This window comes from Flavobacterium sp. YO64 (assembly GCF_004119505.1).
Lineage (GTDB): Bacteria > Bacteroidota > Bacteroidia > Flavobacteriales > Flavobacteriaceae > Flavobacterium > Flavobacterium oncorhynchi.
In genome coordinates, this window is sequence record NZ_NRQV01000008.1 from 1 (window position 1) to 57,671 (window position 57,671).

The window sequence follows — 57,671 nt, forward strand, 5'->3', positions numbered from 1 at the left end:
CAGTTGCGTAAAAACACCTGATTTTAATCATTACGATTAGATTATTTAATTTCCTTTAACATTGTAAGTAATTCAGGAATCTTACCAACTTGTGTTTCTGTCCAGAAATAATGCTCATAATCTGTAGAACCATTATCTTTTAAATAAATAGAAATTCTTTTATCACTTTTTTCGATATAAAAACTGAACGTAATTTCTCTTGAATTAAAAATATGGTAACGGATTGGTTTCTTTCGGGTTTATCTTTCAAATTTGGAATGACATATTGTTCTATAAAACTATAAATTCGTCAACTTCATTTAAATCAATCTACGAAGATTTGAAGTTATTAGAGTTTCCTGTATATTTTAGAGTCATATCCATTTGCAATGATTTTACTTTTTTGTTAGATTTCAAATCAATTACTTCGATTGGAAAGAAAGAAACTATGTCACCAACCCCAGACCTAAATTCTGCTTTTGTATTCCAATCCCTATTTATTTGAGTGATTTCTGCATTTTCAATAAACTGATGAGCTTCATAATTCTTATTTTGAGAATAATTTCCTGTTATTAAAAAGATTAACAGGAATATAGTAAACAGTTTTTTCATTTTAATAATTATGGTTGTTAATTAGTATGGTTTTCAAAACTAAGAACTTAAAATATAAATACATTACGGAAAACCGTAAACATTTCAAAAAAACAAATGCCTTAGCCCTGATAGCAGCGGCATCCTTTTTAGGCAAACGAAAACATCTAAATTAAAAACGAAACTTTCTGCCTAAAAAGATTATAGCGTCCCGAAGTCTCGGGAGCAGGAAACAGCTCCTAAAAACCATCTTAATTTCACTAAATTTCACCTTCAAAATTCCCAAAAAATAACCACTAGAATTTTCCACAAAAATTTTGTAATTTTGCAGTCCAATAAAAGGAATTAGAAAATGTTAGATAGACTTCAATATGTAAAGCAGCGTTTTGATGAGATTTCGGATTTGATTATTCAGCCGGATGTTATTGCTGATCAAAAACGTTATGTGCAACTCAACCAAGAATATAAAAGCATAAAAGCTTTGGTTGAAAAGAGAGAAGAATACATTCTTGTTTTAGCAAATATTGACGAAGCAAACGAAATTATTGCTGACGGAAGCGATGCAGATATGGTTGAAATGGCCAAAATGCAACTAGACGAAGCAAAAGAGCGTTTGCCGCAGCTAGAGGAGGAAATCAAATTTATGTTGATTCCTAAAGATCCTGAAGATGCTAAAAATGTAATGGTGGAAATTCGCGCGGGAACGGGTGGAGACGAAGCAAGTATTTTTGCAGGAGATTTATTCAGAATGTATACTAAATATTGTGAATCTCAAGGCTGGAGAACTTCGGTTGTAGATATGAACGAAGGAACTTCTGGAGGTTTCAAAGAGGTTATTTTTGAGGTTTCGGGAGAGGATGTTTACGGAACTTTGAAGTTTGAAGCGGGTGTTCATCGTGTACAGCGTGTTCCGCAGACAGAAACGCAAGGTCGTGTACATACATCGGCGGCTACTGTTATGGTTTTACCAGAAGCAGAAGAATTTGATGTACAAATTGATATGAACGATGTTCGTGTAGATTTCTTCTGTTCGTCTGGACCTGGAGGACAATCTGTAAATACTACGAAATCGGCGGTACGTTTAACGCACATTCCAACAGGATTAGTGGCGCAATGTCAAGATCAGAAATCGCAGCATAAAAATAAAGATAAAGCGTTAACGGTTTTACGTTCTCGTTTGTACGAAATGGAATTGGCTAAGAAAGAAGCTGAAGATGCTACAAAACGTACATCTCAGGTTAGTTCTGGAGACCGTTCGGCTAAAATTCGTACGTACAACTATGCACAAGGTCGTGTAACCGATCACCGTGTTGGTTTAACACTTTACGATTTAGGAAATATCATGAATGGTGATATTCATAAAATTGTTGCCGAGCTTCAGTTGGTAAACAATATGGAGAAATTGAAAGAAGCTTCGGAGGTTTTTTAATCTGAGGTTTAAAAAAGGTACAAAGGTACAAAGATGCAGAGGTACAAAGGTTTTCTCTCTTTGAATTTATTCTATATTAAAAGTCGAACATTTGTTCGGCTTTTTTTGTTTATGATCGTGATGATTCTAGATAAAGCATATAAATATAGCCAATGGTTTCAACCATTGGGACGCAATGTGAGTGTCGTTTATTGGGCGTAATATATTCATGATTCGTTTTCTGTGGTTGAAATCAGAGGTGATATTCATAAAATTGTTGCCGAGCTTCAGTTGGTAAACAATATGGAGAAATTGAAAGAGGCTTCGGAAGTTTTCTAAGGTTCTGAGGTACTAAGATGCTGAGGTTCTAAGGTTTTTTGCTTAGGGGCAAAGGAGCAGAGATACAGAGGTTCAAAGGTTTTCTTTGAATTTATACTATATTAAAAGTCGAACATTTGTTCGGCTTTTTTTGTTTATGATCGTAATGATTCTAGACAAAGGATATAAATATAGCCAACGGTTTCAACCATAGGGACGTAATGTATTTACAAATTATCACAACCCATTTTTCAAAAATCATTTCCCGCAATACAGCTCACGAAATAGTTTTCATAGTTTCAACCATGAGCGATATTTTGGTTTTTATCAATTCTAAGAAAAATCTTAAAACCTTTGAGCCTCTGCACCTTTGCCTCTTTGTTCCTTAGAAAAAAAGTTTTTTTTTAACATTTTTCTTTTAATATTTGTGTGCCTTTTCAACCATAAAAGGCGTAACTAACCAATTGTTTAAAATTAATTTATGAAGAGAACTTTACTATTATTTTGCTTCTTTGGAAGCTTTTTTTATGCCCAAGGGCAATCGTATTTTGGATTTCGGGATGATAATTATGCTGGAATTCATGGTGTACTATTTAATCCTTCGGCTGTTGTTGATTCTAAATACCAAGTTGATATTAATGTGTTTTCGGCTAGTGCAACTGGACAGAATGACTTGTATGGAGTTAATTTTGCCGAGGTTTTAGATGGCAGTTTTGATTTGCAAAGAGACGGAAAGAAGAATATTAAAACGAATAATAAAGGGAATTTTAATGTCGATATTTTAGGTCCGTCCGTTATGTTCAATATTACGCCAGCTCACAGTGTTGCGCTTTTTACGCGTGTGCGAAGTGTAACTAATGTTGTCGATGTAAATGGTCAACTTGTTGATGAGGTAAATAAGGATCTAGATGTTTCAAATAGTTTTTTAATAACAGGAGGAAATCCAAATGCTGTTACCAATTCGTGGGCAGAGATTGGCGCCAGCTATGGTACGGTTTTACTCGATGAGGAAGAACATTTTATAAAAGGCGGTGTTACACTGAAATATTTGATGGCAGGAGTAAACGGCTATATTAACGGAAGTAATTTGAGTGTTGCTTTTAATAAAAACGATGTAAATCCCGCTTTGAGCGAATATTACTCAACAGGAACATTAAAAACGGCTGCAAGTTATGATTATCAAAACGGTAATGATCCTAAGTTTGACGGGAGTTCGGCTGGTGTAGGTGTTGATTTAGGATTTACGTATGAATATCGTACCAATTGCCATACTTGCAGAGGAAATCGCTATAAGTTTAAAGCTGCAGTTTCTGTAACTGATATTGGAAAGCTTAATTATAAAAATATGGTCGAGAATACGTACGATTTGTCAGGAAGAGTTACGCAGGACGATATTGATAATGCCGATAATATTTTTGAGTTCTTTGATGCTAATTATGTAAAAACGGCAACAAGAAAAGGGATGCAGGCCAATTTACCAACTGCTTTTCACACCAATTTTGACTGGAATATTAATAATAAATTTTATTTGAATTTAAGCGGCGATTTTGGATTGGTTGATGCTAAAAAAACAAACGGAACCGCAATTGCTAATTCGGTTACATTTACGCCTAGATTTGAAGATGGGAAATTTAGTTTTTACGTTCCTGTGACTTGGATGGAATACGGCGGAACTCAAGTTGGAACAGGTTTTAGAGCCGGCCCGTTGTTTATTGGTTCAGGATCTTTAATAAGCAATTTGTTTTCAAACAATTCTAAAGGCTGTAACCTTTATGTAGGCTTGAAATTTCCTATTTATCAAAATTATAACTAAAGGTTCTGAGGTTCTGAGGTTCTGAGGTTTTTTTGATTGAGGGGCAAAGGTGCAGAGGTGCAAAGGTTTTTCTTTGAGTCTGTAAAAAGTTAAGCCGAACTTATGTTCGGCTTTTTTTGTGTTAAATGATTAATCCTGATTATACATATCGAATGATTTCAACTATTGGGAGGTAATATGATCATAATTTATTTGCTGAAATGTATTTTAGAGAATAAAAAAGCGCGAGTTTCACTTTTGTGAAACTCGCGCTTTTGGGTTAAGATAAGTTTAAGTTTTCAAGAAAAACTTAGAATCTCAGCCCCTTAGTACCTCAGTACCTCAGGGTCTATAGTGATGTATTAACCGTTTAATCGTTTGTTATAATTTAAAACGTATAAACAAGTTAGATACCTAAAAATACTCTTGTAAATTCAAAACATTTATATAAGGTAGAGTAGATGTTCACACTATTTTTGACTATTATTTCATTTAATTTTTCCATAATCGTATGTATGTAGTTAGACAATCACTCTTTATGATGGTTCATTATGTCATGATTCCTCTTTTGCTGTTTCGCGTGAAGGTTCATGCGGTTTCGAAACTAAATTGGTTACAACAAGCTGCAACAATGATCCGAAGATGTTTTTAAATGTGGAATGCGTTTTTCCTACTACTAGTTTTTTGGCCAGAAAACCTATTCCAATACTAATTGCAGATTGTGCCAAATGACTTTTAAATCCAATTGTTTCATTGATTTCTTCGACCGTATTCCGAATTAGATTAATAGGTTTCAAGTTATCTTTAATATCCTCGATTTCTTCTTTAATCAAATCCCATTCTGTGTCTTGTCGGTTTTCGAGCTGTTTAATTTTCTGATTCAATTCGTCAATAGTGTAAATAGCCTCCATAACAGTCTTTTTTAGTTATTAATCGAATAAAATCAGTTTTTAGTTTCTTTTAGAATACTGGAAACAATAGTGTTTCCAATTGGAGTTTTAATTAAGGTATGGTGCATTTTATGAATCACGATGGCAACAATTAAATAAAAAAGCGCCATAATAAAAAAGCCATAATAATATTCTCCAAGTTCTTTTCCAATCCACAAACTAATACCAATATTGAGAAACAAGGAAAAAAATGCAACAACAATCGCAACCGCAATCTTTGATGTGAGTGTTGAAACAACATCAGCCACAGATGATACCGTTTTAAGTTTTAGTAATTCTAAACTCGTTTTGGTATAATTTTCGGCTTTTTCATAAAGATTTAGATCTTCATTTGTTGTTGCATTTGGTTCCATGATAGTGGTATTTATGGTTTGAAAGAATCACTTTTTAGTTTTAGTAATTTGTTTTTACAGATTTAGCTTCGTCTTTAAGCGCATTAAAGTCTTCTTTTGCTTCATTAAACTTTGCTTTTCCTTCTTGAATAATTTCTTTACCGTTTGAAGTGATTGTGTGTACAACGCCGTCAAACTTATGTTTGAGATTATCGCCGTAGTCTCTTGATTTATCTTTGATTTTTTTTCTGGTATTTGAGCCTTTATCTGGTGCAAATAATACTCCTAATAATGCTCCTGCTGCAGCAGCTCCAACAATTCCTAAAATGGTGTTACTCGTTTTCATAATAATTGAATTTTAGTGATTAATATATTTAATTTAAAAAGGGTTCATTTTTTACGTTTCCAGCCTTTAAAAAGTCTTTATTATTAGATTTATTTTCATTATTAAAATAGCTGCCAATAAATTGGTTAACCATTATTTTATTTCTTTTTTCAGGTTTTGCTCCGTTTCTCTTAAAAGATCAAATTGTTCAGGTAAATAGGTCAATACTAATTTTAAAATTGTTTTGTCATTTGTTTGTTTAGAGATCGATTCCAGCAATTCAATTTGTTCTTCTAAATATTCTTTCATAGAATTTAGATAAACAGCATCAAAATCAAAAGCATTTACATTTACCAAATTGTAGGTATCTCTTCTATGCGCCGCATCTATTTCGGATATAATAATTAGCCTTTTATTGGCTAAATCATTTATATCTTCTAATAATCTATTTTGCTGTGTTTCGATTTTTAAACTTAAAATTACTATTGAACTTTCTGAACTTTTTTGTTGTGCAATCTTGCTTTTTGAAATAATCGTTTTACTAACATTTGCAACAGCTATAAAAAAAAAGGCTTCTGTTTCTTCCTTTTCATTTTTTGCAAAAGTTTCATTTTTCTTTAGTGTCGTTTCAATTGGATTATTCTTTTTGCACGATGAAACACAAATGATAATCAAAAAAAAACACACTTTGAAAAATGTTCCTTTTAGTATAGATGTTGCTCTCATTATTACTTCATAAAGTATTATATTACAAAGTTGGCGATGAATGGCGTATTTTGCTTTACACCATAAAAAAGAAACGTTATATAATTCCCATAAAGAAATTATACAACGTTATTTTACAATGTTTTATGATGTAGTTTGTAAAGAATTAATCAGGAAGAAAAATGGTAAAAACAGAGCCTTTATCCGGCTCGCTGTCCGCCATAATAAAGCCTTTATGGTTGTCGACAATTTTTTTGCAGATAGCCAGTCCAATTCCAGTTCCCGGATAATCCGTTTTGGAATGTAAACGTTGAAATAATATAAAAATCGTGTCTTTAAATTGAGGATCAAATCCCATTCCGTTATCTGTAAAAGTAATCTTATGGTATTTTTTTACATTTTGATCCAGCAATTCAGGATAATCTTCAGAAAGTACTTTGGTGCTCTCAATTACGATTTCAGGTACAACATTAGGTTTGCTGTACTTTAATGAGTTTCCAATTAAATTTATAAAAAGCTGTTCTATTTGATACGGAATCACAGACAATTTAGGCAGTTTTGAAACTGTAATAACTGCTTTTTTATCCTCGATAATTTCTGTTAATTCCGCTTCGGCATTTTGAAGTAATTCATTTAACTGCGATTTTATAAATTCTTTTTTCGTCGTATTTGTTCTCGAAAATAAAAGCAGATCATCAATTAAAACGCGCATTCTTTTAGCCGAAATCTGAATTTTAGTAATATAATCGTTGGCACTTTGCGACATTACAGCTTTATCAGCATCGGAAATTCTCGAAATAAAAGTTTGAATTTTTCTTAACGGTTCCTGCAAATCATGACTCGCAACATGGTTAAAAGAAGCCAGTTCTTTATTGCTTTTTTCTAATTCGTGATTACGCTCCTGTAATTCTATATTAAGCAGATGCTCATCAGTAATATCAAAATTAATTCCCAGTAAAATTTTGCTTCCCTGTTGATCCGTCAATAATTTTCCTGTTGATTTAAAATATCTAACTTCACGGCTTGGAAGTAATATTTTGTAATAAACAAAAGGAAGTCGTCCGCTGTTTATAATACCTTCAATAGATTTGGCAACTGTTTCTTTATCATCTGGATGAACAAAATTTAAAAAAGTATCTTTTTCAGGTACAAATGAACCTGGCTCGTAACCTAATAAGCGAAATTGGTTATCAGAATAATCGATTTTATTAGAGTCTAAATCCCACTGCCATGTACTGAATTTACCAATTGTTTCAGATTGTGCGATTAAACCGCTGGAAATTAAGAGCTTTTTATTGAAAATTTTCAAACGCTCGAAATCTTTGCTTATTTGTCTGTAAGCCAGTAAAATAAAGCTCATTGCGACTAAAAATAATGAAATAGAAAAAAGCGGACTTAAAGATATTTCGGCGTCATAGATTTTCAGCCTTTTGTTTAAGTATTTTTTTTCCATATCATTCATTTCGTCAACCTTAAAACGAATGTTTTCCATCAGGATTCGGCCGCCAAACATATGATTATCAAGTCTGCGTTTGTCATATGTTTTAGGATCGCTGTATTTTAAGCAGTTTTCAAACGAAACAAAACGCTGAATAATTAGCTTAAAAAGTTTGCGAAGGTTTTCCTGTTGAACAGGATTATCAGCCGTTAATTTTCGCAAGGTGATAAAGGAAGTATTTACTTTATCCCGCGAATAAATATAAGGCGTTAAAAATCGTGCATTTCTAGTAATGATATAACCTCGCTGACCCGTTTCGGCGTCTTTGATCGCCGACATTAAACGTTCCAGCTGAATATTTATCTCGTAAGTATGCATAACAAGCTTACTCGATTCGTTTAAATCTTGATTGTGCTTGTATGCAATAGAGGAAAGAAATAACAGAATGAAAACTGCGATTACAAAAATAACTCTCAAAGAGTTTGAAGAATTAAAATTTGGTATCCATTTCATTGATTTACAATTATTTTAGACGCAGTAAAAAATTATCACGATTTAATCCTGATGTATGATAGTGCCAGTTTACAGTCACAACTTCGTTGATTATTTTTTTAAGCGTATTAAAATCGCTTGGTTTTTTAATGTAAATATTGGCACCTTGAATAAAAGTATCTTCAATATCTTCTTCAGATGATGAAGTTGAATAAATGGCAATAATAATGTTTTTAAGATGTTCTGTTTTTTTGATTTCGATCAAACATTCTTTTCCTGTTTTTTTAGGCATATTCAAATCGAGAAATAAAATATCAGGAATTTTTGTGTTTGGATTCATTAAATGATCCATTAACTGCATTCCGTCATGAACAAAATTTACATTGGTTTGTACTTTTACTTCTTCAAAAGCATCCTTAAAAAAAAGACGATCATCTTCATCATCATCTGCGAGTAAAATATGTAATGCGTTTTGCATTTTTATGTGGTATTTAGTTTTGTTTTAAATTTTCTCTTCGTTTCTTAATTATTCGCTGAAAAGCCGATGGCGTTATGCCGGTTGTGTTTTTAAACTGTGTGCTTAAATGGGCTACACTTGAATAGTTTAATAAGAATGCGATTTCTGTTAAGCTCATTTCGTTAATAATAATTAACTGTTTTGCTCTTTCAATTTTTTGTAAAATGATGAAGTTTTCAATAGAAGAATAAGTTACTTCAGAGAAAACGTTCGATAAATAGCCGTAACTATGATTCAGCTTTTCTGCTAAGAAAACGGAACTTTTGTAATTGTTATTGTCTTCCATAAAAACAAGCTCAATTATAGCATCTTTAATTTTTTGAACTAAAACACTCTTTTGATTTTCAACAACTTCAAATCCGCAAGGGCTTAAATTGTTTTTTAAAGCTTCGAGTGCATCAGAATCTAGACTATCATCAACCTCGATTTCTCCAAAACCTAAAGTAGTAAAATTTATATTTTGCTGCTCGAGATTTTGCTTCAGATAAAGAGAGCAAATGGTGTTAATGTCAAACTTTATAAACAGTTTCATTTTATCAAATTTGGTTAAAGATAATTAATTTATTTTGGCTTATAGTCTTTCTTGCTCTTTGTATTAAGGAAATATTAACGTATAAAAAACAAATTTTCAAAAAAATACCGTCTAATATTTTGCTACTAGACGGTACTTCTGATCGAATAAGAAAGTTTCATAATTCTGACAGGATTTGATATAATTCATTTTTTCCTGTATTTGCTAAAGTTTTTGGTACGTCGCAACTTTTATCTTTAGCAACAATTAAATCATTAACTGTCAGAAAAGCTTTTACAGCTTTAGATTCTGTTTTATTCAACCAAGCCTTTTTTATTTTTGTAAATAGAATGTGGGGTCCTTATTACATGGTAAAGTTGCGTATTAATATTGAATTTCGTGTTACACTTATTTTGATAATCGTTGTATAATTCACATTTCAAGCATTTTTTTAAACTTGATAACGTCGCAGAATCCAAGCCATTTTTTCATGTTCCTGCAATAAGCTCGTCACAAAATCTGCAGAGCCGGCATCATTGGCTTCGTCTTCAAAAATCGGAATATAAGCTCTAAATTCAGTTACCAATTGTTCGTGATTTTCTAACAGTTCCTCGAGCATATGTTTTTGCGAAGCGTACTCCTTTGGAGATTCTTTTAGTGTAGAATTTTCAATGAATTCTTTCATTGTTCCAATCGTTTTTTCGCCAAGCTGACTGATGCGTTCTGCAACTTCGTCGATTTGAGCTTCTAAAATTCGGTATTGCTCTTCAAACAATTTATGCAATTCCATAAAACTATTTCCCGAAATGTTCCAGTGAAATTTTCTGGTTTTTACATAAAGAATCATTTCATTAGATAATATAGTGGCTAAAAGGCTTGTGCTCTTTTTTAAATTTCGTGTAGATATTCCAATATTTGGGGTCATAAGTATCTGTTTTTTAGAGTTTCTTTCAAATTTAAAAAGAAGTGGTTCTTTTTTCTTACATAATTTTTTGCGGTTGTTATAAAAATTCAATGTTAATTAGATAATAGGATAATTAGAAAATTAGAAATTAAAATTTGAAACTTAAAGCAATTACATTGTCACCCTGAGGGAAGTCGATGGGCGAAAAGTAAAGTTTTTTTGCTGCGAGTTGCACAAATTGTATTAACCAAAATTCTATTCGTGAAATTCGTGGCAAAGAATTAACCTGAAACTTCAAACCTAAAACCTGAAACAAAATCTAATATTATTTGTAATTTTGCTGCACTATTAAAACATAATATGACAACACAACAACTACACGAACAAATTCTTCAAAAAAAATCATTTTTATGCGTTGGCTTAGATCCTGATTTAACTAAAATGCCGCCGCATTTATTAGAAACAGAAGATCCAATTTTTGAATTTAATAAAGCGATAATCGATGCCACTCATGATTTAACGGTGGGTTACAAACCGAATACTGCTTTTTTTGAAGCATACGGAATAAAAGGATGGATGTCGCTGCAAAAAACAATTAACTACATCAACGAAAATTATCCTGAAATTTTTACAATTGCCGATGCTAAACGCGGCGATATTGGAAACACTTCGAGCATGTATGCCAAAGCTTTTTTTGAAGACTTAAATTTTGATAGTGTAACTGTTGCTCCTTATATGGGAAAAGATTCTGTTGAACCTTTTCTAGCTTTCGAAAATAAACATACTATTATGCTGGCTTTAACTTCTAACGAAGGGGCATTCGATTTTCAGACTTTAAATACAAACGGAATAGAATTGTACAAACAGGTTTTAGAAACTTCTAAAACATGGAAAAACAGTGAAAATTTAATGTACGTTGTTGGAGCGACAAAAGCAGAATATTTTGCCGATATTAGAAAAATTGTTCCAGACAGCTTTTTATTAGTGCCTGGAATTGGCGCTCAAGGCGGAAGTTTGTCTGAAGTATGTAAATACGGAATGAACGATAAAATTGGTTTATTGGTAAACTCGGCAAGAGCAATTATTTACGCTTCAAAAGGAACTGACTTTGCTGAAAAGGCTAGAGAAGAGGCTTTATCAGTTCAAAAAGAAATGGAAAATATTATTAATGCTAAGTTTTAAATAACTTTATAAATAGATTAACCGCAAAGTTCGCTAAGGTTTTTCGCAAGGTTCGCAAGGAAAATAACTTTGTGCTCTTAGCGTAAATCTTTGCGAACTTTGCGGTTAAAAAGACATCTTAATAAATGAAACAGTTAACAGATCAAATTGGAACCGTTCATTCTTTTGAAACCGCTCCTAAACGAATTATTTCTTTGGTTCCATCTCAAACAGAATTGCTTTATGATTTAGGTTTAGAAGATAAAATAATCGGAATCACGAAATTCTGTGTTCATCCGTATCATTTAAAATCGACCAAGAAGATTGTTGGAGGTACTAAGAAAATTCATTTTGAAAAAATAAAACTTTTACAGCCTGATATTATCATTTGTAATAAAGAAGAGAATACGGAAGAAATAGTAAACCGGCTGCAAGAAATTTGTCCAGTCTGGGTTACCAATATAGTTTCTATAGAAGATAATTTTCAGATGATTTCAGATTTTGGTCAATTATTCAATTGCAGAACTGAATCGCAAAAGTGGAACGACAAATTGACTTTCGCCTTGAGCGATTTCAAAAAATACATTCAAGATATTGAAGTAAAAAAAGCAGCGTATTTCATTTGGAAAAATCCTTATATGGTTGCCGGAAATGATACATATATTAATGAATTGCTGCAACTAAATCATTTTGAGAACATTTATAGTGATAAAGGACGTTATCCTGAAATCGAATTAAAGAAAATGCGTTTAGAAGGTGATCCAGATGTGGTTTTTCTTTCCTCAGAACCTTATCCTTTTAAAGAAGAAGACGCTTTTGAAATAGGCAGGTTTACACATCATGCGAAAACAATCTTTGTTGACGGCGAAATGTTCTCCTGGCACGGCAGCCGATTATTAAAGGCTTTCTCTTATTTTAAGTTACTCCACGAAAGATTGAAAAATTAATTTTTTGTTTCAAGTTTTAGGTTTCAGGTTGTTCGGAGATGTTTAACCGCAAAGAACGCAAAGGTTTACGCAAAGTTCGCAAAGTTTTTTACACAAAGCTTTGCGAACTTTGCGGTTAAATTATGTTCAAAGTAAAGTAATATTAAACCTAAACCTAAAACTTGAAACAAAAAAAAAATGCCGACATCTCGAAGACGCCGGCATTGTTTAACTAACCAAAACCAAAATAATAAATAACCAGTTTATTACATTACAAAGATCCGACATATATCGATCTTATGCTGTTAAGATCTTGTTATTACTTTGTTGGATATAAGTTAATGTTCAAAAAAAAGTTTTTTTAACCGCAAAGGACGCAAGGAATTACGCAAAGTTTTTTACAAAGCTTTGCGAACTTTGCGCTTTATACAAAGCTTAATATATAAAAAAACTTTGCGCTCTTTGCGGTAAAATTACGTTCAAAGTAAAGCAACCTGAAACAAAACAAACCAAGTTAACACAAAAAAAGAATGCCGGCATCTCGAAGACGCCGGCATCATTTAACTAACCAAAACCAAAATAATAAATAACCAGTTTATTACACTACAAAGATCAGGTATATATGGATGCTTTGCTGTTAAGGTTTTGTTATTACTTTGTTGGACATACGTTAAGATTTTTTAAGTGTTGATTTTGAGCTTTCTGCAATAACATATAGTTTTTTATTATTAAAATATAATAACAATCAATTTTGATTATCAATATGCTAAAGATAAGTTTGTATATTTGATAAAACATTAAATATCAGCAATATGGAATCAAACAAAAAATTAACAACTGCTACCGGAACTCCCGTTCCAGACAATCAAAACATTCAAACTGCGGGCCCTCGCGGACCTGTTTTGTTACAAGATTTTTGGTTTTTAGAAAAGATGGCGCATTTTGATCGCGAGGTTATTCCAGAACGACGAATGCACGCTAAAGGTTCTGGCGCTTACGGAACTTTTACAGTAACTCATGATATTACTAAATATACAAGAGCCGATTTGTTTTCGGAAATTGGTAAAAAAACAGAAATGTTTGCTCGTTTTTCTACAGTTGCAGGAGAAAGAGGCGCTGCAGATGCAGAAAGAGATATTCGAGGTTTTGCTTTGAAATTTTATACAAACGAAGGAAACTGGGATTTAGTAGGAAACAATACACCTGTATTCTTTTTCCGTGATCCAATGAAATTTCCTGATTTAAATCATGCGGTAAAACGTGATCCAAAAACCAATTTGAGAAGTGCTGATAACAATTGGGATTTTTGGACTTTACTGCCAGAAGCTTTGCATCAGGTTACAATAGTAATGAGTGATAGAGGTATTCCTAGATCGTACAGACAAATGCACGGATTTGGAAGTCATACTTTTAGTTTTATAAACAAACAAAATGAGAGACATTATGTGAAATTTCATTTTGTAACACAGCAAGGAATTGATAACCTTTCTGATGAAGAAGCGGCTAAATTAGTAGGAGGCGACAGAGAAAGCCACCAGCGAGATTTGTTTGATGCTATTGAAGAAGGGAATTTTCCTAAATGGAAATTGTTTGTTCAAATTATGACCGAAGAACAAGCTGAAACGTATCGTTTTCACCCTTTTGATTTGACTAAAGTTTGGTTGAAAAAAGATTTTCCATTGATTCCAGTTGGAGAATTTGAGTTGAACAAAAATCCAGAAAACTATTTTGCCGAAGTAGAACAAGCAGCTTTTAATCCGGCGCATGTTGTTCCTGGAATTAGTTTCTCACCAGATAAAATGCTGCAAGCCCGTTTGTTTTCTTACGGAGATGCACATAGATATCGTTTAGGAGTAAATAATTTCCAAATTCCTGTAAACTCATCAAGATGTCCTTATAATACTTTCCACAGAGACGGAGCAATGCGTGTCGATGGAAATAACGGCTCGAAAAAACATTATGAACCAAATAGTTTTGGCGAACTGCAAGAACAGCCAGAATTTAAAGAACCGCCATTGAAACTTCACGGCGATGCGTGGGCACATAATTTTAGAGATGATGATAATGATTATTTCACACAGCCGGGATTATTATTCAATTTGTTAACTCCAGAAAAGAAACAATTGTTGTTTAAAAATACTGCAGGACAAGTTGGCGGCGCTCAAAAGTTTATTCAGATTCGCCATATCAGAAACTGTTTCAAAGCTGATCCAGCATATGGAGAAGGAGTTGCTAACGCTTTAGGAATGACAATGGCTGAAGTAGATGCTTTTGATGATCCAAGATTGTCGATTGTGGTTCGTTAAAAAAAGGTACAAAGGCTCAAAGTGGCAAAGGTTTGCTTCATGATTTTAAAATTAAACCCGACAGATTTTTGAAATCTGTCGGGTTTGTTTCGTTTTATTATAAAGAAAAAACTTTGTTCCTTTGAACCTTTGCCACTTTGAGCCTTAAGAAAAAACAACTGTCTTATTACTATAAACCATTGTTTTTCTTTCTGCATGCAGTTTAATTGCTCTTGCAAGAACAATGCGTTCCAAATCGCGGCCTTTCATGATAAAATCTTCAACTGAGTGAATATGAGAAACTCTTGCAATATCCTGCTCGATAATTGGTCCTTCGTCTAATTCTTCGGTAACGTAATGGCTTGTCGCACCAATAATTTTTACACCTCGTTTAAAGGCTGAATGATAGGGTTTTGCTCCAGGAAAAGCAGGTAAAAACGAATGGTGGATATTAATGATTCTATTTTCGTAAAGTGAAATCAAATTGGGTGTGATAATCTGCATATAGCGTGCTAAAACAATAAAATTGATCTGATATCTTTTTAAAAGTTCAATTTGTTTGGCTTCGCCTTCTTCTTTATTGTCTTTTGTAAAAGGCACACAATGAAACGGAATGTCAAATCGTTCCGCAATTGATCTTAAATCGTTATGATTGCTTATTATAAGCGGAATTTCGATGTTTAATTCGCCAGCGCTGTAACGTCCTAATATATCAAATAAACAGTGATCGTATTTAGAAACGAACAATGCCATTTTTGGCTTTTGTTCCTGATTGTACAAATCCCATGACATATTAAAGTCGGTGGCGATAGATTGATCAAAATCAGTTTTAAAATCTTCAATTGTAGTTTTCGGATTGGTCAATTCGCATTCCAATCGCATAAAAAAGACATTTTGCTCTACATCAACATGCTGATCAATGTAAATGATATTTCCTTCAACTTTGGCAATAAAAGTTGTCACTGCAGCGATAATTCCTTTTTGGTCTTTGCAATGAATCAGAATGGTTATTTTTTGCATTTCGTTTTTTGGTTTAATTGGTTAATTGTTTAACTGCTTAATCGTTTGTTCGATTGCACGAATAAACGATTAAGCAGTTAAACAAAAAAAACTATTTTTTATCCTGCATTGCAAAAACATTTTTCAATAAAGGCGTTGTTCTTGCGGTAATGTTAGTACGTATATCTTTTTCTTCGACAGCAATCATTTTAAAAACACCGGATAAAGCCTGAGTTGTTGTATAATCCGTTAAATCTGGATTTACTTTTTTTACAAGCGGGATTGTGTTGTATTTATTTATAATGTTTTTCCACACCACATCTGCACCTACTTTTTCGAATGAGCTTTTAATTACGGGATTAAATTTTCCGTATAAAGATTTAGTTGTATTGCTTTGTAAATACGTTGTTGCAGCGCTTTCATTTCCCAGCAATATATTTTTTGCATCGGTAATCGACATATTTTTCACTGCCGAAACAAAGATTGGAGTTGCTTCTTTCACAGCATCTTCGGCAGCACGATTAAGCATTTTAACACCTTCATCGGCAAGTGAACTTAATCCAACTTTTCTTAAAGTAGCATCGACTTTTTGCAGTTCTTCGGGCATTAGAATTTTTACAGCTTCATTTTTATAAAAACCATCTACGGCGGTTAATTTACTTACTTGTTCTGTAATTCCTTTATTTAAAGCTTCTTTTAATCCAGATGCAATATCAACGCCGCCAACTCCTGAAACTTTAGTAGATAGTTTTGATATTTTTTGAGCTAAGGTTTCTTTTACCTGAGCCTGAGAACTTAGAGAAAATAGAAGAGACAGAATTAAAATCTTTTTCATTATAGGGTTTTTATTTAAGTTTCAAAAATACTACTTATTCAAAAATAAAGCCACAATTTTATTCAAGGAGCTGTAACAATTTGTTTTATAATTAACATTAGAATAGCTTTCAATTTCTTAGATATAGAAATTTGATGAATGGGAGAGACGACAATACTGCAAAAAAAAAGATTCAACTTTTTTAGTTGAATCTTTTTAATCGGTATTAAAAAAAATGAGCTTATTGCTTTACTTCAAATTTTCCGTCTTTCTCTGCATAAATTTCAGTTGCAGAAGATTCATATTTTTTAAAAGACGAATCTGCTGTTTTTTCTACTAAAATAAAGGCGTTGTTGTATTTAATAAATTTCAATTCTAATCCTTTATCCGTAGTGATAGTTGTTTTGTCGTTAACTACAACAAAATCAGTTTCACCATTATCTTTATAAATCCAAACTTTTGATTCAGTTGGATCATTTGAAGATAGAATACTTCCCTCTGTACGATTTGCAAATCGATCCGTTTTTAGTTTTCCAGTTTGTGTTTTTCCGTTTTGAGATACAGTTCCGCTAATATAAATGTAGTAAGCCGAGTCAAATGTTGGGTTTTCAACTTTTGCAGTAAAGTTACTTTGGTTTACTGTCATTAAACTTGTAATGTTTGCTTTAGCTTCATCTGGCCACATACTCATCATACCTGCACCTTGCTTTGCAGTTTCAAGGTATTCTAAAGCTTTGTTAAAATTTAAAAGAAACAATTGTGTCAGCGATAAGTTTAGGTAAATTACTTTATTGTAATCTTTTGGTTTTAATTTTTTGTATTCTTTACCTACATAACCCAAATAGAATTTTTCAAGTTCTGTTAGATAAGATTGATCTAAAGAATTGCTTGCAACTTTGTCTAAAAATTCATTTGTTTTAGTGTTAAACTCGATAAGTTCAGGAAACTCATCTGCTTTTTCGAATACACCGTAGTTTAATGTGAATTCTTTTTCGGTTGTAAAAATATTGTTATCAGCAAGATATTTATATCCAATGTTGTTAAGGTCACTTGCTAAACTTTGATTTGGTTTTCCGTTTACGTAAGTTCCAGAATACATTTTGGCATTTGTGCCTTTTTCGTATATGATTTCATTGTTTTTTCCTAAAACCAAATATTTGAAATCTCCGTCTAAAAGATAAGTACCATTATCAGCTCTTTTGTAAGTAGCTCCTTTATATCCCATTAAAACGCGAACATCTGGGTTTGAGGCATCTTTTTTAGAGTAATCTTCAATAGTGTTTTTAGCTACATTATGCTCATAAGTTTTTGTGGTCTTGTCAGCGTAATCTGCGTTCCAAGTATCGTCTCCTTGAACAATAATATTGTATGTTTTAATGTTTTTGAAAAAGTCAGATTTCGGAATCGTTATCTTAACTTTTTTCTTGTTGGTGTCTGCTTTTTGAGCATAAGACACACTGCTTAATGCAGTTAGTAATAAGATTAGGGTAGTTTTTTTCATAAAAAAATTTTTGTCAAATATATGAATATGACTATTAAATGTACCAGTAAAAAGCATGTTTTAATTAACAAAAAAACAATTTCTTAATATGGTACATTTCTTAAAAGTAAATGTAGATTTCTAGTACCTTGATGTTTTGTTTTTTAATTCTGTGGAAATTTCAAATTAGGAGAATATTTTGCAGTATTAAGTTATGGCATATGCAGCGAACAATGAAAAATCGGAAACTCAAATAAATGAATTTCCGATTGATTCTTAAATTTTAAATTAAATTTAGTTTACTGCAACAGCTGATTTTTCAGGAGTTAGAGCTGCATCTTTTTCGTAGACATCTTGAAAAAAGCCAACCTCTCCATTTTCATTTACAAGCGAAGTAAAATAGCAGATATAAATAGGTACTTTTTTAGAAAGTTTGAAACTGTTTTCTGCTTTTCCTGCCATTGCGTTGTCTATTTTTTCTTTTGTCCATTCAGGATAATCTTTTAGCATGGCGACTGCTAATTCTTTGGCTAATTTTACATTAATACATCCATGACTGAAAGTTCTTTTTTCAAAATCGAATAAAGTTTTAGATGGAGTGTCATGCATATAAATATCGTCTGGATTTGGGAACATGAATTTAACCAAACCTAAAGAGTTTTCTGGTCCCGGTTTTTGTCGTATCTGGCCGTTTACCATTTCCATATTATGCTCGGCAAGATAATTTTTATTGGCAGCTATTTTTAATTTTAATTCATTTTCAACTATACTTTGCGGCACTGTCCAGTAAGGACTAAAAACAATTCTTTCGATTTGCCCGTTAAAAATGGTAGTTTTAGTCAAAGGCGATCCTACAAATACACTTGAAGTTAATTCAATTTTTCCGTTTTTAACATAAATCAATTCGTAAGACGGAACATTTACCATAATATATTCGTCATTGTTTACCAGCTCAGCCGAAATAGAACGAACTCTTTCCATATTAAGTACCAAAGTTTTTACTTTATCCGAAAGCGGAATATTCATTTCTTTAATATGTTCTTCTGCCAGAATGTAATTTGGTTTAAAACCATTACGAACTTTATATTTCATAACAGCATCCATTAGTTCACGATCGTAAATATCACTTTTAGAATCCTGTTTTAAATCGCCCAATAAATACAAACGTGTTCTAACTTGAGCAATTGTGCTTGAAACTGCATCTGGACGCAAATCTTTGTATGGAGTTTCTGTTGTAATAGGTTTCCATTTATTAGATTTTTCTATTTTTTTATATTGTTTTAAGACGCCTTGCAGTTTATAGTATTGGTCATAAAGATTTTTATCGTCCTCAGTTTTTACTGTTGCTTTTTCGATTGTACTGTAGTTTAAAAAATCTTTCAGCATGGCATCATAAGACAATTTTTTGTTTGAATCTGAATTACTTTTTTGAGCATATACAATGTATAAAGAACTTAAAAGCATATCAGCATCGGTTATAGAGAGATTGGTTTCTGATGAAGAATCAAAAAGCTGGTCTATTTCTTTTTGGTAAGGAATAACCAAATCGTTTGTTTTTTTTGCTTTTTCATATAAGATGGTGCCAAATTGATTGATCTCATTTTCATCGTACCAAATAGTTCCAAGAGATCTGTTTTTGTATAAGGACATGACATCAGATTTATACTTTTTTAAATCAGTATATTTCTTGAAGAATTCGTTCGAAACATTGTCTTTTACATTATCATTATCTGAATTATTGTAAAAAGCCAAAACGTTAGATTTGTATTTCTTAGATTCAACATTCTCGTACTTATTAAAAGATACGATAATAAAACTAAGAGCAATAATTATACTTAGGTGATATGTAGTTTTCATTTTTTTTAATTTTTACGTTATTACTTAGATTTTAAGTTTGGTAAAAATTTGGGGCTTTTTCTACTTTACTAAATTACTTTAAGATCTTGAAAATGAGTTGCTTTATTAAATATAGATTTATCAAAATTGCCATGTTGTAGGTTTATATACTATAGATCAATAAAGGATTTAAAATGTTACCCCAGTAGTTTAGGAATAGTGAATCTTTTTTTGTTAACATAAAGCTATTAGAGTAACCAAATATTAAAATATTTTGTAAATTGCTCCCTTAAAATTATCATATTCATAAAATGGAACAACAAATACCATATATTCCTAAAAATAAAGTAAGAATTGTCACAGCTGCTTCACTTTTTGACGGACACGATGCCGCCATTAATATTATGCGTCGTATTATACAGTCAACAGGAGTTGAAGTAATTCATTTAGGACACGACCGCAGTGTCGAAGAAGTGGTTAATACAGCAATTCAGGAAGATGCTAATGCAATTGCAATGACTTCTTACCAAGGAGGTCATAATGAGTATTTTAAATATATGTACGATTTGCTTCGCGAAAAAGGAGCAGGGCATATCAAGATTTTTGGCGGGGGAGGAGGAGTAATTCTGCCAAGCGAAATCTCAGAATTGCATGAATATGGTATTACTAGAATTTATGCACCAGATGATGGACGTTCGTTAGGACTTCAAGGAATGATTAATGATTTGGTTCAACAAGCTGATTTTCCTATTGGAGACAAATTAAATGGAGAAATCGATCATATCGAAAATAAAGTTCCAACAGCAATTGCCCGTTTAATTTCGGCTGCAGAGAATTTTCCTGAGATTGCAAAACCAGTTTTTGATAAAATTCACGAAAGCAACGCCGATTCTAAAATTCCTGTTTTAGGAATTACAGGAACGGGTGGAGCAGGGAAATCATCTTTGGTTGACGAATTAGTACGTCGTTTTTTAATTGATTTTCCAGAAAAAACAATCGGATTAATTTCTGTCGATCCATCAAAAAGAAAAACGGGAGGAGCGCTTTTAGGAGACAGAATCCGTATGAATGCCATAAATAATCCTCGTGTATATATGCGTTCGCTGGCAACTCGTCAATCTAATTTGGCATTATCTAAATATGTAGCCGAAGCGATTCAGGTTTTGAAAGCAGCAAAATACGATTTGATTATTTTGGAAACTTCTGGAATTGGTCAGTCTGATACCGAAATTATGGATCATTCTGATGTATCCTTATATGTAATGACTCCAGAATTTGGAGCTGCAACGCAATTAGAAAAAATCGACATGCTTGATTTTGCTGATTTAGTAGCTTTGAACAAATTTGATAAACGCGGAGCGCTTGACGCTTTGCGCGATGTAAAAAAACAATATCAAAGAAACCATAATCTTTGGGATAAAAATCCTGACGAAATGCCTGTTTTCGGAACAATTGCTTCGCAGTTTAACGATCCTGGAATGAATACGCTTTACAAAGCGATTATGGATAAAGTGGTTGAAAAAACGGCTTCAGATTTGAAGTCGACTTTTACAATCACAAAGGAAATGAGCGAGAAAATCTTCGTGATTCCGCCTCACAGAACACGTTATTTATCTGAAATTGCAGAAAATAACAGGTCTTATGATGAAACTGCAGTTTCACAGCAAAAAGTAGCTCAAAAATTATACGGAATTTTCAAAACCATAGAATCGGTTTCAGGGAAAATTCCACAAATTAATAAAGCGGGAATTGACGACTCAACTGTTTTACCAAGCGGAATTGCTGAACATGACGAAAACAGAATCTTTTTAAATCTTTTACTAAATCAATTTGATAAAGTAAAAATGGATTTAGATCCGTACAATTGGGAAATTATCCTGAATTGGGATGAAAAAGTAGCTAAATACAAAAATCCAGTTTACTCCTTTAAAGTGCGTGATAAAGAAATTAAGATTGCAACACATTCTGAAAGCTTATCACATTTACAAATTCCGAAAATTGCTTTGCCTAAATATGAAGGCTGGGGCGATATTCTGCGTTGGAATTTGCAGGAAAATGTTCCTGGAGAATTTCCTTTTGCTTCGGGATTGTATCCGTTTAAGCGTGAAGGCGAAGATCCGTCTAGAATGTTTGCGGGCGAAGGCGGACCAGAAAGAACCAATAAACGTTTTCATTATGTAAGTGCAGGATTGCCTGCAAAACGACTTTCGACTGCTTTTGACAGTGTGACTTTATACGGAAACGATCCAGATTTACGTCCAGATATTTATGGAAAAATCGGTAATGCAGGAGTTTCAATCTGTTGCTTAGATGATGCTAAAAAGTTGTATTCAGGTTTTGATTTGGTGCATGCTTTAACATCTGTAAGTATGACAATTAATGGACCAGCGCCAATGTTGTTAGGCTTTTTTATGAATGCGGCGATCGATCAGCAATGCGAATTGTATATTAAAGCGAATGAATTAGAAAAAGAAGTTGAGGCAAAAATCAACAAAATATATGCTGCTAAAGGTATTGAAAGACCAAAATATCAAGGCGATTTACCAGAAGGAAATAATGGTTTAGGACTAATGCTTTTGGGCGTTACAGGAGATCAGGTTTTACCTTTGGAGGTTTATAATGAAATAAAAGTCAGAACACTTTCGCAAGTTCGAGGAACCGTTCAGGCTGATATTTTAAAAGAAGATCAGGCGCAGAATACTTGTATTTTCTCAACTGAATTTGCTTTGCGTTTAATGGGTGACGTTCAGGAATATTTTATTACTAAAAACGTTCGTAATTTCTATTCCGTTTCAATTTCAGGATATCATATTGCCGAGGCAGGAGCGAACCCAATTACGCAATTGGCATTTACGCTTTCAAATGGTTTCACTTACGTGGAATATTATTTGAGCCGTGGAATGAACATTAATGATTTTGGACCAAACTTATCATTCTTCTTCTCAAACGGAGTAGATCCAGAATATTCGGTAATCGGTCGTGTGGCACGTAAAATTTGGGCAAAAGCCATGAAAAACAAATATGGAGCCAACGAAAGAGCACAAATGTTGAAATATCATATTCAGACTTCTGGACGTTCGTTACACGCGCAAGAAATTGATTTCAATGATATCAGAACAACTTTACAGGCTTTATACGCGATTTATGACAACTGTAATTCATTGCACACCAATGCTTACGACGAAGCGATTACAACGCCAACAGAAGAATCTGTACGTCGTGCAATGGCAATTCAGTTAATTATTAATAAAGAATTAGGTTTAGCCAAAAACGAAAATCCAATTCAAGGTTCATTCATCATCGAAGAATTGACTGATTTGGTTGAAGCTGCAGTTCTTCAAGAATTCGACAGAATTACAGAACGTGGCGGAGTTTTAGGCGCAATGGAAACGATGTACCAAAGATCTAAAATTCAGGAAGAAAGTTTGTATTACGAAACTTTAAAACACAACGGTGATTTCCCAATTGTGGGTGTAAACACGTTTTTGAGTTCAAAAGGTTCTCCAACGGTAATTCCGGCAGAAGTTATTCGTGCAACCGAAGAAGAGAAGCAATATCAAATCACGATGCTGGATAATTTACACCAGTTTCATGAAGCAAAAGTAAACGAGCATTTAAATAAACTGCAAGAAGCTGCTATTAAAAACGAAAACTTATTCGACCATTTAATGGAAGCTACAAAAGTTTGTTCTTTGGGTCAGATTACTTCGGCGTTGTTTGAAGTTGGCGGGCAGTATAGAAGGAATATGTAATTTTTTTATTTTTTTAATGATATGGAAAACCTCTCAGATTATGGGAGGTTTTTTTTATGAAAAATTGAAATCTTCATACTTGAGAAAGTGTTCTTTTGCTGAGCGGGTAACATAATAAAAAAGTTTGTCATTTCGACGTAAGGAGAAATCACACTAGTATTTCTACAAAGATTGGCGATTTGCTTTGTCGATTCCCGAGTGTGATTTCTCCTTACGTCGAAATGACAGACAAAATCCTATTGTCAAATATAGCCCGTGGTTTCAACTAAGGGTACACAATACGAGCAAGACAATATTACGTTCCCGTGGTTGAAACCACGGGGTATGTTTATGCCGTTTTGGAAAAGCAAAAAATAAAATCATTTTCAAACAATCTCTCCAACAAATCCCAAAAACTCCATAAAGTTTGTCATTTCGACGTAAGGAGAAATCACACTAGTATTTCTACAAAGATTGGCGACTTGCTAAGTCGATCCCCGAGTGTGATTTGCTTCGCCAGTTCGCTGACGTTCGAGTCTCCCTTTGGTCGAAATGACAATATTGTGGTATTACTGGTGTGGAATAAAACAAAAAACCTCTCATTTCTGAGAGGTTTTTTTATATCAGTTTCTTTTAAACCTTTTTTCTAGTAATAACTTTGGGTTTACGATTTAGTTTTTCGATAACAGCATCGGCTTTTTCATTTTGACAAATAAAGCGCAAAGATTCTGCGTAGCGATAATAATAAACAGGTTCTAAATCTGATGTTATAGCGAAAAGTTCACCGTACCACGCAGCAGCCTTATCTAGTTTGTAGTTAGAGTAAGAGGAATTTCCTAGTTTTTGAAACAAGTCGACAGATTTGTAGCCTTTTGCAGCAATACGTTCGTAAGTTTTAATCACATCAACATAAGCATACTTGTCGCTTATCTTGTCTGTTATGAAAGGCTTTTCATTTTGAGCAGAAACACGAAGTGAAAAAACAGTCAACAGCACTAATACAGCTAGTTTTTCTTTCATGAATATTGGTTTAAATGAATGGTTTGGTTATTATTTTTTATTTTTGCAAATATATCTAAATCAAGTATATAACATGTATTTAGACGGTGTTTTTTTAGTTTTATCGATTTTTTACGGCTGTTAGAAACGAATTAACGTATTAAATAGAAAATTTCTTATAATGAAAAACGATTTATCAGAATAAATATTTCATTTATGCAAAGGATAAATTATAACTTTAGAGTTATAAAGTTAAGAATATTATGACAGTTCGACAATATTTTAATAAAATAATTAATTTTCGTGTTGATGAAAGCAAGGAAAAAGATCTTCTGAAAGTTGACTTAGAAAGGCTTGTTTTGAAACTTTCATTAGATGAAAAAGTAGTTTATTTTACACTTGATAATCTTTTTCAGGAAACATCAGAATTAAATTCTGAATTGCTAAAGAGTATTACAAATCGATACGGTTTATTATTTCTTGATAAAAAAGAAACAGGAAATGTGTGTTTTGCAAACAGCGAAGTACTGCGCTTAGAGTATAAACAAAGTTTTACCTCATTTGATTTATTAGATTTATGTTATGCTGTTTTGCATTCGTCACTTTATAATAAGGATTTAGAGAATGATATTCAGAAAATCCCTCTTCCTATGGATTCTAATTTGTTTTGGGAACTGATTCAAATTGGGAGTAATTTTAGAAATCAAGAAAGGGAATAAATAAAAAAAAGCATCAGCTGCGGCTGATGCTTTCTAATTTTTAGGGCAAAAAAATTAGCGGCGAAAAGATGGACTTTCATTTACTGATTCGTCTAACTTTACGGTTTTTACTTTTTTAGAAGCAACTTTAATCTCATGTTTTGCAACCTTATCATTTGCTTTTACTTCAAGAACATAAGTTCCGGCTGGAAAACCTTCAAGACTTATTGTTTTTGAAACCTCTAATTTGTTTGCTGCAGATTCTCCAGCATAAAGTAAATTGTGATTTTCGTCGTAGATAGAAAATGATGATTTTTGAACAGTATCTAAAGTAAAGCTTACTACTTTTCCTTCTCCGGTTTTAATGTTCAAAATATAATCTCCTTTTCCATCAATGGCATAAGAAAATACAGTTGCTAAAAAAAAGGCCGCAACTAACCCTGTTTTGGTAAATCTTGTCATGTTTTTTTTAATATTTATTACTAATGTGGAACGCGCAAAACTACAAATACAAATTTAATTTTATGCAAAAAAAGTGCTTTTTTAATGGGCTAAAATGCTGAATTAAAACTATTTCTGTGTTTTGGTTACACTATATACGTAATTGCTGGTGTTTTGGATTTTTTTTTATATCATTTTTTTAATGACGTATAAACCAGTGCGATACATTTATTAAGAATAGTTTTTCAAAATAAAAATAAACAATGAAATCTGCTTGAGTTTAAAACAAAAAAAACAGCTCAATAACCACAAAGAGCTGTTTTTAAAACTTGCGTTTTTTAACTTTACTAACTATCTAACCTTGATTTATACTTTATGAGAAGTATAACTTTTTTAGCGTACTGCTACGCTTGTATTTTTTGCAGAAAAACCTGCTTTGTAAACTGATGAAACCGCTTTTTTTGATAATACAGTTGCATCATCTGTAATGGTAATTTGATGTGTTACTTTTTTTACATTATCCTCAACTTCTAAGAAGTAAGTTCCTTCTGGAAATTCTTCAAGATTAAAAGTTCTTAAAATTCCATCTTTACCTGAAGCATTTTCAGAATAAATTAGAGATCCGTCTTTGTCGTAAATTGCCAGATTTGCTTTTTGCACTTTATTAAGAGCAAATGTTATAAGCTTTCCGTTAGCTTTTATTACATGAAGATTAAAGTCTTCATTTCCATCGATTGCATACGTACTCATTCCAGTAAAAAGTACTGCACATACTAAACTCAATTTTAAAATCTTTTTCATAATACTTAGTTTTAAATTATTAGTTTAATTCTCTGAAGTAAAATTACTACAGAGGTGCGTGTATTTTAACAACTCTATTTTCCAATTTCGATGCTGTATTCTCATTTACGAAACCGTTATAGGTTAAAATGTGAATAATATTTACTGTTTCTGTTAATTTGGTTATTATTTTTCAATTATTTTCTTGATTTTGAATTTACATTGAATTAAGAATTTATTTACATGTATTGTATGGATTTAACCGCAAAGCACGCAATGATTTTTAAAATGCTGAATTTATAAAAACGCAAAGTTCGCAAAGCTTTGTCTAAAAAACTTTGCGAACTTTGCGGTTAAATCTTAGAGGTTAAAATCTCATTTCAATAAAGCACAAAAAAAACAGCTCAATAACCACAAAGAGCTGTTTTAAAACAATCACGTTTTTAACTTTACTAACTATCTAACCTTATACTTTAAACAAAGTATAAATTTTTACAGCGCATTGCGGCGCTTATTTTTTGTTTAATAAGCAGTCAAAAGTGCTTTTGAAGATAAAAGTGAACTTTCGTCTGTTATTGTAATTTCATGTCTTGCTTTTTTAACGCTGTCTTCAATTTCTAAGAAATAAGTACCAGCAGGAAATTCTTCTAAGCTAAAAGTTCTTAGAATTCCATCTTTACCAGAAGCATTTTCAGAATAAATTAAACTTCCGTTTTTGTCGTATATACTAAGGCTTGCTTTTTGAGTTTGATTTAAAGCAAAAGTGATTACTTTTCCATTAGCTTTTAATACGTGCAAATTGAAAGCGTTACCTCCGTCAATTGCATATGAACTTATTCCTGATAAAAGTATTGCACATACTAAACTCAATTTTAAAATCTTTTTCATACTATTTAGTTTTAATTATTTATCTCAAATTTCTGAATGTAAAATTAGGCTCTAGATTGCTGTTTTCTATTTACTCTATTTTCCAATATATGTGCTATATTCTCATTTACGAAACCGTTATAGGTTAAATTTTGCGTTATTTGTTACGTTTTGGTTAATTCACTTGTTATTATTTAATGTTTTCTTTAAAAATAAGATAGCGTTGATTTGATGGAGTTTCGTAGAAAAATGATCTTCATAAAACTCTCTACACACTTTGCAGTTAAATTTTAGCAGCTAAAATCTTAGTTCAATAAAGGACAAAAAAAAACAGCTCAATAACCACAAAGAGCTGTTTCTAAAACTTACGTTTTTTAACTTTACTAACTATCTAACCTCATTTTTATACTGTATGAGAGTATAAACTTTTTTAGCGTATTGCTACGCTTGTATTTTTTGCAGAAGAATCTGCTTTGTAAACAGCTGAAATTGCTTTTGATGATAATGTTGTAAAATCATCGTTTACGATAATTTCATATCTCACTTTTTTAGAATTGTCTTCAACTTCTAAAAAGTAAGTTCCGTTTGGAAAATCTTGTAAATCAAAAGTTCTTAAAATTCCATCTTTACCAGCAGCATTTTCAGAGTAGAACAAATTTCCTTCTTTATCGTATATTGCTAATTTTGCTTTTTGAACTTGGTTAAGACCAAAAGTGATCATTTTTCCGTTTTTCAATACATGAAGATTAAAGTCCTCATTTCCATCAATTGCATAAGTACTGAATCCTGATAAAAGTACTGCACATACTAAACTTAATTTTAAAATCGCTTTCATAGTATTTCGTTTTAAATTGTTATCACTAATTTTCTGATGTAAAATTACTTCAGTGGCACCTATTTTTTATTTACTCTATTTTCCAATTTATATGCTGTATTCTCATTTACGAAACCGATATAGGTTAAAATTTAAATTATTGTAGGTATTTTTGTTAATTCAGTTGTTATTTTTTAATGATTTGAGATTGTTAATATTTTTTGCAAACTCCTGTATTCTTACAAAAAATACTAGATGACTATAAAAATGTTTGATTAAATACGATTTTAGAAAAAAAACATTCAGAAAAATATCAGTTATGAAAAAAACGACGATTTTCTCCTGTTTTTGAACAGTATTTTTATACAAAATCCTCATTTACGAAACCGTTATAGGTTAAAATTTGAATTATTTTAGGTGATTTTGTTAAATTTGCTATTATTTTTTAAAGATTTTATCATGAAGACAATTGCCCCAGCTCTTGAAGTGATAACTAGCTCATACGGAAGTTCTTTTACCTATACTAAACACGCCGAAAAGACCAATAGCAAAGCTCATTTATGGCATTATCATCCAGAAATTGAGTTGGTTTATATAAACGGCGGGGCAGGAAAAAGACAAATAGGAAGCCACGTTTCTTATTACACAAATGGCAGTTTGATTCTGATAGGCTCTAATTTACCGCATTGCGGTTTTACAAATGAAAATACGGGAAATACAAACGAAACAGTCATTCATATTAAACCTGAATTTTTAGGAAATGACTTTTTTGTAGTTCCAGAAATGAAGAAAATCCAAAATATTTTAAGTCAGTCTAAAGGCGGAATTGCTTTTGGCGGTGAGACTAAAAAACAAATTGGAAAGAAAATAGAAATGATGGAACATCAGCTTCCGTTTGAGCGTTTGCTTACACTTTTGAGTGTTTTGGATGAACTTGAATCTTCTGAAGAATACACCATTTTAAATGCTGATGGTTTTTCGTTGGAACTTCAAACACAAGACAGCGATCGTATGAATATGATTTTTAATTATGTAAAAGATCATTTTCAAGAATCGATTGCTATTGACGAAGTTTCGAATTTGGTGAGTATGACCACGCCCTCATTTTGTCGTTATTTCAAAAAGATTTCAAATAAAACATTTACAGAGTTTGTGAATGAGTATCGTTTGGTTCATGCTTCAAAATTATTGGCCGAAAAAGCAATCAGTATAAACGAAGTCTGCTACGAAAGCGGTTTTAATAATTTCAGTCACTTTAGTAAATCATTTAAACAATATACTGGTAAAAGTGCTTCGCAATATCGTCACGAGCATAAAATTATAATTAGTTAGTTTTATAATGCCACGACCCGAGCGATAGCGAATAGGCGAAGCAATTACACAAATTTTCACGAATTAGTTTGTGAAGAATGTGTGACACTTTTTGCCACTGATTAAAAGATTATAGAGATTTTTAGAATCTTTATATAAGTCACACAAAAAATAAATTCGTGGAAATTTGTGTAATTAGTGGCAGACCAGCTTTAAGAGAAAATAATCTACTAAATCTGTGCAATCTGTGGCAAAAGAAAATAAATCCGATTAGTGAAAAGCTGGTCGGATTTTTCATATAATTATTTTGAAAAAAGGTATATTTACATTCTTTAATCGAAAAATGATAAAAATGAAAAACTCTAAAATTTGGGTATTTGCCGTTTTTTTATGTGTTTCGTCAGTGTCGTACGCGGCAAAAGTAGACACGCTGCAAATTGCCAGTACAGCTATGAGTAAAACGTACAAAGCGGCTGTAGTTTTGCCCAATTCGTATGCTAAAAGTAAATCGGCTTTTCCGGTAATGTATTTACTGCACGGCGCTTACGGACATTTTGGTGATTGGTTAAAAAATACTCCAAACAAAAAATTAGTTCAAAATTTATCAGATCAATACAATATAATTATTGTAATGCCAGAGGGCGAAACGTTTAGTTTTTATCTAGACAGCCCTGTAAATCCAGGAAGTCAGTTTGAAACGTTTATTACGCAGGAAGTAATTCAGAAAGTCGATAAAACCTATAAAACGATCAGTAATAGAAACGGAAGAGTAATAACAGGACTATCTATGGGCGGACATGGAGCTTTGTATTTGTCGGCCAAACATCCTGATTTGTTTTGCGCTGCGGGCAGTATGAGCGGGGCAGTAGATATGGGTACAATGCTTAATCGAGAGTCTTCGGCACAAGTGGTAAAATTGATGCAGCCTGTTTTTGGAGACAAAAGTGATAATTCGGCATTGTATGCACAGCACGCCGTTATGGGAATGCTGGATAAAATAAAAGACAATAAACTGCCGTTAATAATTGATTGTGGTGTTGATGATTTTTTAATTGAACCGAATAGAGAATTGCATCGCAGAATGGTTTACGATAAAATAGAACACGATTATACAGAGCGTCCGGGAGCGCATACTTGGGAATATTGGGAAAATTCGCTGCCGTATCATGTGTTATTTTTTAATAAAATACTGCTTAAAAATCAGGTTGTTGCAAAAAAATAAATGAAAATCTCGTTTCAAAGCCAACTAAAAACTTTTTTTGGTTTGGTTTTTGGAATACCTTTATAAATCTAAAAAATAAAAATTATGAAAAAGATACTTACCCTTTTTGCGGTTGTTGGATTAATCGCTTTTACAAGTTGTGAAGGACCTGAAGGACCTCCGGGATTAGATGCAGCACTTCCTTATGTGTTTGAAGTTACTACAGACTTTGTTGGACCAAGTTATGAAAAGAATGTTTCAATTCAAGGTATGTTGTCAGGTGATAATGTTTTGGTATATGAATTAGTTGGTACAGCAGGAGGAGATCAATGGGCTTTATTACCGCAGATATATTATTTTAATAATGGTTTAGAAACTGCTCAATATAATTTTAGTTTCTCAAAAACAAATGTTAAACTTTTTATCGATGGTAGTTTAAGTGATTTATCTCAGTTGCCAAGTAGTTTTAGATTAGGAAAAACATTTAGAATTGTACTTCTTCCTGGTGATGATGGAATTAATGCTAAAAAAGCAAAGGCTGATAATTTAGATTATAACGCTGTTATTGCAAAGTATAATATTGACGACAGTAACGTTAAGAAATTAAACTAAGAAATTAAGTTATAAATAAAAAAAGGAAATCGTAAAGATTTCCTTTTTTTATGTCTATATGTTTCGAAAAGTATTATTCTTCGCTGTTATCAGTAAGTTCTTTTTCTTTGCCAAATTTAAGTGAAACCATAATTCCAACTAAAAGCGAAAGTGCAATAAATCCTAAAGAAGCCCATTCTGGTACGTGGATAAAATCGTGAAGTAACATTTTTAATCCTACAAAAGCTAAAATAGCAACTAAGCTGTATTCTAAATAACTGAATTTCGCTAGCATATTAGCTAAGAAAAAGTACATAGAACGTAGTCCAAGAATAGCAAAAATATTAGAGCTGAATACTAAAAACGGATCAGATGTAATGGCTAGAATTGCAGGAACACTATCAACAGCAAATAAAACATCCATTACTTCAATTACAATCAAAGCAACAAATAATGGTGTTGCAGCTCTTTTTGCGGTTTTTGTTGAAATGAAAAACTTTTCGCCTTCCATATGAGAAGTAATCGGAATGATTTTTCCTAATGCCTTATAAACAAAAGAATCTTTAGGTTGAAAATCTTCGTCTTCGCCTGAAAACAACATTTTTATCGCTGTAAATAATAAGAAAGCTCCAAATAAATAAGTCGTCCAAGTAAACTTATTGATCAACATTACTCCGAAGAAAATCATTAAACCACGGAAAACAATTGCGCCTAAAATTCCCCAGAATAATACGCGGTGCTGGTATTTTTGCGGAATTTTGAAGGAAGCAAAAATAATAGCAATTACAAAAATGTTATCTACACTTAAGGATAACTCAATTAAGTAACCGGTAATGAATTTCATTGCGGCTACAGCTGGTTTTAGATTATCAGGGTTTTCGATATAGTCTGTAGTGTACAGCCAATAAATAACTCCTGAAAAAAGAAAAGATAAAGTAACCCAAATTAAGGTCCATTTGCTGGCTTCTTTGGTGCTGATGATATGGGGTGTTTTATTGAATACACCTAAATCTAAAGCAAGAATAAAAATTACGGCTAACAAAAAGAAAGTCCAGACTATCATGATGAATTTTTTAAATGATGTACAAAGATAAGTTTTGAAGTTTAACTTGAAAATTAATTATTGAAAAGTTAATGGTGAATTTTAAGGAAAGAATGTGTTTGCAAAACCTGTTGCTCTAATTTGTGTTTATACAGAAAGTTTGTCATTTCGAAGAATGAGAAATCACACTAGAAATTCCGTACAGAAACTCTTCAATCTGTGTCGATCAACGAGTGTGATTTCTCATTCTTCGAAATGACAAGATTGCGTAAACGGATTAATAAATAAAAAAAGTGCCAACAATTACGAAGGCACTTTTAGAATATAATCTAAGCTTTGAATTATAGCGCTGAGTTAACAGTTTTGATAATTCTAGCAGCGATTTTGTATGGATCTCCGTTTGAAGCTGGTCTTCTGTCTTCCAACCATCCTTTCCATCCTTTTTGAACAGTCATTAAAGGAATTCTGATAGAACATCCTCTGTCTGAAACTCCATAAGAGAAATCGTGAATAGAAGCAGTTTCGTGTTTACCAGTTAAACGTTGGTCATTGTAAGCACCATAAACAGCGATATGCTCAGCAGTAACAGGACGGAAAGCCTCACAAATTCTTTCGTAAGTAGCTTGGTCTCCACATGATCTTAATACTTCGTTAGAGAAGTTAGCATGCATACCTGAACCATTCCAGTCTGTATCTCCAAGTGGTTTTGGGTGGTATTCAATATAGTAACCATATTTTTCAGTCAAACGATCTAATAAGTAACGAGCAACCCAAATTTCGTCTCCAGCTTTTTTAGCACCTTTAGCGAATAATTGGAATTCCCATTGTCCGCAGGCAACCTCTTGGTTAATACCTTCAAAGTTAATTCCAGCAGCGATACATAAATCAGCATGTTCTTCTACTAATTTTCTTCCGTGAGTGTTTTTTCCACCTACAGAACAGTAGTACATACCTTGTGGAGCAGGATAACCTCCAACAGGGAAACCTAATGGCAATAAAGTTTTAGTATCCATGATGAAATATTCTTGTTCGAAACCAAACCAGAAATCATCATTATCATCATCAATTGTAGCTCTTCCGTTAGATGGATGTGGAGTTCCGTCAGCAAACATAACTTCACACATTACTAAATATCCGTTAATACGAGTTGGATCTGGGTAAATTGCAACAGGAACTAATAAACAGTCAGAAGATCCACCTTCAGCTTGTCTTGTTGACGAACCATCAAATGACCAATTTCCAAGTTCTTCTAATGTTCCTTTGAAATTTTCATGCTCTTCAACTTTAGTTTTACTTCTAAGATTTTGAGTTGGCTCGTATCCATCTAACCAAATGTACTCTAACTTAATTTTAGCCATAATAATATAAATTTGTTTTTTTGTTTTTTCGCTGGGTCAAATATAGATTTATTTTTTTACTCCTAAAAATTAGGGGGCTATTTTGTTTAGCGGACTATAATTTTTTTGAGAAGCGCAATTTTGAGAGGGGTATATTTTTAAAAAAGCAATTTTTAACACCTTAAAAAAATAAATTCGTAATAATTTGGGGCTCTTTTTGAATTTTAAGATTAAGGAATTATGAAAAAATGTTTATTTATTGGGTAATACTATTGTTTTTTGTTAGAATTCTATACAACAGATTCATTATTCTTTGAAAAAAGTATCTTCTGTTGAGAAATTGTTTTTCAAAATTCTCCAATTTATGTTTAAAACAGGGAATTTTATTGTTTATATTTGCCGATCATTTTTTAATGAAAATTAGTACGAATTTTTAAAATTATATACATGTCAACATTACGTTTCCAAGCTTTGCAAGAAGCTTCTACAAGAAAGCCGGTACATTTTGAAGAGATTGGTAGAAAATCAAATCTTTTTGGTTCAAATGTGTTTAATGAAAAAGCCATGAAGCAATATTTAACTTCAGATGCTTTAAAAGGAGTAAGAGATGCTATTCAGCATGGAACTAAAATCGAAAGAAAACTGGCAGATTATATTGCCATGGGAATGAAAGAGTGGGCGTTGGCAAAAGGTGTTACACATTATACACATTGGTTTCAGCCTCTTACAGGAACAACTGCTGAAAAACATGATGCTTTTTTTGAAACTTCGTATGATGGCAGCGATCCTGTAGAAAAATTTGGAGGGGCACAATTAGTACAACAAGAGCCAGATGCTTCAAGTTTTCCGAATGGCGGAATCAGAAATACTTTCGAAGCCAGAGGTTATACAGCTTGGGATCCAACTTCGCCAGCTTTTATATATGGAACAACTTTATGTATCCCGACAGTATTTATTGCTTATACAGGAGAAGCTTTAGATAATAAGATACCTTTATTAAGAGCTTTATCTGCAATTGATGAAGCAGCTACTGAAGTTTGTAAATATTTTGATAAAAACGTAAAAAAAGTAACAGCTACTTTAGGTTGGGAGCAAGAGTATTTCTTGATTGATAAAGCCTTGGCAAATTCTCGTCCTGATTTAATGATGACTGGAAGAACTTTATTAGGACATACTTCGGCAAAAGGGCAGCAGTTAGATGATCATTATTTCGGATCTATCCCAACTCGTGCTCTTACTTATATGAGAGATTTAGAGCAGGAATGTATGCTTTTAGGAATTCCTGTAAAAACGCGTCATAATGAGGTTGCGCCAAATCAGTTTGAGCTGGCTCCAATTTTTGAGGAAACAAATCTTGCCGTAGATCATAACTCTTTATTAATGGATGTAATGCAGAAGGTTGCAGAACGTCATGATTTTAAAGTTTTATTTCATGAAAAACCTTTTAAAGGAGTAAACGGTTCAGGAAAACACAATAACTGGTCGCTGGCAACGGATACAGGAGTTAATTTATTGAGTCCGAGTAAAACACCAATGAGCAATTTACAGTTTTTAACCTTCTTTATTAATACAATTAAAGCGGTTAATGATAACGAAACTTTGCTTCGTGCTTCTATAGCAACAGCAAGCAACGATCATAGGTTAGGAGCAAACGAAGCGCCGCCGGCAATTATGTCTGTATTTATTGGAGCGCAGTTAACAAAAGTGTTGTCTGAGTTAGAAAGTGTAACAACTGGAAAATTATCTCCAGAAGAAAAAACAGATCTTAAATTAAATGTAGTTGGTAAAATTCCAGACGTATTATTAGATAATACAGACAGAAACAGAACTTCGCCTTTTGCATTTACCGGAAATAAATGGGAGTTTAGAGCTGTTGGCTCAAATTCTAACTGTTCTAACGCAATGACAACGTTAAATGCTATTGTGGCAAAACAATTAATCGACTTTAAAAATGAAGTTGAAACTTTGATCGAGTCTAAAGACATGAAAAAAGACGATGCTATTTTTAATGTTTTAAGAGAATACATCAAGCAGTCTAAAAAAATACTTTTTGAAGGCGATGGTTATAGCGAAGCATGGGAAAAAGAAGCTGGAAAAAGAGGTTTAAGTAATTTTAAAACTACTCCAGAGGCTATTAAAGCCAAAGTTTCCAAGCAGGCTTTGGACTTATTTTCTGAACTAGGTATTTTTAATCATGTTGAAGCTGAAGCGCGTTACGAAATAGAATTAGAAGAATACACTAAGAAAATTCAGATTGAAGGAAGAGTTTTAGGTGATATCGCTAGAAATCATGTTATTCCTACTGCAATACGTTATCAAAATACTTTGATCGAGAATGTAAAAGGTTTAAAAGAGATCTTTGGAAAAGAATTTGAAACGATTGCAAAAGAGCAGATCATTTTAATAAAAGAAATTTCGGGTCATATAGAAGGAATCAATTCTAAAGTATTGGCAATGACAAACGAAAGAAAGAAAGCAAATCAATTGACCGATGCACAAAAAATGGCAGAAGCTTATTGCGATAAGGTAAAACCATATTTTGAAGACATTCGTAACCATTGTGATAAACTGGAGCTTTTGGTTGATGATGAAAGCTGGACATTAACCAAATACAGAGAATTGTTGTTTACTAAATAACTTTCATTAACATTAAGTTAAAGCCTGTCTGTAAAAAGACAGGCTTTTTTTGTGATTATGTTAATATAACTGTTTCAGGTTTGAAATATATCTTTTGTTTTGGCATAAATGTAAGGAAAATGTAAAAAGTAACTTTTTTCTGATTAAGATAAAATTCAAATATAGCAGTTCGTCGTTATAGTTTCGCATTTCATCGAAAACAGATTAAGATCTTGTAAAATACGTATTTATACCTGTTTTGATTATCGAGAAGTTTTCTAATTTTGAATATGAAAATGAGAGAATTAGCAGAAAAACTATTCTCAAATGATGGTTAAAATCCCCCAGATTTTCTCCCCAAATTGCATATACCTACATAATAATTTGTATTAATAACCAATTAAATATATTTATTATGAAAAAAGTAATTTTAAGCATCTCCGCGATGCTATTTGCAGGTGTAGCATTCGCTCAAGGAAATGTTAGTGATGTAGATCAATTAGGTCTTTTAAATGGTGCATTGGTAATCCAAGTGGGATCATCAAACAATTCAGATGTTGATCAAATAGGTATTGCAAACGTTGCAATTGTTGGACAATACGGAGATGATAATGAGTCTAGTGTTGCACAATTAGGAGCAGGAAATGTTGCTGTAGTAACTCAAATTGGAGACGACAACAGTTCAACTATCGCACAAGGAATCTGGGTTGGAAACTTAGCAGTTACTACTCAAATCGGAGCTTACAACAATTCTGATGTATTGCAAGTAGGTAATTTTAATGATGCTTACACTACTCAATTTGGAGCATTTAATAATTCAACAACATTGCAATTTGGAGATGACAACACTGCAGCAACTACTCAAGTAGGTTTCTTCAACAATGCCGCTACATTGCAATTAGGATGGGATAACTACTCTAGCATTGAACAATATGGAATTGGAAACTTTGCAGCAACTGCTCAATTTGGAAATGACCATATTAGTACAGTTACTCAAACTGGATTCCTAAACGGAAGTATAGTAATCCAATCTAACTAAATAGAACCAAGAAAAGGAAGAATTTGATTTATTAAGTTCTTCCTTTTTTTTTCTTAGAATTCTTTTTACCACAATACCACAATTATGAAACGTTTTGCCACTTATATTTTCCTATTCATTACAGGAATTTTATTCTCTCAATCAATTGATGGGAATAGAAGTGATTACGTTTTAAATGAAATGAACAATCGCAATCAAAATCAAATAAACCAATACATTAAAAGCAGAAATATTGTAACGGTTTCACAAATTGGAAATTACAATCAGGCCAATTTAACCATCATCAGTAATAATGCAAATGTAACCGCTCAGCAAACAGGTAATACTAATTATATGAATGTTTACAAAAAAGCTGAGGAAATCAATCAATCCTACACACAGACAGGCAACAATAATTATATAAGCGATTATTCCTTGTACACAAGAGGAGTCGCTTCAATGTCAATAAATCAGAACGGCAGTAATTTAACGGTTTTTAATTCAGGTTCAAATTCCATATCTAAAGATTTGATTATTAATCAATCTGGAAATTCAGGAACAATATTTATATTCAATCGTTAGAATTATGAAAAAGTATTGGAACATAGGAATTGTTTTTTTTGCCCTTTTTTTTTCTGAATCAGGATTCTCGCAGGTAGTTTATAAAGAAGTAAAAGCTAAGATAGAAGTAAAAGAAATTGAAAACCTTCTTGCTATTACTGGAACCGTAGAGAATTTAAAATCTGAGTTCAAGAATATCTCGTATAAGTTGACAGTATTCAAAAAAAGCAAATCAGGTTCAAATAAGTCAAATAACGGACAAGACGGCAGAGTCACATTAGAACCCATTCAAAAAGTTGAGCTGTCAAAAACACAGGTCAATTTTACAAAAGAGGATGAGATCATAATACTGTTATTAATTTATGATGAAAATAATGCCATTATTGGCAAGGATAGAGTTGTTTTTGGAGAGAAAAATGAATCAGATTCCGGTAAAGCTATTCCACAAGACGGAATCGAAATGATTGGAATTGTTGCTAATGACACTAAAACAAAACTGGGAAATGACTTTTACGATTATTTCTATTCGCAATATTCGAAATTAAAGATCAATACCAGTAAAATCGTAACAGTTCAAGAGGAATTGACTTTTGGGCGTACAACAAAGATTACGATTTTAGTGGATGGCGAAATAATAGAAGAATTTATTTCACGTCCAGATGAAGATTTCTTAAAATATATGGCTGATACAGCCGCTTCAAAAGCATTTAAATATTTTAAGGATCTCGAAAAGCAAAGCAAAATTATAACTCAATACTAAAATTGAGGAACGTTTTGTGTCAAGAAGAGTTGTGTTTTTAATGTAGGAAATAAAATTTATCAATATGAAAACTTTAGCTTTACTAGTTTGTCTAGCAGGTTTTAGCGCAGTCTCAAATGCGCAGGATCTTGCTTATAAGCCTATTAATCCTGCTTTTAGCGGTGGTGATACTTTTAATTATCAATGGCTGCTTAGTTCTGCCCAAGCACAAAATGATTTTAAAGAAGATCCAACTACAGGATATAAACCACAGACTGATTTGGAACGGTTTAAAAGTACTTTAAATAATCAGCTGTTAAATAGGATTTCAAATTCGTTATTCGATGATCAATTTGGATCAGCAACAGGTTCCGGAACAGGAACGGGGACAGGTACTGGTACTGGAACAGGAACTGGCGGCGGACTAAAACCAGGAACATATGTCTTTGGAACATTGTCTGTAGATATTTATAATTCTAATTTAGGAATGGTAGTAGATATTTTAGATATCGATACAGGCGAACAAACACAAGTAATTATACCAGCTCGATAGATTCTGGTTTCTTGTTTTTTTTCTTATACGTCAATTAGGTTCATGTTTTACTGTAAATAACTTATTATGAATAAAAGTCCCCTTTTTATACTTTTAATAACTTGCCTATTCTCAGGATGTGGAGCTTATTTTAACCAGCCAGTAGGAGTTCAAAAGGCAGTATTTGGAGAAAATACTCCTGCAACTACCGCATTAGTCGATATGCCTAAACCTAAAGAACAAATTGTTGTTGGGGTTTACAAATTTAAAGATCAGACCGGGCAGTATAAAGCTACTGAGTTAGGAAGTACTTTTAGTACCGCGGTTACTCAAGGTGCAACTTCGATTTTAATTAAAGCGCTGGAAGACTCTAAGTGGTTTATACCTATAGAGCGTGAAAACCTGGGTAATCTTTTAAATGAACGAAATATTATCCGTTCGACACGTCAGGAATATGCCTCAAAAACAGAAGCTAATGAAGCCGTTTTAACGCCGCTTTTATTTGCGGGCGTTTTGCTTGAGGGTGGAATTATTTCTTATGATACTAATATTATTACAGGTGGTTTTGGTGCAAGATACTTTGGTGCGGGTGGTTCTACTCGTTACAGACAAGATCGTGTAACAGTATATTTAAGGTTGGTTTCAACTTCTAACGGAAAAATCTTAAATACGGTTTATGTTTCTAAAACTATTTTGTCTCAAAGTGTAGATGCGAGTTTATTTCGATATGTAAATCTAAACCGACTTTTAGAAGTAGAAACCGGTTTTACTCGAAACGAACCTATTCAATTAGCAGTAACAGAAGCAATAGAAAAAGCTGTTGAAGGTCTTATTGTAGACGGAATTAAAGATAAACTATGGGAAGTAAATGCTCCTCAGAATAAAATTGATGCTTTTGTTGCTGAATATGATAAAGAAAAAAGCGAAGCCGATTTGGCACAATTATACAATCGAAATTTAAGCGAAAGAAGAGCCCGTTTTGGATTGGAAGCTTCTGGAGGAGTTGCCTTAATGCAGGGTGATTATGCGAATCCAGTTCCGAAACCGCTGATTAGAGGTGCTGCAAAATTTTTCTTTACACCAACATTTGCATTAAGTGCTTCATCAAATGCATTTTGGCTGGCAAACAAAAATAAGCTCGATGCTGGGTATGTTTCTTTAGACCTCAATTTAGAATGTTTAATCTTACCTCGTGATGTATTTACCCCTTATATTTTTGCTGGAACTGGGGTTGAGTTCAATAAAAAATACGAAAACATAGCTAGTAAAGTTCAGTTTGGCGGCGGAGTCGAATATCTCGCAACAAATTATCTAGGAATAAAAGCCTTTGGCGAGTTTAATGTTCCCTTTAGTGATAATGTTGATTATTTAGTCAGCGGCGTTCGAGATGATTACTATTGGCGGTTTGGTTTAGGATTGACCTATTATTTCCCAAAAAGTTATAAGTACAAGAAGAAATAATAAAACCTCGTGATATTTCCAGGTTCTTTATAAAATGATTACAGGAGTAAATACAATGTAAGTTTAATAAAATTATGTCTCAAATGAAAATAGGATTAAAAATTTTGGCGTGCTTTATTCTTTTGATGTCTTGTAGTGAAGAACAAGTTGACGACACAGGAACAGCAGTAGTAAAAGGAAGAGTTGTTGATATTCGAACCTACGAAGGGATCGCAAATGCCCGAGTTTTATCGAGCCCAACAACAAGCACTGTATTCTCAGATAAAGATGGTTACTTTATTATGGAAAAAGTACCAGTAGGAAAATATTCTTTTCAAGCGCAGAAAGATGGATTTATCGCCAGATTTCAACCCGCTACAGTTGAAAAAGATGTTCCAGTAGAAATTATTTTTGAGTTAGAAGTATCTACAGCAAATAATAAACCGCCTGAAATTCCTACGCTTACAGCTCCTTTGGATAATGCTACTTCTCAGGCTTTAAGTTTAGATTTAACTTGGACCTCGACTGATCCAGAAAAAGATCCAATGACATTTCAAGTTACCGTTAAAAACGGAACGACTGACGAAGTTAAAACGTATTCTGATCTTAAGGCTACAACTTTAAAAATTACAGGTTTAGATTATAGTACAAAATACTATTGGCAAGTATCGGCAAATGACGGAATCAATAAACCTACAAATAGTGCAATAACGTCTTTTACAACATTAGCATTTCCAAATCCGAGATATTTATATGTTAAAAAAGTAAAAAATAATAATGTCATTTATACTGCAGATGAAGCTGGAAACGAGCTTCAGTTGTCACCGTCATCAGTTAATAGTTACAGGCCGAGAAAAAATTTAAGTATCAATCGAATTGCTTACATAAGTTCTGACGGTTCATTAAATCAAATTTTCACCATGAATCCCGATGGTACAGATGTGAAAAAAGTGACCAACTTTATTCCAATCGCTGGATTTAATATGGATCATGTTAATTATTGCTGGAGTACAAACGGTAGACAGATAATTTATCCTAATTTTGATCAGCTCCTTCGTATAGACTCAGATGGTTCAGGTTTAGTCCAGATATTTAAAACGCCTAATGGTAAGTTTATATCAGAGTGCGAATGGAGTCAGGACGGCAGTCAGATTGTACTAAAAGTAAATGACGCCTCGGGTTATAATGTCGAAATATATGCTATAAATATGGCTGGAGATGTCTTGTATCAAATACTTTCTGGAGAAAAAGGCGCTGCGAGCGGTCTTGGTATTACGATCGATAATAGTAAAGTAGTTTATACCAAAGATGTTTCTGGTTTCGAAAATTCGACCTACAGACGATTAGATTCTAGAATATTTATTTATACAGTAGCAACAAATACTTCGGCAGAATTAGACACTCAAAAAGAGAATGGTTTTAATGATTTAGACGTCAAATTCTCACCAAACGAAGCAAAAGTCATCTTTGTTAATACGTCGAATGATGGATTATCTGCTAAAAACATTCAAACAGCAAGTATATCTGATAGTTCAACAAGGACAACTCTATTCCAAAACGCAGCGATGCCGGATTGGAAATAAACTTAAAAGACCAATTTTTTCAAAATAGTTAATCAGGGGAAATCGGCAGAAATTAGATTCTGCCGATTTTTTTGTGAATCATATAATCGAATAAGTCAAAGAATTAAAAAAAGGGATTATCTTTGCACCACATCAACACAAACTAATTTTCATGAGTTCAGATTCTAGCAAAAGATATGCACAAAGAGGTGTTTCGGCATCAAAAGAAGACGTACATAACGCTATAAAAAATATTGACAAAGGCTTGTTTCCGCAGGCATTTTGTAAAATTGTACCAGATTACTTAACGCAAGATTCAGAGCATTGCTTGATTATGCATGCAGATGGAGCAGGTACAAAATCATCTTTGGCCTATATGTACTGGAAAGAAACTGGAGATATTTCAGTTTGGAAAGGCATTGCTCAAGATGCTTTAATTATGAATATTGACGATTTATTATGTGTTGGAGCTACAGATAATATTTTGCTTTCCTCTACAATTGGAAGAAACAAAAATTTAATTCCTGCTGAAGTTATTTCGGCAATTATAAACGGAACAGAAGAATTAATCAACGAATTAAAATCATTTGGAGTAACTATTCACTCAACAGGTGGTGAAACTGCAGATGTTGGAGATGTTGTACGCACAATAATTGTAGACTCGACAGTTACGGCTCGTATGAAACGCAGCGATGTTGTAGATAATGCTAATATTAAAGCTGGTGATGTAATTGTTGGTTTAGCTTCTTTTGGTCAGGCAGCTTACGAAAAAGGATATAACGGCGGAATGGGAAGCAACGGTTTAACTTCTGCACGTCATGATGTTTTTGGGAAATATTTGGCTAAAAAATATCCAGAAAGTTACGATGCGGCAGTTCCAGAAGAATTAATTTATTCAGGTCAGGTTAGTTTAACTGATGAAGTTGAAAACAGCCCAATAAATGCTGGACAATTAGTGCTTTCTCCAACGAGAACGTATGCACCAATTATCAAGAAAATTTTAGATACTTATACACCAAACGATATTCACGGAATGGTGCATTGCAGTGGAGGCGCTCAAACTAAAATTTTACATTTCGTAAAAGATTTACACATTATAAAAGACAATTTATTTCCAGTTCCGCCATTGTTCAAGTTAATTCAAGAACAGTCAAAAACAGATTGGAAAGAAATGTATCAAGTTTTCAACTGCGGTCACCGTATGGAAATTTATGTTCCTGAGAATATTGCACAAGATATTATTGCCATTTCGAAATCATTTAATGTTGATGCACAAATCGTAGGTAGAGTAGAAGCAGCTGATGCTAAAAAACTAACAATTACCAGCGAATACGGAACATTCGAATATTAAAATAATTCACCATATAAGTGGTATAAGTTCATTTTAGTTACTTTTCAAGCGATTTTAATATGATCTTATATCACTTATATGTTTTAAAAACACTTCATTATGTACGAACTGCTTTTTTGGAGATATTTAGACGAAATTTACCTAAACCATCATGAGGTTTACGAAGCTCTTGTTGAAAAAGAAGGAGTTATCGGCCTAGAGAAACTTCCTGTTGAGGTAATTATAAATCGCATTAATTCTGTTTTTTCAAAATGGGAAAGAATTGATGAAAACAGCTGGAAAAATAATGCAGGAAAAGGAGCTTTTCAAGTTATTACAACCCCGCAAAGTGTCAAAATAGATTGTTATGGCACGGAAGGAAAAACCATGAATCAATTGGTCGATTTGATGCTGGAATTTAAATGTCCGCTTTACGATCCGCAAGTTCCAGAGCGTTATGATGAAATGAGTGAATAAGTTTCATTTATTGTAAAAAGGGAGATGAGAAAAGTACTCGTTTTTGTTTGTTGTATTATTTTAAGTATTATTGCGGCTTCGCTTTTTGGTATTTTACACAATCAGTTCACATACACAATTTCTGATGAATTTTTCACCCAAGTTTTGTTTGAAAGATTTGGTTTTGTAGAATATGGCAGAAATACTCCAAGACTAACTGCTTCAATAATTGGCGTGTGGTCTGTTTGGTGGATTGGTTTATTTGCTGGACTTATCTTTGGTTTTGTTGGATTCTTTAGTTCTAATACAAAAGAAATGATAAGAAGTATTACAGGTGCAATTATTATAATGTTGACTACAACAGTAATAATTGGTTTATTAGGATTATGTTACGGGTTTTTAGGTTTTTCGAATTTAGAGTCAAATTGTTGCTTTCCTCTTCAAATTATAAATGTAAAAAATCTAATTTCAGTTTCAGAAATGCATAGTTTTAGTTACGCAGGAGGAGGAATAGGTGCTGTGATTGCGGTTTTATGGCAAATCAAAAAAATCAAAAATAAAGTTCGAATTAATTAAATCTCCTTGAAAATTTATAAAAAAGCTAACTATGACTGTTTCCAATTTTTCTTTTTCAGATACTTTAATTTTAGAAGATGAGGTTGTTTTATTGCGATCACTTCAAGAATCAGATGTCGAAAATTTATTAGAAATATCACTTAATGAACCTGAAACATGGAAATATTCGTTAATTGGTGCTGATGGTAAAGAAAATTTGATCAAATACATTCAGTTCGCTGTAAAAGCGAGAGAAAATCAAAAAGAGTTTCCTTTTATTGTTTTTGATAAAAAAGCTCAAAAATACGCAGGTTCAACCCGTTTTTACGATATTAATCTCGAATATAAAACACTTCAATTGGGGTATACTTGGTACGGTTCTGCTTTTAGAGGAACAGGACTTAATAAACACTGCAAGTTTTTACTGCTTCAATTTGCTTTTGAAACTTTAGGAATGGAGCGTGTAGAATTTCGCGCAGACAACAATAACGAAAGAAGTGTGGCCGCAATGAAAAGTATTGGCTGTAAAGTCGAAGGCGTTTTGCGCAGTCATATGCCAACAGCAAACAGCACTGTTCGCCGTGATTCTATTGTTTTGAGTATTTTAAGAAACGAATGGTTTGATGAGGTAAAAGAAAATCTAAAACAAAAGTTATAATTTTAATTTACCTTTTATCCATCCTTCAATAATAAATTTTGCTCTTTTCTTATTTTGACAACTAATTGGTCAATGAAAGTTTTTATTTTTTGAGGTAATAAGTTCCAATTTGCATCCTTTTTAAAGCTTCTGCAATAATCTAGATCACATTCTACAGAACGAATTACATACTTTTTGTTGTTGTAAACCGTAATAATTTTTACACGTCTTATTTCGTTGTATTCCGTTCTTGTTCCGTAAACAATGACAGGATCTATATATCCGTCGCCATCAAGATCTTTTGTGCTGCAATATTTTGTCCAGAACCAAATATTGGTTTCTTTAGGTGAATAGTCTTCAAGTAAATCATTTATTTTCCATTTTTCTAAAAATCCGCCGTGATCATTAAGTACACAAACGGCTTGAATTTTTGTATTTAAAGTGTCTTTCGATATCGCTTTCTGATTTTCGGCTAAAATCAATTCGTAAACACCGCCTTTGTCTTTATATTCAAATGCTCGATAGATTGGGAAATCTGAAAGCTGGTTTAGTTCCTTTTGAATTATTTGTTCTTTTGATAATCTGCTGCTTTCAGCCTTTTGAGAGAAACAAAAAAGAGAGTTTAAAACAAAGAATATAAAGAATATTTTTTTCATACATTGATTTTTATAAAAAGTAAAGGTATCTAGATAAAGTCAAAATAAAGACAAATATTTCATAGGAATTTACTATTATGTGCAGCTCTAATTATTTGAGATATTTACTATTAACTCGTTGAGTGCAAACAATATTAATTTTATTGATAATTCTAAAGGTTAAGGTAGTAGAATTGACGTTGAATAAAATGAATTTTTTGGAGAAAGAATAATATATTTGAATAAATTAAGATTATTTGCAAATGAGCATTCAAAAAATTCCTTTAACAAAAGAAGAAAAAGTTATTCTTAAGAGCAGATTTAGAGCACATGTTTTTGCAATTATTTTTGTAGTTCTTCCTGTGTGCATTTTGCTATTTTGTATAATTGAGAGTTTAATTGATCAAATTTTGTTGTCTAATTATGATTTCATGTTTTTTTTCGGATCAGCATTTGTAATTTTCCCCTCCTTTTTTTTTATCAAATACGTTGTGCCTTTTTACACAGAATCTTATAAAAACAGTAAGCAAGAAAATAAATGGGTAATAAAAACACGTGTTTTAAATATTAAAACAAATTATCATAAAAGCACAACAGGACTTGGTTATAATAAAATCAAAAAGTTAAATGCTGTTGATGAATTTACAACAGACCTTGGTTTCAGTATTAATTCAAATAATGCATTTATTGGTAATCCAAAAAATAGTTTGCAAAACGCAATTGTAACTATTGGTTCAATGTTAGAAATTCATTGTCTCGATGACAATTGTACTCAAATTTTAGTTTTTAAGAAAATTGAATAATACCAGTATCAAATTTTAAAACCAGAAACAGGTCTGCTTTTTTAAAGGATTTTTTTTTAAAATTTCCCTTCATGTTTCTTATCAATAACTGATTTAAATTCTAAGTTACAGTTTAAAGAACTTTTAATTTTGAATAATTACCCCAACGAATCACCATTACTTTAAATGAAAATTAGCTTGTCAAAAAGTAATGAAATTAATAAATAAGAAAAACTATAAAATGACTAAAATAAACTTCAAAAATTGTCTTTTCGGAATATCAATTTTGCTGCTTGTTTTTTCCAACACTATAAACGGACAAAAGAAAGCAAGCGGAAAACAAAATCTTATTCAGTATGTAGATCCAATGATTGGAACTGCAAAAATGGGGCATACTTACCCTGGAGCAACAGTTCCTTTTGGAAGCGTACAATTAAGCCCCGAAACCGATACAATTGCTTACAGTTTAAACGGAAAATATAATGGTGAAGTTTATAAATACTGTGCCGGCTATCAGTATGAAGATAAAACGATTGTAGGCTTTAGTCATACTCATTTCAGCGGAACTGGGCATTCAGATTTAGGTGATTTTTTAATTATGCCAACAACAGGAAAATTACAATTAAATCCAGGTGTTGCATCAAAACCTTTATCGGGCTATAGATCGGCATTTTCTCATTCGACAGAAAAAGCAGAACCAGCTTATTACAGTGTTTTTCTAGAAGATCATAAAATAAAAGCAGAACTTACAGCAACAACTCGTGTTGGAATGCACCAATACACATTTCCAAAATCCGATGAAGCACATATAATTCTGGATTTAACATCTGGAATTTATAATTATGATAAAAAAAATGTCTGGACTTTTGTTCGTATAGAAAATGATACGTTAATAACAGGATACCGTCAGACAAATGGATGGGCGAGAACCAGAACGGTTTACTTTGCTATGTCTTTCAATAAACCAATTAAAAGTTACGGACAGGCAGCACAAGAAAAAAGTGTGTACAGAGGTTTTTGGGGAAGATTTGATCAAACGAAAAACTTCCCAGAAATGGCAGGTCAGAACCTAAAATTGTTTTTTGATTTTGATACGAATGAAGGCGAAAAAATCAAAATAAAAATGGCTTTATCTCCTGTTAGTTCCGCTGGAGCATTAGAAAACATGAAAAAAGAAACACCTGATTGGGATTTTGAAAAAGTAAAAAGACAAAGTCAGGACGTTTGGAATAAAGAATTGAATAAAATTCAGATCGAAACCATTCAAAAAGAAGATTTAGTAAATTTTTACACTGCAATGTATCATGCATTTTTAGGCCCAACCGAATACATGGATTTAAATGGAAATTATAAAGGTTTGGATATGAATGTTCATAAAGCCGAAAACTTTACCAATTATACCAGTTATTCACTTTGGGATACGTATCGTGCTTTGCATCCGTTATTTAATATTGTACAGCCAAAAAGAAATGCTGATATGGTAAGTTCAATGCTCGCACATTCAGATCAAAGTGTTCATAAAATGCTTCCAATCTGGTCGCATTATGCAAACGAAAATTGGTGTATGATTGGATATCATTCTGTTTCAGTTATAGCAGATGCGATTGTAAAAGGAAATATTAGTTTTGATGCTGAAAAAGCGCTTCAGGCTTGTGTAAATACTGCAAAAGTGCCGTATTATGATGGTTTAGAATTTTACATGAACAAAGGATATGTTCCAGAAGACAAAAGCGGTGCTTCGGTTTCTAAAACTTTAGAATATGCTTATGATGACTGGGCAATTGCGCAAGCTGCAAAGAAATTGGGTAAAACAGAAGTTTACGATGAATTTATGAATAGATCGAAAAATTATAAAAACGTCTATGATGAAAAAACAGGTTTTATGCGTCCGAAATTAAACGATGGAACCTTTAAGAAAGAGTTTGATCCGCTTGACACGCACGGCCAAGGTTTTATTGAAGGAAATTCTTGGAATTACAGCTTGTACGTTCCACAAGATCCTGCTGATATGATTAAATTGATGGGCGGAAATGAGCAATTTAAAGTTCGTTTAGATTCGTTATTCAACATGCATCTTCCGGACAAATATTTTGAGAATACAGAAGACATTACAAGAGAAGGAATAATTGGGAATTATGTTCATGGAAATGAGCCTTCGCATCACGTTGTATACTTGTATAATTGGACAGATTCTCCTTGGAAAGCTCAAGATAAAATTAGAATGATCTTGAAAAAAATGTACAGAAATGGTGCTGATGGTTTAGGAGGAAATGATGATTTCGGACAAATGAGTGCTTGGTATATTTTTAGCAGTTTAGGATTTTATACAGTCGCTCCAGGTTCTGATGAATATGCATTAGGAAGTCCGTTGCTGAAAAATGCTGTTTTAAATTTAGAAAACGGAAAAACTTTCGAAGTAGAAACCGTAAACCAATCTGATAAAAATGTATTTGTGAACAAAGTTTTGCTGAACGGAAAACAATTAGAAAGACCGTTTTTAAAACATGCTGATGTTATGAATGGCGGGAAAATAACATTTTATATGAGTTCAAAACCGAATAAGAAACAATATTAAAATTAGTTTTATGTTTGTCACCCTGAGCGTAGTCGAAGGGTTTTTATAACGAAAATGGGCTTAGACTACGCTCAGCCTGACAGAAGTTAATAAATGAGCCAAACGGTGTAATATTAAAATTCGTGAAAATTTGTGTAATTCGTGGCGGAACAACAAAAAAGTTCCCGAAATTTGCACTTCAAATAAAGACAATCAATATGAAAATAAATTTAAAATCAGGAATTGATAAACTGCTTTTCGGGATGAAGCAGAACGATGTAACAGCAGCTCTAGGAAAACCTGATAAAAACTATAACGACGAAGATGATAATGTAATTTTTGTATATAATGCATACAAAATGAGATTAACATTTTATCAAGAAGAAGACTTGAAATTAGGCTATATAGTGGCTTCTAGTAATGATTTAGAAGTTTTTGGGTTCAAGTTAATCGGAAAAAAAATTGCTGATGTAAAGAAAGATTTTGCTGCAAAAGGAATAACAAAATATAACCAAGAAACTTTTGATACGTTTGAAAATTATTTCAATGAAGACAATTGGTTTATTCTTCAAACAGAATTTGACGAAGTAGTGAAATTCGAAATTGGAGCAATCATCAATGATAAAGATGAATTTGCATGGAAATTTCCAGTGAAGAAATAAACTCTTTTTTGTCAGGCTGAGCAGAGTCGAAGCCCAACTCAGTGCTAATTTAACTTGCGATGGCTTCGAATCCGCTCAGCCTGACAAACTACAGTATAAAAAAAACCGCAATCACTTGTCGGTTTTTTTGTTTTTATTCAAAAGGAATTAACCTTTCAGCCATGCATTTTTAAGCTTTTCTTTTGAAGCATCAGTAGCTTTAAAAGTTTCAGATTCTTCGTAAGGCAGTTTTACAGTTCCTTTTATAGTTTCTTCTTTACCGCCGCGTTTAATTTTTAAAGTAATTGGATCGTTTTCTTTCCAATTTTCACTTTCTGTAATCAAATCATAAATGTTATCTAAATTATATGATTTGTTGTTTACAGCTAAAATTTTATCTCCGCCTTTCAGGTTTAAGTTCTTGAAAAATTCAAGAGATTCTGATTCAGGACGAACAGCAATTTCTTTAGTCGCTTTGTCGATAGTAATATTTGGAATTTGTCCTTTAATGAAAGCATTTCCAGGTTTTTTCTCTGTTGCTTTTGAAACACCAACTTTAGCTAAATAAAAATCGTAAGGAATTGGCGTTGTACCTGCTACATATTTGTTTAAGAATTCTCCAACTTCAGGATACGTTAATGAAGTGATTTTAGCGAATAATTCATTGTCATTAAATGGTTTGTCAACACCGTATTCGCTAGATAATTTATGCATTAAATCAAGAATTCCTCTTTCTCCATTGCTTTTTTCTCTAATAATAATGTCAATACACATACCAATTAAAGCTCCTTTTTGGTAGACATTTAAATATTGATCTTTGTAAGGCTGTTCTAAAACATTGGCACTCATTTTAGTAAAAGACATTGTATCGTCTAAACTTTTAGACTGCTCAATTTTGTCTGCAATACGACTGTAAAACTCACCTTCGTTAATTAAACCTTGATTGATTTGAAAAAGATTCGCAAAATATTCTGTTACACCTTCATACATCCATAAATGCTCAGACATTTTTGGTGCATTATAGTCAAAATACTGTATTTCTTTTGAGTGAATAGTTAATGGCGTTACGATATGAAAAAACTCATGAGAAACAACATCTTTCATTGATTCTACCAGTTTTTCTTTAGGCATTGATTCTGGCAATACTACCGTAGTAACTGTTGGATGCTCTAATGCTCCAAAACCGTGTGCATCATCTTTTGCTAAGGTTGATAAATATAATAAAACAGTATATTTTTTATTTGCATTTACTTTTCCTAAAAAGTTTTTCTGCGCGGTCATCATTGTTTTCATTTCCGGCGTAATACTTTCGGCAGTAAATTTTCCAGTTGGCGAGTAAACAGCAATTAAAATATCCATTCCATTTACATTAAACTCAGTATAATCCGGTTTAGAATACATAATTGGATTTTCGACTAAAACAGCATAACGCGGAGTTGTAAAAACATCGCTTGTTTTGCTTGGGTCCTGATCTGTCATAGAAGTTGCTCCCCAAAGTGTTTCAGGATGCGTAATAGTAACTTTATAAGGAATCTCTAATTTATCTTGAAAATACCCAACAAATCCATGTGTATTTACTAGAAAATTAACTCCTGCATTGATGTTGGTACCTGCAGGCGAGAAAATATCGTCATTACCAAAACCAGTTCCTTTTTCAGTATCAAAAGTATCATTAACTAAGTAGGTAATTTTTTTTAATGCTTTTGCGTTCGAAATAGACCATGAGTTATCGTCAATTCTTTTAACAGTTAAAGCATTTCCTTTTGCATCAAAAGCTTTAAAGTCTTCTGAGTTTTTTCCGTAATTATCAGTAGAATAAGTTCCTGGAACAGTTTTCGGAATGCTGTAAACAATCTCGTCTGTTTTGATTTGAGGAGGAGTTACCGTTACTAAAACTTTGTCGTCTTTTACATCTACAAGATTGATGTTAACATCTACAACATTGCTTTTTCCTGCTGAAGTACTTCCAGTTTTACAGCTCCAAAGTGTTATAGCAAGAGCTAAAGTGTAAAGTATTTTTTTCATTTGTTTAAGTTTAGATATACGTATTTGACTAAAAAAAGTAAAAATGTTACAATAAATTAAAAATATAAAAAAAACTCCTGACGCTCAGGAGTTTTAATTTAGTCGAATTTGTTTTTTATATAATATTTGCCATCTAAATCTTCATCAAAATCATCAATTTTAACGGGTTTCGGTTTTGGTTTATTGGCAATGGCTTTCTTTTTCCACATCTCAAATTTTTCAAGAGGCATTTTCTTCTTCATGATTTCAAGAACTTCTTTTTCTGCCAACCCAAATTCTTTTTTTATGACTTCAAATGGATTTTTTTCTTCTAAGGCTAATGAAACAAGCTTCTCGGTTTGTTCCCAATTCAATTCTTTGCGGTTACTCTTTTTCATCTCGTGAAAATTAATTCAAAAATAGAGGTTAATGATTAATAGATTGATTTTCATTTTATGTATCAATATTAATAAAAAAATAATTACTTGGTTCGATGAAGTATATTTTTTTTACTGTTTTTTTTCGGAATTAAAAGAGCGCAATTTTTGAAACGGAATTTTTAATAAATTTCTTAATTGATTGTTTTCTTCGGGCAGCATATGCGTGTCAACTCCATAAATTAACTCTTCTTTTGGTAAGGTGGTAAAAGTTCCAAATAGTCGGTCCCAAACAGAGAAAATATTACCATAATTACTGTCAGTATATGGCAGTACATAATGATGATGTACCTTGTGCATATTTGGAGAAACTATAAAATAGCTTAAGAAAACATCTAATTTATGTGGCAGTGAAATGTTGGCATGATTAAATTGTGTTGCAATTACAGATAATGTTTGATATAGAAAAACCATCCACATGGGACTGCCAACTACAAGAACGCCAAGAGTAGTAAATACAAATCGAATTACACTTTCTCCCGGATGATGTCTGTTTGCAGTTGTGGTGTCGATCCAAGTGTCTGTGTGGTGTATAACATGAAAGCGCCACAAAAACTTTATTTTATGTTCAATAAAATGTACTAAGTAAGCACCAATTAAATCTAACAAAAGCAGTCCAATAATGGTATAGAGCCAAATAGGAATTTCAGGCAGCCATTGTAGAATGCCAAAATGATTTTCAGTTGTCCAATTCGCTGTTTTTATTAGAATAAAAGCCAGTACAAAATTGACAACTATAGTGGTAAATGTCAGAAAGAAGTTAATTCCTGCATGCCGCCATTTGTGGTATTTCATTTGAAAAAGCGGAAAAGTATTTTCAATTACCCAAAAAAAAGTAATCCCGCCCACTAAAATTAAACTGCGATGCGATGAGGGAATGGTGCTGAAATAAGAAATAATTTCGTTCATAACAAATTGGTTTAAAAAGATTTGAAATGTTCTTTCTTAAAAAAAAGAGGAAACCAAATAATTGAATATCTGATTTCCTCTTAGAATTTGTTTTTTTAGTTGTACTATTTTTAAGCTTTTTTTATCAAGCTGATTATGAAAAGTAATACCCAAGCTCCTCCTACGGCAACAATAATCTGCCATAAAAGTCCGCCGCCGCCAATGCCGAGTTTGCCAGCAATCCAGCCGCCAACAAAACCGCCAATAATTCCAACGATAATATTACCAAATAAACCAAAGCCTGCACCTTTCCAAATCTGACCCGCAAGCCAGCCGGAAATTGCTCCTATAAGCAAGAAATATAAAAATTCCATAGTTTTAAAGTTTAATAGTTATACAAGTTAAATTATGCAGCGTCATGATTTTGCAATAACGATTTATAAATAAATCCAGCTACAATGGCACCTAAAATTGGAGCTGCCCAAAATAACCAAACTTGAGAAAGAGGCTCGCCGCCAACAAAAATTGCTTGCGATAATGATCTAGCAGGATTTACCGATGTATTTGTAATAGGGATACTAATTAAGTGAATAAGAGTTAAAGCCAGACCAATTGCGATCCCAGCAAATCTTCCGTTTGCAAACTTATCTGTTGCACCTAAAATTACTAACAAGAAGAATAATGTTAGAACGAACTCAGCTATAAAAGCAGATTGCAGTGAATAACCATCAGGTGAGAATGCTCCATATCCGTTTGACGCAAAAGCACCTGCTTGTGTATTGTTAATTGCGTTTCCTGCTTTTCCTGTCCAAATAATAAATAATGTTCCAGCAGCAGCAAGTGCACCGATACATTGCGAAATGATATAAGGTAAAAGGTCTTTTGCGGGGAATCTTCCGCCAGCCCACAATCCAAAGGAAACGGCTGGATTAAAATGTCCTCCAGAAATATGCCCTACAGCATACGCCATTGTTAATACGGTTAAACCAAAAGCTAAAGCAACGCCTGCAAATCCAATTCCTAGATTTGGGATTCCTGCTGCAAAAAGTGCACTTCCGCAACCTCCAAAAACCAGCCAATAAGTTCCAAAAAATTCAGCAAATAATTTTTTCATAATTAAATAATTTTAGATTAATAGATTTGATTAATATTGGGTGTATTGATATGCCCAAAAAATTAAAACAAACTGTAAGGGCAAACGTACAAATAAAATCCATTTTGGTAAACCAAAACTTGCTTTTTTATTTTGATACATATACAAATTGGCAGGAAAAATTGCAATTAATAATGCAATAATTCCCCAAGCTGCAATATGTGTCGAAAAAGAAAGTGTTAGCAGAATGCCTAATACTATTTCGGCGGTTCCGCTTAAAATATTTATTACTTTGGGGTTTTTGAATATAGGAGGTATAATTTTAATATACATTCCAGGATTTCTAAAATGATTTAGTCCTGCAAGTATATAAAGAATCGCCATCAAATATAAATGCCAAGGTAAATTCATGATAGATAGTAGTTTATCACGAATTTATAAAAAAATTAACAATTATAACATTACAAGCTGCTTTTTTTTAATGGTATATTAAAAGCTTATTTGCTGCGTTTAAAATTTACATTCATAATAATGATTGCTAGAATAATTAAAACAATTCCAATCCATTGAGAAAAAATCACTTTTTCATTCAATAAAACATAAGCCATCATTACAGAAACGGGCAGTTCTAATGCCGAAACAATACTGCCTAATCCAATTCCGGTTAACGGAAAACCTAAGTTTAATAACATAGGAGGGATGATAGTACCAAACAAAGCTAGAATGATTCCCCACTTAAAGAAAATATCAAGATTAAAAGAACCAGTCTGTGTAAAAAAAGCAAAGGAGAATATAATTACAGCACCGCCCAAAAGCATATATAAGCTTCGCTGAGCCGATGAAATTTCTGTAGCGACACGATTTGCAGTAAACATTGTTGTAGTAAAGGATGCAGCAGCCAGCACACCCCAAACAATTCCGCGCCAATCTAGTGCAATATCATTGTTGATGATATTAGTGGCTAAAACCGTTCCAACAAGGACAATTAAAACCGCAATAACTTTTTGTTTTGAAGGCAGTTTTTTTTCTAAAATCATTTCAAGTAAAACCCCCATCCAAACGGTTTGCATTAGTAGCACAATACCTATAGAAACTGGAATATATTTTACTGCCAAATAATAAAACAAACTTGTCATTCCTAATGATGTTCCCGCAAGCATTAAACTGAATATATTTTTTGATGAAGCTTTTACAACGGTTCCTTTATTTTTTGCTTTTTGAAAAGCATTTATAAGCAAGATACCAAGTATACCAAGTATAAATTGAGAAGTTGTAACTTCGGCCGTTGTGTATCCTTCAGTATAAGCCATTTTTACGAAAGTAGCTAACATTCCGTAAGTCGTAGCTCCTAAAGCAACTAAAAAAACTCCTTTTAATACATTGTTTTGTAACATCTTTATGATTTGTTTTAAAAAAATTAAGCGGGCAAAGGTAAGGTATTTTGTTTAGGAATTAGTAGAAAATATGCGCAAACGTTATCATTGAACCTGTTTTAGGTTTCTGTTTTAGTATTATTTTAAGGATTCTGCAGAAGAATATTTTTGACAGGAATAAAAAAAGTTCCCAAAGATTTGAACTTTTGGGAACTTTAATTGTTATTTCAAAAAAGGAATTTGAAAGTATTACTTTGTTGGTTGATTTTGATAAGTTTCAATTTCAAAAATTAAAGTTGCATTTGGCGGAATTACGCCTCCAGCTCCTTTTTCACCATAAGCTAAGTTTGAAGGAAGGAAGAAAATTGCTTTTTCTCCATCTGTCATCATGTCTAGAGCTTCGATAAAACCAGGAATCATACCGTCTTTTTTACCAACTGTAAAAGGAAAAGCCTTGTATCCGCCTTGAGCATCTCTGTTTGCGTCGTATTTGCCATAAGCTTTTGCTACACTGCTCATGCTGCTGTCAAAAAGACTTCCATCTTCAAAATAACCTGCATAATGAAAGTAAATTGAAGAACCTTCAGCCCCTTTTATACCAGTTCCTTTTTGTGTAATTACATATTTTAAATTAGAAGCTGTTGTAGTTGCTTTAGCTTTCGTTGCTGCAAAATAAGCAGCCTTATCTTTAATTACTTTTTGACTTTCGGCTTTTTTAGCTTCTTGTTTTTTAGCATCATCTGTAAGGACTTTTACAGCGTCAAATTTTTTAGCAGCAGCACCTTTACGAGTAATGGTAATTTTGGTCATAATATCGTCTTGAACAATCTTATTTACATTATCCATTCCAGACACGACATGTCCAAAAATAGTGTGTTTACCATTAAGCCATGGAGTTTCTTTATGCGTAATAAAAAACTGGCTGCCATTTGTTGCAGGTCCAGAATTAGCCATTGCAAGAACGCCTCCTTTTTCAAACTTTAGTTCTTCAACAAATTCATCTTTAAATGAATATCCAGGACCTCCAGAACCATTTCCGTCAGGATCTCCTCCTTGAATCATAAAATCATTTATAACTCTATGAAATTTTAAACCATCGTAAAATGGTTTTCCTTTAAGTCTCTCCACTTTTACATTAGGATTTTTTCCTTCTGCAAGAGAAATAAAATTAGCAACAGTTACAGGAGTTTTAACATATTCTAATGAAAGAACAATGTCTCCTTTTGTTGTAGAGATTGTAGCAAATATTCCCTCATCAGGGTTTGGTTTTGCAACAGGTTTAGCTGCGGGTTTTGCAGTCGATACAGCTGGCTTAGCAGCAGGTTTTGCGACTGGTTTTTTAGTGGTCTGCGCTTGAATATTTACAACCGCTAAACAAAATAAAAATAAAAGTTTAAACTTCATTGCATTTTAAATTTAAGTCAAGAAATATAATTACAAGTTTTATAATTATGGTTTTTCTAATAATTGAACTTCAAAAATAATATTTGCATTTGGTGGTATAACACCGCCGGCTCCAGTTTCTCCATATGCTAAATGAGCAGGAATAAAAAGTACTGCTTTGTCTCCAAATGAAAGCTGCTCGATACCTTCAATAAAACCAGGAATCATGCCGTCTTTACGACCTGCCTGAAAAGGAATTGGCTGATAACCTTTTGCTTCAGCTCTTGCTGCATCAAATTTCCCAAAAGCTTTGTTTACATCTTCAATACTTGAATCAAATAAAGTTCCATCTTCTAAGAAACCTGCATAGTGAATGTATATTTGAGCGCCAGTAGCTGGTTTTTTACCAGTACCTTTTTCAGTGATAATGAATTCTAAGCCAGAGTGAGTTTTTGTAGCTTTTGGTCTTAAAGAAGCGTAATAATCTACTTTTTCTTTTTGCACTCCCGCAAACTTACTTTTCTCTTTTGAAGCTTCTGCAAAATAATCATGAAGTACTTTTTCTGCATCAAATTTTTTGGCAGCTTCTCCATTTCTAACAATAGTAACAGAAACAATACTGTCGCCTTGTACCACTTTGTTTACTACTTCTTGACCTTTGTCGACAACATGACCAAAAATAGTATGTTTTCCGTCTAACCATGGAGTTTCAGTATGAGTAATAAAAAATTGACTGCTGTTTGTGCCAGGACCATTATTTGCCATTGCTAAAACACCAGCTTTGTCAAATCTCAAATCTGAAATTTCATCTTTAAATCTATAACCTGCATCTCCAGAACCAGTTCCTTCAGGGTCTCCGG

The 57,671-nt window shown here is 32.7% G+C and carries 55 protein-coding genes (1 of these 55 running past the window's edge); 24 read left to right on the top strand and 31 right to left on the bottom strand.

From position 1 onward, the window contains the following. Window positions 1-309: 309 nt before the first annotated feature. Window positions 310-591 carry a hypothetical protein gene (locus tag BOW57_RS07295; RefSeq protein ID WP_129053583.1) on the bottom strand — a complete coding sequence of 94 codons (282 nt, stop codon included), beginning with the start codon at window positions 589-591 and terminating at the stop codon, window positions 310-312. A 331-nt stretch (window positions 592-922) separates the two neighbouring features. On the opposite strand from BOW57_RS07295, the gene prfA reads away from it, so the two are divergent. Both prfA and BOW57_RS07305 read left to right on the top strand, forming a co-directional pair. Then, complete coding sequence (prfA, locus tag BOW57_RS07300) at window positions 923-1,999, top strand: peptide chain release factor 1 (RefSeq protein ID WP_089056494.1); 1,077 nt, start codon at window positions 923-925, stop codon at window positions 1,997-1,999. A 778-nt stretch (window positions 2,000-2,777) separates the two neighbouring features. Beyond that, entirely contained in the window at window positions 2,778-4,109 is a 1,332-nt protein-coding gene (locus BOW57_RS07305) for a DUF5723 family protein (RefSeq protein WP_129053584.1), read from the top strand. Window positions 4,110-4,642: 533 nt separating this feature from the next. On the opposite strand, the gene BOW57_RS07310 is transcribed toward BOW57_RS07305, so the two are convergent. From BOW57_RS07310 to BOW57_RS07345, 9 genes are all read right to left on the bottom strand, one after another. Continuing rightward, a complete protein-coding gene (locus BOW57_RS07310) occupies window positions 4,643-4,999 on the bottom strand; it encodes a hypothetical protein (protein ID WP_089055199.1) in 357 nt (118 codons plus the stop codon). Window positions 5,000-5,031: 32 nt separating this feature from the next. Then, window positions 5,032-5,391 carry a hypothetical protein gene (locus tag BOW57_RS07315; RefSeq protein WP_129053585.1) on the bottom strand — a complete coding sequence of 120 codons (360 nt, stop codon included), beginning with the start codon at window positions 5,389-5,391 and terminating at the stop codon, window positions 5,032-5,034. Between the two features lie 40 nt (window positions 5,392-5,431). Further along, window positions 5,432-5,716 carry a YtxH domain-containing protein gene (locus tag BOW57_RS07320; RefSeq protein WP_089055197.1) on the bottom strand — a complete coding sequence of 95 codons (285 nt, stop codon included), beginning with the start codon at window positions 5,714-5,716 and terminating at the stop codon, window positions 5,432-5,434. Between the two features lie 132 nt (window positions 5,717-5,848). Next, on the bottom strand, window positions 5,849-6,370 hold the full coding sequence (locus tag BOW57_RS07325) for a DUF4142 domain-containing protein (RefSeq protein ID WP_241687408.1): 522 nt from the start codon (window positions 6,368-6,370) through the stop codon (window positions 5,849-5,851). A gap of 196 nt (window positions 6,371-6,566) precedes the next feature. Beyond that, complete coding sequence (locus tag BOW57_RS07330) at window positions 6,567-8,351, bottom strand: CHASE3 domain-containing protein (RefSeq protein WP_089055195.1); 1,785 nt, start codon at window positions 8,349-8,351, stop codon at window positions 6,567-6,569. Window positions 8,352-8,361: 10 nt separating this feature from the next. Next, on the bottom strand, window positions 8,362-8,808 hold the full coding sequence (locus BOW57_RS07335; protein WP_089056501.1) for a response regulator: 447 nt from the start codon (window positions 8,806-8,808) through the stop codon (window positions 8,362-8,364). 13 nt (window positions 8,809-8,821) lie between these two features. After that, entirely contained in the window at window positions 8,822-9,379 is a 558-nt protein-coding gene (locus BOW57_RS07340) for an AraC family transcriptional regulator (RefSeq protein ID WP_089055193.1), read from the bottom strand. Between the two features lie 157 nt (window positions 9,380-9,536). Next, complete coding sequence (locus BOW57_RS20590) at window positions 9,537-9,680, bottom strand: hypothetical protein (protein ID WP_164973675.1); 144 nt, start codon at window positions 9,678-9,680, stop codon at window positions 9,537-9,539. A gap of 129 nt (window positions 9,681-9,809) precedes the next feature. Further along, window positions 9,810-10,283, bottom strand: coding sequence for a Dps family protein (locus tag BOW57_RS07345; protein WP_129053587.1), 474 nt, complete (start codon window positions 10,281-10,283; stop codon window positions 9,810-9,812). Window positions 10,284-10,622: 339 nt separating this feature from the next. Here BOW57_RS07345 and pyrF point away from each other — a divergent pair, with 339 nt between their 5' ends. From pyrF to BOW57_RS07360, 3 genes are all read left to right on the top strand, one after another. Beyond that, window positions 10,623-11,444, top strand: a complete 822-nt coding sequence (gene pyrF / locus BOW57_RS07350) for an orotidine-5'-phosphate decarboxylase (protein ID WP_129053588.1) — start codon at window positions 10,623-10,625, stop codon at window positions 11,442-11,444. Window positions 11,445-11,569: 125 nt separating this feature from the next. After that, complete coding sequence (locus BOW57_RS07355) at window positions 11,570-12,370, top strand: ABC transporter substrate-binding protein (RefSeq protein ID WP_129053589.1); 801 nt, start codon at window positions 11,570-11,572, stop codon at window positions 12,368-12,370. 791 nt (window positions 12,371-13,161) lie between these two features. Further along, window positions 13,162-14,655, top strand: coding sequence for a catalase (locus tag BOW57_RS07360; RefSeq protein ID WP_129053590.1), 1,494 nt, complete (start codon window positions 13,162-13,164; stop codon window positions 14,653-14,655). A 144-nt stretch (window positions 14,656-14,799) separates the two neighbouring features. Here BOW57_RS07360 and purU read toward each other — a convergent pair whose 3' ends face one another. The 4 genes from purU to BOW57_RS07380 all read right to left on the bottom strand — a co-directional run bounded on the left by purU (window position 14,800) and on the right by BOW57_RS07380 (window position 19,784). Next, window positions 14,800-15,654 (bottom strand): formyltetrahydrofolate deformylase, encoded by an 855-nt coding sequence (gene purU / locus BOW57_RS07365; protein ID WP_089056507.1) that lies wholly within the window; start codon window positions 15,652-15,654, stop codon window positions 14,800-14,802. 91 nt (window positions 15,655-15,745) lie between these two features. After that, window positions 15,746-16,468: a DUF4197 domain-containing protein gene (locus BOW57_RS07370; RefSeq protein WP_129053591.1), complete on the bottom strand. Its 723-nt coding sequence runs from the start codon at window positions 16,466-16,468 to the stop codon at window positions 15,746-15,748. Window positions 16,469-16,688: 220 nt separating this feature from the next. Then, window positions 16,689-17,948, bottom strand: coding sequence for a hypothetical protein (locus BOW57_RS07375; RefSeq protein WP_129053592.1), 1,260 nt, complete (start codon window positions 17,946-17,948; stop codon window positions 16,689-16,691). 273 nt (window positions 17,949-18,221) lie between these two features. Further along, the gene (locus BOW57_RS07380) at window positions 18,222-19,784 is read right to left on the bottom strand and encodes a L,D-transpeptidase family protein (RefSeq protein WP_129053593.1); all 1,563 of its coding nucleotides are present in this window, start codon (window positions 19,782-19,784) and stop codon (window positions 18,222-18,224) included. A 290-nt stretch (window positions 19,785-20,074) separates the two neighbouring features. On the opposite strand from BOW57_RS07380, the gene BOW57_RS07385 reads away from it, so the two are divergent. Then, entirely contained in the window at window positions 20,075-23,515 is a 3,441-nt protein-coding gene (locus BOW57_RS07385) for a methylmalonyl-CoA mutase family protein (RefSeq protein WP_129053594.1), read from the top strand. Between the two features lie 612 nt (window positions 23,516-24,127). On the opposite strand, the gene BOW57_RS07390 is transcribed toward BOW57_RS07385, so the two are convergent. Then, a complete protein-coding gene (locus BOW57_RS07390; protein ID WP_129053595.1) occupies window positions 24,128-24,514 on the bottom strand; it encodes a flagellar motor protein MotB in 387 nt (128 codons plus the stop codon). Window positions 24,515-24,756: 242 nt separating this feature from the next. Between BOW57_RS07390 and BOW57_RS07395 the strand changes: the two genes are divergently transcribed. Then, window positions 24,757-25,212 (top strand): type ISP restriction/modification enzyme, encoded by a 456-nt coding sequence (locus BOW57_RS07395; protein ID WP_129053596.1) that lies wholly within the window; start codon window positions 24,757-24,759, stop codon window positions 25,210-25,212. Between the two features lie 54 nt (window positions 25,213-25,266). Here BOW57_RS07395 and BOW57_RS07400 read toward each other — a convergent pair whose 3' ends face one another. From BOW57_RS07400 to BOW57_RS07415, 4 genes are all read right to left on the bottom strand, one after another. Beyond that, complete coding sequence (locus BOW57_RS07400) at window positions 25,267-25,653, bottom strand: secretion protein (RefSeq protein ID WP_089055180.1); 387 nt, start codon at window positions 25,651-25,653, stop codon at window positions 25,267-25,269. A gap of 372 nt (window positions 25,654-26,025) precedes the next feature. After that, a complete protein-coding gene (locus BOW57_RS07405; protein WP_089055179.1) occupies window positions 26,026-26,433 on the bottom strand; it encodes a T9SS type A sorting domain-containing protein in 408 nt (135 codons plus the stop codon). A gap of 501 nt (window positions 26,434-26,934) precedes the next feature. Beyond that, entirely contained in the window at window positions 26,935-27,300 is a 366-nt protein-coding gene (locus BOW57_RS07410) for a T9SS type A sorting domain-containing protein (RefSeq protein ID WP_089055178.1), read from the bottom strand. 409 nt (window positions 27,301-27,709) lie between these two features. Next, entirely contained in the window at window positions 27,710-28,114 is a 405-nt protein-coding gene (locus BOW57_RS07415) for a T9SS type A sorting domain-containing protein (protein ID WP_129053597.1), read from the bottom strand. Between the two features lie 438 nt (window positions 28,115-28,552). On the opposite strand from BOW57_RS07415, the gene BOW57_RS07420 reads away from it, so the two are divergent. The 3 genes from BOW57_RS07420 to BOW57_RS07430 all read left to right on the top strand — a co-directional run bounded on the left by BOW57_RS07420 (window position 28,553) and on the right by BOW57_RS07430 (window position 31,217). After that, window positions 28,553-29,425, top strand: a complete 873-nt coding sequence (locus BOW57_RS07420) for an AraC family transcriptional regulator (RefSeq protein WP_089055176.1) — start codon at window positions 28,553-28,555, stop codon at window positions 29,423-29,425. A 331-nt stretch (window positions 29,426-29,756) separates the two neighbouring features. Beyond that, a complete protein-coding gene (locus BOW57_RS07425; RefSeq protein ID WP_129053598.1) occupies window positions 29,757-30,626 on the top strand; it encodes an alpha/beta hydrolase family protein in 870 nt (289 codons plus the stop codon). An 84-nt stretch (window positions 30,627-30,710) separates the two neighbouring features. After that, window positions 30,711-31,217, top strand: coding sequence for a hypothetical protein (locus tag BOW57_RS07430; protein ID WP_129053599.1), 507 nt, complete (start codon window positions 30,711-30,713; stop codon window positions 31,215-31,217). 73 nt (window positions 31,218-31,290) lie between these two features. Here BOW57_RS07430 and BOW57_RS07435 read toward each other — a convergent pair whose 3' ends face one another. Together BOW57_RS07435 and BOW57_RS07440 are read right to left on the bottom strand one after the other, a co-directional pair. Continuing rightward, window positions 31,291-32,259, bottom strand: coding sequence for a TerC family protein (locus BOW57_RS07435; RefSeq protein WP_129053600.1), 969 nt, complete (start codon window positions 32,257-32,259; stop codon window positions 31,291-31,293). A gap of 320 nt (window positions 32,260-32,579) precedes the next feature. Next, entirely contained in the window at window positions 32,580-33,596 is a 1,017-nt protein-coding gene (locus BOW57_RS07440) for a glutamine synthetase beta-grasp domain-containing protein (RefSeq protein WP_089055173.1), read from the bottom strand. Window positions 33,597-34,022: 426 nt separating this feature from the next. On the opposite strand from BOW57_RS07440, the gene BOW57_RS07445 reads away from it, so the two are divergent. The 11 genes from BOW57_RS07445 to BOW57_RS07495 all read left to right on the top strand — a co-directional run bounded on the left by BOW57_RS07445 (window position 34,023) and on the right by BOW57_RS07495 (window position 45,042). After that, window positions 34,023-36,212 carry a glutamine synthetase III gene (locus BOW57_RS07445; RefSeq protein ID WP_089055172.1) on the top strand — a complete coding sequence of 730 codons (2,190 nt, stop codon included), beginning with the start codon at window positions 34,023-34,025 and terminating at the stop codon, window positions 36,210-36,212. A gap of 394 nt (window positions 36,213-36,606) precedes the next feature. Further along, a complete protein-coding gene (locus BOW57_RS07450; RefSeq protein ID WP_129024139.1) occupies window positions 36,607-37,230 on the top strand; it encodes a hypothetical protein in 624 nt (207 codons plus the stop codon). An 84-nt stretch (window positions 37,231-37,314) separates the two neighbouring features. Next, entirely contained in the window at window positions 37,315-37,791 is a 477-nt protein-coding gene (locus tag BOW57_RS07455) for a hypothetical protein (protein ID WP_089055170.1), read from the top strand. Window positions 37,792-37,795: 4 nt separating this feature from the next. Further along, on the top strand, window positions 37,796-38,530 hold the full coding sequence (locus BOW57_RS20865; protein WP_241687409.1) for a curli production assembly/transport protein CsgE: 735 nt from the start codon (window positions 37,796-37,798) through the stop codon (window positions 38,528-38,530). Between the two features lie 64 nt (window positions 38,531-38,594). Next, entirely contained in the window at window positions 38,595-39,062 is a 468-nt protein-coding gene (locus BOW57_RS07465; RefSeq protein ID WP_129024137.1) for a curli assembly protein CsgF, read from the top strand. A gap of 66 nt (window positions 39,063-39,128) precedes the next feature. Beyond that, entirely contained in the window at window positions 39,129-40,502 is a 1,374-nt protein-coding gene (locus BOW57_RS07470) for a CsgG/HfaB family protein (RefSeq protein ID WP_129024136.1), read from the top strand. A gap of 83 nt (window positions 40,503-40,585) precedes the next feature. Next, a complete protein-coding gene (locus BOW57_RS07475; protein WP_241686535.1) occupies window positions 40,586-42,064 on the top strand; it encodes a carboxypeptidase regulatory-like domain-containing protein in 1,479 nt (492 codons plus the stop codon). Window positions 42,065-42,215: 151 nt separating this feature from the next. Beyond that, window positions 42,216-43,394, top strand: a complete 1,179-nt coding sequence (locus BOW57_RS07480; protein WP_129053601.1) for an AIR synthase related protein — start codon at window positions 42,216-42,218, stop codon at window positions 43,392-43,394. Window positions 43,395-43,493: 99 nt separating this feature from the next. Further along, window positions 43,494-43,850, top strand: a complete 357-nt coding sequence (locus tag BOW57_RS07485) for a hypothetical protein (protein ID WP_089055166.1) — start codon at window positions 43,494-43,496, stop codon at window positions 43,848-43,850. Between the two features lie 24 nt (window positions 43,851-43,874). Further along, window positions 43,875-44,405 carry a hypothetical protein gene (locus BOW57_RS07490; RefSeq protein WP_129053602.1) on the top strand — a complete coding sequence of 177 codons (531 nt, stop codon included), beginning with the start codon at window positions 43,875-43,877 and terminating at the stop codon, window positions 44,403-44,405. A 31-nt stretch (window positions 44,406-44,436) separates the two neighbouring features. Continuing rightward, on the top strand, window positions 44,437-45,042 hold the full coding sequence (locus BOW57_RS07495) for a GNAT family N-acetyltransferase (RefSeq protein WP_129053603.1): 606 nt from the start codon (window positions 44,437-44,439) through the stop codon (window positions 45,040-45,042). A 14-nt stretch (window positions 45,043-45,056) separates the two neighbouring features. Here the strand turns inward: BOW57_RS07495 and BOW57_RS07500 are convergent, their stop codons facing one another. Next, the gene (locus BOW57_RS07500; protein WP_129053604.1) at window positions 45,057-45,677 is read right to left on the bottom strand and encodes a M949_RS01915 family surface polysaccharide biosynthesis protein; all 621 of its coding nucleotides are present in this window, start codon (window positions 45,675-45,677) and stop codon (window positions 45,057-45,059) included. Window positions 45,678-45,919: 242 nt separating this feature from the next. On the opposite strand from BOW57_RS07500, the gene BOW57_RS07505 reads away from it, so the two are divergent. The 3 genes from BOW57_RS07505 (at window position 45,920) to BOW57_RS07515 (ending at window position 49,654) form a co-directional block, all read left to right on the top strand. Then, window positions 45,920-46,459: a hypothetical protein gene (locus tag BOW57_RS07505; protein WP_129053605.1), complete on the top strand. Its 540-nt coding sequence runs from the start codon at window positions 45,920-45,922 to the stop codon at window positions 46,457-46,459. Window positions 46,460-46,679: 220 nt separating this feature from the next. Continuing rightward, window positions 46,680-49,013: a GH92 family glycosyl hydrolase gene (locus BOW57_RS07510; protein WP_129053695.1), complete on the top strand. Its 2,334-nt coding sequence runs from the start codon at window positions 46,680-46,682 to the stop codon at window positions 49,011-49,013. Window positions 49,014-49,210: 197 nt separating this feature from the next. Further along, window positions 49,211-49,654, top strand: coding sequence for a hypothetical protein (locus BOW57_RS07515; protein ID WP_129053606.1), 444 nt, complete (start codon window positions 49,211-49,213; stop codon window positions 49,652-49,654). Window positions 49,655-49,801: 147 nt separating this feature from the next. On the opposite strand, the gene BOW57_RS07520 is transcribed toward BOW57_RS07515, so the two are convergent. The 9 genes from BOW57_RS07520 to BOW57_RS07560 form a co-directional block, all read right to left on the bottom strand. Then, window positions 49,802-51,658, bottom strand: a complete 1,857-nt coding sequence (locus BOW57_RS07520; RefSeq protein ID WP_129053607.1) for a peptidase M61 — start codon at window positions 51,656-51,658, stop codon at window positions 49,802-49,804. 98 nt (window positions 51,659-51,756) lie between these two features. Beyond that, window positions 51,757-52,035, bottom strand: a complete 279-nt coding sequence (locus BOW57_RS07525; RefSeq protein ID WP_089055159.1) for a DUF2805 domain-containing protein — start codon at window positions 52,033-52,035, stop codon at window positions 51,757-51,759. 111 nt (window positions 52,036-52,146) lie between these two features. Beyond that, window positions 52,147-52,983, bottom strand: coding sequence for a sterol desaturase family protein (locus BOW57_RS07530; RefSeq protein WP_129053608.1), 837 nt, complete (start codon window positions 52,981-52,983; stop codon window positions 52,147-52,149). Window positions 52,984-53,093: 110 nt separating this feature from the next. Then, the gene (locus tag BOW57_RS07535; protein WP_089055158.1) at window positions 53,094-53,336 is read right to left on the bottom strand and encodes a GlsB/YeaQ/YmgE family stress response membrane protein; all 243 of its coding nucleotides are present in this window, start codon (window positions 53,334-53,336) and stop codon (window positions 53,094-53,096) included. A 32-nt stretch (window positions 53,337-53,368) separates the two neighbouring features. Further along, window positions 53,369-54,076: an aquaporin Z gene (gene aqpZ, locus BOW57_RS07540; protein WP_129053609.1), complete on the bottom strand. Its 708-nt coding sequence runs from the start codon at window positions 54,074-54,076 to the stop codon at window positions 53,369-53,371. 30 nt (window positions 54,077-54,106) lie between these two features. Further along, complete coding sequence (locus BOW57_RS07545; RefSeq protein ID WP_129053610.1) at window positions 54,107-54,466, bottom strand: DoxX family membrane protein; 360 nt, start codon at window positions 54,464-54,466, stop codon at window positions 54,107-54,109. An 86-nt stretch (window positions 54,467-54,552) separates the two neighbouring features. Beyond that, complete coding sequence (locus BOW57_RS07550; RefSeq protein ID WP_129053611.1) at window positions 54,553-55,449, bottom strand: EamA family transporter; 897 nt, start codon at window positions 55,447-55,449, stop codon at window positions 54,553-54,555. A 228-nt stretch (window positions 55,450-55,677) separates the two neighbouring features. After that, window positions 55,678-56,832, bottom strand: a complete 1,155-nt coding sequence (locus tag BOW57_RS07555; RefSeq protein ID WP_129053612.1) for a peptidylprolyl isomerase — start codon at window positions 56,830-56,832, stop codon at window positions 55,678-55,680. Between the two features lie 45 nt (window positions 56,833-56,877). Then, window positions 56,878-57,671 carry the 3' portion of a peptidylprolyl isomerase gene (locus BOW57_RS07560; RefSeq protein ID WP_129053613.1) on the bottom strand. The gene runs 280 nt beyond the window's last position, so the window shows 794 of its 1,074 coding nt (coding positions 281-1,074); its start codon lies beyond the right edge, outside the window; it ends in the stop codon at window positions 56,878-56,880.

Bases quoted from the DNA above. Each gene is read 5' to 3' on its own strand.
- BOW57_RS07520 (WP_129053607.1), bottom strand. From the start codon at position 51,658: ATGAAAAAAATACTTTACACTTTAGCTCTTGCTATAACACTTTGGAGC.
- BOW57_RS07425 (WP_129053598.1), top strand. From the start codon at position 29,757: ATGAAAAACTCTAAAATTTGGGTATTTGCCGTTTTTTTATGTGTTTCG.
- BOW57_RS07555 (WP_129053612.1), bottom strand. From the start codon at position 56,832: ATGAAGTTTAAACTTTTATTTTTATTTTGTTTAGCGGTTGTAAATATT.
- BOW57_RS07420 (WP_089055176.1), top strand. From the start codon at position 28,553: ATGAAGACAATTGCCCCAGCTCTTGAAGTGATAACTAGCTCATACGGA.
- BOW57_RS07545 (WP_129053610.1), bottom strand. From the start codon at position 54,466: ATGAATTTACCTTGGCATTTATATTTGATGGCGATTCTTTATATACTT.
- BOW57_RS07335 (WP_089056501.1), bottom strand. From the start codon at position 8,808: ATGCAAAACGCATTACATATTTTACTCGCAGATGATGATGAAGATGAT.
- BOW57_RS07310 (WP_089055199.1), bottom strand. From the start codon at position 4,999: ATGGAGGCTATTTACACTATTGACGAATTGAATCAGAAAATTAAACAG.
- BOW57_RS07505 (WP_129053605.1), top strand. From the start codon at position 45,920: ATGAGCATTCAAAAAATTCCTTTAACAAAAGAAGAAAAAGTTATTCTT.
- BOW57_RS07470 (WP_129024136.1), top strand. From the start codon at position 39,129: ATGAATAAAAGTCCCCTTTTTATACTTTTAATAACTTGCCTATTCTCA.
- BOW57_RS07525 (WP_089055159.1), bottom strand. From the start codon at position 52,035: ATGAAAAAGAGTAACCGCAAAGAATTGAATTGGGAACAAACCGAGAAG.
- BOW57_RS07500 (WP_129053604.1), bottom strand. From the start codon at position 45,677: ATGAAAAAAATATTCTTTATATTCTTTGTTTTAAACTCTCTTTTTTGT.
- BOW57_RS07400 (WP_089055180.1), bottom strand. From the start codon at position 25,653: ATGACAAGATTTACCAAAACAGGGTTAGTTGCGGCCTTTTTTTTAGCA.
- BOW57_RS07385 (WP_129053594.1), top strand. From the start codon at position 20,075: ATGGAACAACAAATACCATATATTCCTAAAAATAAAGTAAGAATTGTC.
- BOW57_RS07410 (WP_089055178.1), bottom strand. From the start codon at position 27,300: ATGAAAAAGATTTTAAAATTGAGTTTAGTATGTGCAATACTTTTATCA.
- BOW57_RS07515 (WP_129053606.1), top strand. From the start codon at position 49,211: ATGAAAATAAATTTAAAATCAGGAATTGATAAACTGCTTTTCGGGATG.
- BOW57_RS07390 (WP_129053595.1), bottom strand. From the start codon at position 24,514: ATGAAAGAAAAACTAGCTGTATTAGTGCTGTTGACTGTTTTTTCACTT.
- BOW57_RS07435 (WP_129053600.1), bottom strand. From the start codon at position 32,259: ATGATAGTCTGGACTTTCTTTTTGTTAGCCGTAATTTTTATTCTTGCT.
- BOW57_RS07305 (WP_129053584.1), top strand. From the start codon at position 2,778: ATGAAGAGAACTTTACTATTATTTTGCTTCTTTGGAAGCTTTTTTTAT.
- BOW57_RS07415 (WP_129053597.1), bottom strand. From the start codon at position 28,114: ATGAAAGCGATTTTAAAATTAAGTTTAGTATGTGCAGTACTTTTATCA.
- BOW57_RS07445 (WP_089055172.1), top strand. From the start codon at position 34,023: ATGTCAACATTACGTTTCCAAGCTTTGCAAGAAGCTTCTACAAGAAAG.
- BOW57_RS07380 (WP_129053593.1), bottom strand. From the start codon at position 19,784: ATGAAAACTACATATCACCTAAGTATAATTATTGCTCTTAGTTTTATT.
- BOW57_RS07355 (WP_129053589.1), top strand. From the start codon at position 11,570: ATGAAACAGTTAACAGATCAAATTGGAACCGTTCATTCTTTTGAAACC.
- BOW57_RS07490 (WP_129053602.1), top strand. From the start codon at position 43,875: ATGAGAAAAGTACTCGTTTTTGTTTGTTGTATTATTTTAAGTATTATT.
- BOW57_RS07360 (WP_129053590.1), top strand. From the start codon at position 13,162: ATGGAATCAAACAAAAAATTAACAACTGCTACCGGAACTCCCGTTCCA.
- BOW57_RS07480 (WP_129053601.1), top strand. From the start codon at position 42,216: ATGAGTTCAGATTCTAGCAAAAGATATGCACAAAGAGGTGTTTCGGCA.
- BOW57_RS07550 (WP_129053611.1), bottom strand. From the start codon at position 55,449: ATGTTACAAAACAATGTATTAAAAGGAGTTTTTTTAGTTGCTTTAGGA.
- BOW57_RS07430 (WP_129053599.1), top strand. From the start codon at position 30,711: ATGAAAAAGATACTTACCCTTTTTGCGGTTGTTGGATTAATCGCTTTT.
- BOW57_RS07340 (WP_089055193.1), bottom strand. From the start codon at position 9,379: ATGAAACTGTTTATAAAGTTTGACATTAACACCATTTGCTCTCTTTAT.
- BOW57_RS07345 (WP_129053587.1), bottom strand. From the start codon at position 10,283: ATGACCCCAAATATTGGAATATCTACACGAAATTTAAAAAAGAGCACA.
- BOW57_RS07375 (WP_129053592.1), bottom strand. From the start codon at position 17,948: ATGAAAAAAACTACCCTAATCTTATTACTAACTGCATTAAGCAGTGTG.
- prfA (WP_089056494.1), top strand. From the start codon at position 923: ATGTTAGATAGACTTCAATATGTAAAGCAGCGTTTTGATGAGATTTCG.
- BOW57_RS07450 (WP_129024139.1), top strand. From the start codon at position 36,607: ATGAAAAAAGTAATTTTAAGCATCTCCGCGATGCTATTTGCAGGTGTA.
- BOW57_RS07320 (WP_089055197.1), bottom strand. From the start codon at position 5,716: ATGAAAACGAGTAACACCATTTTAGGAATTGTTGGAGCTGCTGCAGCA.
- BOW57_RS20865 (WP_241687409.1), top strand. From the start codon at position 37,796: ATGAAAAAGTATTGGAACATAGGAATTGTTTTTTTTGCCCTTTTTTTT.
- BOW57_RS07485 (WP_089055166.1), top strand. From the start codon at position 43,494: ATGTACGAACTGCTTTTTTGGAGATATTTAGACGAAATTTACCTAAAC.
- BOW57_RS07405 (WP_089055179.1), bottom strand. From the start codon at position 26,433: ATGAAAAAGATTTTAAAATTGAGTTTAGTATGTGCAGTACTTTTTACT.
- BOW57_RS07330 (WP_089055195.1), bottom strand. From the start codon at position 8,351: ATGAAATGGATACCAAATTTTAATTCTTCAAACTCTTTGAGAGTTATT.
- BOW57_RS07315 (WP_129053585.1), bottom strand. From the start codon at position 5,391: ATGGAACCAAATGCAACAACAAATGAAGATCTAAATCTTTATGAAAAA.
- BOW57_RS07535 (WP_089055158.1), bottom strand. From the start codon at position 53,336: ATGGAATTTTTATATTTCTTGCTTATAGGAGCAATTTCCGGCTGGCTT.
- BOW57_RS07465 (WP_129024137.1), top strand. From the start codon at position 38,595: ATGAAAACTTTAGCTTTACTAGTTTGTCTAGCAGGTTTTAGCGCAGTC.
- BOW57_RS07495 (WP_129053603.1), top strand. From the start codon at position 44,437: ATGACTGTTTCCAATTTTTCTTTTTCAGATACTTTAATTTTAGAAGAT.
- aqpZ (WP_129053609.1), bottom strand. From the start codon at position 54,076: ATGAAAAAATTATTTGCTGAATTTTTTGGAACTTATTGGCTGGTTTTT.
- BOW57_RS07475 (WP_241686535.1), top strand. From the start codon at position 40,586: ATGAAAATAGGATTAAAAATTTTGGCGTGCTTTATTCTTTTGATGTCT.
- BOW57_RS07295 (WP_129053583.1), bottom strand. From the start codon at position 591: ATGAAAAAACTGTTTACTATATTCCTGTTAATCTTTTTAATAACAGGA.
- BOW57_RS07510 (WP_129053695.1), top strand. From the start codon at position 46,680: ATGACTAAAATAAACTTCAAAAATTGTCTTTTCGGAATATCAATTTTG.
- BOW57_RS07370 (WP_129053591.1), bottom strand. From the start codon at position 16,468: ATGAAAAAGATTTTAATTCTGTCTCTTCTATTTTCTCTAAGTTCTCAG.
- BOW57_RS07530 (WP_129053608.1), bottom strand. From the start codon at position 52,983: ATGAACGAAATTATTTCTTATTTCAGCACCATTCCCTCATCGCATCGC.
- BOW57_RS07395 (WP_129053596.1), top strand. From the start codon at position 24,757: ATGACAGTTCGACAATATTTTAATAAAATAATTAATTTTCGTGTTGAT.
- purU (WP_089056507.1), bottom strand. From the start codon at position 15,654: ATGCAAAAAATAACCATTCTGATTCATTGCAAAGACCAAAAAGGAATT.
- BOW57_RS07455 (WP_089055170.1), top strand. From the start codon at position 37,315: ATGAAACGTTTTGCCACTTATATTTTCCTATTCATTACAGGAATTTTA.
- BOW57_RS07440 (WP_089055173.1), bottom strand. From the start codon at position 33,596: ATGGCTAAAATTAAGTTAGAGTACATTTGGTTAGATGGATACGAGCCA.
- pyrF (WP_129053588.1), top strand. From the start codon at position 10,623: ATGACAACACAACAACTACACGAACAAATTCTTCAAAAAAAATCATTT.